The sequence below is a fragment of the Drouetiella sp. genome (assembly GCF_059504425.1).
In genome coordinates this window covers 57,051-114,721 of record NZ_JCACIN010000120.1, presented here as the reverse complement: position 1 = coordinate 114,721, position 57,671 = coordinate 57,051, and the positions used below count along the sequence as shown (strand labels likewise).

The following is a 57,671-nucleotide window of genomic DNA, read 5'->3' as shown; positions in this document are numbered from 1 at the left end:
CTGCTGGTTCTGAAGCTTCTCGATGTCGTTGAGCAGCCGCGACTTCTCGGTTTGCAGCCGCCGAATATCTTGATGCAGCTGCGTCACCAAATCTTGCTGCAAGGTTCTGAGATCTTGAGTCATCGATCGCAACACGCTGTTTGCCGAACCTGCGATGGCTGAGTTTGCGTCAGATGTTGCCGCATTCGGTGAGATTGTCCCTGCGTCTCCTGTCTCCGCAGCAAGATTTGCCTCCGAATCCGGATTTTGACTCAAATCTTCAGGTGAATTGTCCAGTCGCCCCATACCTGCGCCTCTCACGTTTGCCCTAGCTAGCGTGAATGATATCGTCAAAATCCACAGATGCACGACTCAGCTTCACCAACTTAGTTAATGTTAAGTCGGAGTCAGACCTGTCGGAGAGAAAACCTTGCAACCCCCCGATATTCACTTTCAGGAGCTAGAGGCTTTGTTGCAGCGCCATGCTGACGATTTAGAGGCAGAAGTCCGCGCCTTGCAGCAAGCCCACGAAACCGCACAATGGCCTTCAGCCTGGAAACAAATTTACAACTGGAATTTTGCTCAATGTTTTGCCCGTCAAAAGATCTGGCGCAACTGGGCAGCCGATGCTGAGGCTTGGGGTTTGCTGCCAAAGAGAAGCTATCCGAATCGGGGAAATCAGAGGGTTGAGTAGGGGGTTTCTTATTCTTTTTTGAAAGGGGCGCTCCGCGCCCCTTTCAAAAAAATTGATACCCAGCTTCAGTACTGCCCTTCTAAAGTTCATCCGATCGCAACTTCTCGCTAAAATAGAGCTAATCGGCGATCGCTCACTGCAAATCACTCAATCAATATTTCTATGACTGCGGCAACTCCTGTGAAGACTCAGTACGAGGCAATCATTGGCTTAGAAACCCATTGCCAGCTCAGCACGGAAACCAAGATTTTCTCCAATAGCTCTGCCCTGTTTGGATCGGATCCCAACACCAATATTGATCCGGTGTGCATGGGGCTACCCGGAACGCTACCCGTGCTGAACCAGAAGGTTTTGGAGTATGCGGTTAAAGCTGGGCTGGCGCTGAACTGTCAGATTGCGCCCTACAGCAAGTTCGATCGCAAGCAGTATTTTTATCCCGATCTGCCGAAAAACTATCAGATCTCGCAGTTCGATTTGCCGATCGCCGAGCATGGCTGGGTAGAGATTGAAATTCTCGACGCAGACGGCAGCCCCAAACGCAAGAAAATTGGCGTGACTCGGCTGCACATGGAAGAAGATGCCGGAAAACTGGTGCATGGGGGGAGCGATCGCCTCTCTGGGTCTACCTATTCGCTAGTGGATTACAATCGGGCGGGCGTGCCGCTGGTAGAAATTGTCTCTGAACCCGACCTGCGATCTGGCGTAGAAGCCTCAGAATATGCCCAAGAGGTACGCCGGATCATGCGCTACTTGGGGGTGAGCGACGGCAATATGCAGGAAGGCTCTCTCCGCTGCGATGTGAATATTTCCGTGCGTCCCGTCGGCACTGAGAAGTTTGGCACGAAGGTGGAGATCAAAAACATGAACTCCTTCAGCGCCATTCAAAAAGCGATCGATCATGAGATCGAGCGGCAAATTGCGGCGATCGAGGCGGGTGAAAAGATTGTGCAGGAAACTCGTCTCTGGGAAGAAGGGGCACAGCGCACCATCAGTATGCGGATCAAGGAAGGCTCCAGCGACTACCGCTATTTTCCTGAGCCGGACTTATGTCCAATCGAGGTTTCGACCCAGCAGCTCGAAGCATGGCGATCGGAGCTGCCCGAACTTCCGGCACGCAAACGCGATCGCTACGCGACCGAGATGGGTTTGTCGCCTTACGATGCGCGGATCATTACAGACGATCGCGCCATGACGGAATACTTTGAAGCCACGGTTGCCGCTGGTGCCAGCCCCAAGCTTGCCGCTAACTGGATCATGAGCGATATCAGTGCCTACCTTAACAAAGAAGGGCTGAGCGTTACCCAACTGCCGCTCACGCCCGACAGTCTCGCCGAAATGATCAAGCTGATTGAAAACAACACGATTAGCAACAAAATTGGCAAAGATGTGTTGCCAGAGTTATTAAAGCAAGGCGGCTCGGCAAAGGCGCTGATCGAGAAAAAAGGGCTGGTGCAAGTTTCCGATCCTAAAGTGATTGAAGCGGCGATCGATCAGGTCATAGCCTCCTTCCCATCAGAGCTAGAAAAATACAGGAGCGGCAAGAAAAGTCTGCTGGGTTTCTTCGTGGGTCAGGTGATGAAGGCAACAGGCGGCAAGGCCGATCCGAAGCTGACAAATCAACTGCTGCAAGCCAAGCTTGAGGGTTAGATCAATAGAGAGGCGGGCAATGCTCACCTCTCTATTGATATTTGGATTTACCCGAATTTGATACATCTACGATCGATCGGCAATAGAATAGTCTGGGGCTTAGATGTCTAGAAACATTAAGCTGCTTTGATTCGTCGCAGAGTTTAGATTCAGCCCAATTTTTCAGTGTGAGGAGTTCTCATTCATGACATCTCAATCCTGTGCTAGCAGCGCTGGCTTCCGCGTGTCCCCACTGCGGTTTAGAGCGCAGCAATGGCTGGGGCAAAGTCAGACAGGACTGTTTGCCCTGCTGCTGTGGATGGTGGCGATCGCCCCTGCCCATGCCGAATCCTTGACTTTGCGGGTGGCGATCGATCAAGATGTCAAGCAAATTAAAATTGGTAGCTCCACCGATGCAACGCTGACGGATGGAGCTGGACAAGCTCTCGCACCGATTCCGGCAATGAATGCCGTGATGACGGAAGCAAAAGCTGGACGCATCACCGTTAATCAACTTCAGACGAGCCAAGTCTGCATTGAGCCAACCAACGGCGGCTATGTGTTTATTGACAATAGCTGGTATCGCGGCTCCACCTGCGTCCTGCCCTCCGAAGGCGGTCTAACGGCGGTCAACTATGTAGACATTGAGCAGTATCTCTACAGCGTCGTGGGTAGCGAAATGCCAACAAGCTGGAGTCTGGAGGCTCTGAAGGCGCAGGCTGTGGCGGCACGTTCCTATGTGCTACATCAGCGGCAATCCAGCGCGACCGCCATTTTTGATGTCGGTAACACCACGGCGTGGCAAGTTTACAGCGGTATTGAGAAAGAATCTGCCAGCACCCGCGAAGCTGTAGACAGCACGCAAGGGCAGGTGTTGACCTATGGCGGGCAAATTATTGATGCCGTTTTTCACTCCTGTGCGGGCGGACGTACCGAGAACTCAGAGGACATCTGGAGTAGCGCTTTGCCCTACTTGCGCAGTGTCGATAGCCCTGATCAAGATGCGCCCAACTGCCGCTGGGATAAAACCGTTCCGACCGCAACGCTAGGGCAACACTATGCTGACGTGGGAGCAATCCTGCGCATGGTGCCCGAAAAGGTGACTGCGGGAGGTCGCATTGTCAAAGTTCGGTTAGAGGGAGAGACGGGTAGCCGAGTCATTGATGGCGATGATTTGCGCGATGCCTTGGGTCTACGCAGCGCTCCTTTTCAAATCATTCCTCAGATGGGACAGGTTGCCACTGCTGGCAACGTCACCTCTGTGCCGACGGCCTTCCAATTCACTGGGCAAGGCTACGGTCACGGCATTGGCATGAGTCAGTGGGGGGCGCAAAAGCTAGCTCAGCAAAACTGGAACTATGCCCAGATTCTGACCCACTATTACACAGGTGCCGAATTGCGACGAATTGAGGTGCAGTAATTCTGATGCTTGAGAATAGGTTTAGAGTTGCGACGCGGGGCTACTCTGAAGAGTTTGAGCGCTGGACAGATGCTCTAAATGCCGCCAACGCCTTAAAACCCCAGTGTAAGAGCTTGCTGCAAGACGTGCGGATTTTCTATGGGGAAGAGCTGATCTGGGTTTACAGCCGATCGCATACTTATCCGCAATACATTGGCGCAGGCGTATACGATCGCCTTGTTCGTCTCTTCGTTCAAGAAGCCAGGGAAGAGCAGGAAGCCTCTGAGCAAGCTGAATCTGGTCAAGCTGAATCTGGTCAAGCTTGATCGATAAAGGGCGCGATCGCTTCAACAAACAGCTCGGTAGATTCATAGGGCAATACGTTCCGTCCGGCAATTTGCACGCCCTGTCCCTGGGGCAAACGACGCAGATAGTCCTGAAGGCGATCGCCTGGATCTTCACCCTTGCCCGATTTGCTGATGCTAGAAGCTTGATCGCCCACTACTACCAGCGTTGGGACATTGAGCTGAGTCATGGCTGTCTCCCAATTTTTTCGCCAGAAGCCCGCCAAAAACGAGAACACAGCATAGCGTCTACCCGGCGTTTTGGCATCCGTTACCAGAGTGTGCAGCCATTCTTCGTCAACGGCTGCCGCCTCGGCAAAGAGCTGCCGCACTGAAAATGAGGCGATAAATTGCCGTCGCCTCGCATACTCATAGAAAGCGCGTCCCGCTGGCGAATCAAACAGCAGATTCCACAGCAGCTTTTGCTGCCAGATGGGAGTGGGTTTGGTCATGACCGCCCAGGCGGGAGGCCCAGATAGCACTAGACTCTGAACGAGGCGAGGCTGACTTTGGTTCTGGAGCTGTTGAAGTTGAATCAGCGCGATCGCCACAGGCAACAATGCCCCTTGCGCCACCAAAACTACAGGCTTTTTCACCACGGTTTGCAGGAAAAACTGAAGCTGTTCTGCCCAGTCTTCAGGACTGTAGGCAACATGGGGCATATCGCTGTCTCCGCAGCCCAGCAAATCTAGACTGTAGATCGATCGAGTCTGCCCAGACTGAAACCAGGTCTGACAGAATCGATTCCAAAAGCGCCGCGATAGCCCTACGCCGATCGGGTGCAGCAATAGCAAAGGCGATCGCGTATCATCTACCTGATTTGGGCTGGTGCGAACCTCATAGGCACAGCGATAGCTGCGCCACTGATAAAACTGAGTTTCTGGCTGGGTCTGCTGGAGTAATTCAGGCATGGGCAATCTCCAGGGTGATCTTGTTTTAGCCTATCAGCAGAAGGTCAATACAGGGTCGGCGTTGTGAGTCCTGTAAGCGGTTGAGACAGGGCTTCATCCAAGCCTTTGGACTGAACTAACACGCCAAAATTGCCCAACCCCATCGGATTGATTAAGGCATGAAGCGATTCACGGCGGCGAAGGATATCTTGAAGAGAAATACCTTCCGACCGCTCCCCCGTTTCCGAAAGCCCCGCAATCCGATCGCCCAACCCCAGCGCCATCAGAAATAGCCCCTGCTGCGTAAAGCCAACGGTCTGCAAGCCGCAGCGATCGCCTTGCTTTTCTAGCGCCGTGAAATCCACATGCGCCGTGATGTCCTGCCGACCGATTGCCTGATAGGGATCAGAGTGGTGCGCGTGCTGGTAGTAGCATTGCAGCGTGCCCTGCGATCGGGTGGGGCTGTAGTAGCGCTGAGCAGAATACCCGTAGTCAATGGTGAGCAGGTATCCCGTTTTCAGGCGATCGCCCACGGTGGCGATCCAATCCAGCGCTGCCAAATTCACCTCACTCTGATAATTGTCGGGATAAGTCTCGGCAGGGAACTTTAGCTCTACTAGGTCAAAATATTCTGTTAGCTTGGGAGTTGAAAGTTCGGCGATAACCTCTGCAAATGGCTCGCCGATCGCTACATAGATTTCTTGAAGAATGCCATTGGCGATCGCCACCCGATGCACTGGAAAAGCGTCTACTAATTCATTGGAGAAACAGCAGCCGACTATGGAGTTGGTCGGGATTTCATCCCAGGTTTTCCAGGATAAATGCCCCCAAGAATTCGTCAGCTTTTGCAGCCGCTGCTGCTGAACTGCCACCATTGCCGGGGATTTTTCAATAACAATGTATTCCAGCGCCTCAAAGCATTCAAAATGCTGTCGGTGCAGATAGCGCAAAATATCCTGCACAATCAAGCCCTGTCCGGCTCCCATTTCTACTAGGGTAAAGGGATGCGGGCGATCGAGCAGTTCCCACATCTGGGCAAATTGTTCGGCCAACAGCTCACCCAAATCGGCTCCTAGGTGGGGCGAGGTAAAAAAGTCGCTCTGAATGCCGCCCTGAAGACCCTTTTGCATATCCTGAGAATGGGCAACATAGTAACCATAGTCAGGATGGTACAGCGCCAAATCCATGAACTCAGCAAAGGTAATCCTCTGCTGGGGGCTTTGGGCAATCTGTTGGGCGATCGCTTCACATAAAGCCGGGTGGCTGTCGGCAAGTTTTAGCGGCGATGCAGTCATGTTTCTAGTATGTGGCTGTGATGATGGGCTTTGTTGTAGCGTCTTGCGTCAATCTTCAATAGGAGGATGCCAACCAGCAGATATCCAGGCTTGCCTGACTGTAACGGCATAAGGGTTATTAAGCTGCAAAGCCAAAACTGTTGCGCGACCACAAACCGTTAATCCTGCCACATGAGTCCCGTTGTTTATCCAGGTAAAGTGGCGCGACCATTTTTGTTGGCGAGGATTAAACAGTTTGGTATTGCGATTCGTCATCGGATCTCTAGCGTGGGTTTGAGTACCTTTGTAAGAATTGCACAGGCGGCAAGCAAGCCACAAATTTTCTTCATCGTCCGAGCCACCTGCCGCCTTGGGAAGAATATGCTCAATTTCTAAAATTCCCAACACATACTTTTGCAGGCTGCGGCAATAACCGCACTAATTTTTTGCTTGGAACCGAACCTGTGCCCGAATGTCTTCAGAGATTTGGCTCACTTAGGGGTTCAATTAACTGACGTTTGACTGCTTCACTGAGGGCTGTAGCCTTTTGCAGTAGACCCTCTTGATAAATTTGCATGAGCGTTTGTAACTCTGGACGCTCAGTTTCAGTCAGGAAGCCTGCTTGCTGACGATCGAGCAACTCACTTAATCGAGCATCCTGGTCGGGTTCCATTTGGAGTTCGGTAAGTGCTAGCACTTGTGCATCAGAAAGGGCAGAGACAGGCTCAAGATCAGTGACATTAGCTCTGACAGGAGGGATAGAAAGTTGAATACTATCTGCCAAAATACTGGCAACATCTCGATTGGCTAATCGAGCAAATCGCTCAGCACGTTGGTAAACTTCGTCGGACAAGGTAATTGTGACTTTGGTACTCATGGTTGTCTTGAGTGTCTTTGTGGTGGCGCGATCGCTAAGAACCTAACTTCCCCTCGCTCAATCCTACCTCTCTGCAAAGGCATAATTCATAACTTGTATCTTGAAGGTACTTTAGACAGCCAGCAACGCTGAGCAAGATTATGGCGGATTTATGAGTGTATTGCTTGAAGACGTAAGTGGGAACTCTGAAGTTAATCCCTAGCTCATAGCTGCTTCATCGCAGGTAGGGGTAAAATCACTTACAGGCTCGCTCACTATGTCTAGGCTCTTGGTGTCAAAGTATCAGGCAGAGGTTCAACGACTCTTTGATTACGGCGGCTCGCGCAATGAAGGCTCGACCGAGACTGCCTTTCAGAACCTACTGAGTGAGTATTGCAAGAGCAAAAATTTTGTGCCTGTCCCGAAGTTGGAGTACAAAACCAAGGGCGGTAAGACTGTTTATCCAGATGGGACGATCAAAGATGCGATTCGCATGGCGATCGGCTATTGGGAAAATAAAGACTCAAAGGATGACCTAACCAAAGAGATCGAGAAGAAGTTTGAGATCGGTTATCCTAACGACAATATCGTGTTTCAAGATTCGCAAACGGCGGTTTTGTATCAGAACGGGGCGGAAGTGCTCAAGCGAGTTTGTACTGTCAGCGTCAAAACAATGGAGATTATTGGGCAAATGCCAGATGAAGAACATAAACCCTGACAAAAAAGGAGCAGTTATGACAATTGATAATGAGATTTTGCAAACGATTACTCAAATGTCAGAACCACTCAAGCAGGAGCTATTGCATTATGCCAAATATTTGATTAGCAGCCATTCAACGAATATTTCCAAGGAAAACTTACCACCCCAAAAACGTCGATCTGGTATTTTAAAGGGCACCTTTGTTCTGCCTTTACCCGATGACTTTGACGAACCTCTCGACGATTTTAAGGAATATATGGAATGAGTGCTTTTCTGCTAGATACTCATACCTTTATTTGGCTGACCGAAAATGATTCAAACCTTCCAGACAATCTGAGAATAACGATCGACACTGCGGATCTGGTCTATTTCAGCATTGTTAGCCTTTGGGAAATTGCCATCAAGTTGAAACTTGGCAAATTATTCCTTCAACAAAGCTATGAAACAATCGGGAGCGCGATTGATGTCTCAGATATTCTCATCCTGCCGATCGCTTTTGCCGATACAGTACAAGTTCGGAACCTACCGCTACACCATAGCGATCCCTTCGATCGAATGTTAATTTCACAAGCCATCAATCACTCTCTCGCCATCATTAGCACTGATAAAAAGTTTGATGCCTATTCGGTTCAGCGAGTGTGGGCTTGAAGAAGTGCCGAAACGGTGAAAACTATTCAACGAATGCCAGATAGCAATGAGTACCAGATAGCAATGAGTAAGAGTCAGGCGATCGCTACTCTTTCCCCTGATCTCTAGCCTCTAAAGCCTCTAAAATCAATATCTCAATTAGCACACTAACCGATCGCTTATCCTTTTCTGCTACGACGGTTAAGCGGTTTTTTAGCTCTTGAGGCAGGTATACAGTGATTCTAGATTTATCTGTAGCCACACAAACATAAGGATTAGGGGAACTCTCCAAAATTTTAGAACCTCACTTTGTTTTTACGGTAACGTTACTGTAGCGTTACAAATAGCCGCTGTGAGGTATTTTTCATGATTACGCTCTCTGATGATGAGGTTGCTCTATTGCGATCGCTCCTGACTGCCCCGCGGCATCAAAGTTCGGGAGATTGACAAAGCGCTGGTGATCTTGTCCAGAAGCGATCGGGGTTCTCGCCCTGCCGATTGAGTTTGATCAACCGTTCTTCCACGACAAAACAAAACGATCGCCGTTCTGGTCAGCGATCGCCTTTGATTTTCTGAATGCTTCCTGAAAAAACTAAACTTTGGCTTCTAGCGACTTCAGGTATTCGGTGTTCACGCCCGACTCGCGGATGAGAGAAACCTTGCCTGTACGGGCAACCTCCCGCAATCCAAAGCGGTTCAAGACCTGGACGATCGCCACCATTTTACCCGGATCGCCTACCACTTCCAGCGTCAGAGAATCCTCGCCCACATCTACCACTCGCGCCCGAAAAATTTGGGCAAGTTCAATGATTTCAGGTCGGTTGGCGCTGGTAGCATTCACCTTCATCAGCATTAGCTCTCGCTCGACGCAGGGCACCTCGGTGATGTCTTGCACCTTCAGCACGTTAATCAGCTTATAGAGCTGTTTGGTGACTTGCTCAATGGCGCGATCGTCTCCTGGCACCACCATGGTGATCCGCGAAAAGCCAATCTGTTCGGCAGGCCCTACCGCCAAACTTTCGATGTTGAATCCGCGACGGGCAAACAGCCCCGCAATCCGCGTCAACACACCTGCCTCATCTTCAACCAAAACGGAAAGCGTATGTTTCATATGCAGCTCTCAAGTAATTTCCCAATGGGGTCCCAAGCCATAAGTCCCTAAATATAAATCTCTAGGCAAATACAAATCTCTAGACAAATACAAATCTCTAGACAGCGGCAGCAACAAATATAGCGGCAACAGCAGATACCTTTGCTAGACTGCATGGTTAGAGAGCAAAACTACCCTTGGGGTTAAGCCGAGGGAAAAATTAGCTTAAGACACTACCAACAGCATCTATGGTGCTCTCTGAAAGACAATATTGAGCCGCCATACTCAGATCCCTGATCATACCTCGCTCTGTAGCGGTAAAAACAAGGCAAATTATTACATGCTCAGAAAGGGGGCAGGTTCAAAAATGAGGGGAAACTTGTGCGATTAACACATTTGCTTGGCGATCGCCAGACGGCTTCTGTGAACTTACTGTAATTGTTGCATTTCAAGTGGGTACTCTCAGAAGTAGGGTGAACCTGCCTTCCCATCGCTCAATTTTTTCATCACTAACGAGACTCGTGCTATGCCCGTTACTCCCACCGGCGGCGAACTTCATATCAACACCACTACGGCAGCCGACCAGTCCACTGCTTCGGTGCAGGGCACACAGCGGCGACCGATTAAGGCAGTGGCAATGGACCCGAATGGGGGCTTTGTTGTGGTGTGGTCGAGTCAAGGGCAAGATGACCCTAGCAGCTCGATCGGCTGGGGGGTGTATGCCCAGCGCTATGCCAGCACGGGCAGCCCTCTAGGGACAGAATTTCGCGTCAATACCCGAATTTCCGGCGATCAGCTCAGCCCTTCGGTTGCTATCGATGCAACGGGCAACTTTGCCATCACCTGGACAAGCAATCCAGGAACCCCAGAAGATGTACTCGCATCGGGGATATTTGTTCAGCGCTATAACAACAATGGGCTAGCGCTGGGCGGCGAAACCCTCGTCAATACCTACACATTTGACAACCAGCAAAACTCCTCGATCGCCATGAATGCGACGGGGGGGTACGTGATCACCTGGTCGAGCCAGGCTCAAGATGGGGAAGGTTGGGGAGTCTATGCTCAACAATTCAATGCTGACGGCACTAAAAAGGGCGCAGAGCTAGCTGTTAACCCTCGTTCAACCACTGATCTTGACAATGAGATCGATCTCGAACCTATCTTAAGCGATCAGCAGAGTTCTGCAGTGGCGATCGCCCCAGACGGCAGCTTTGTCGTGGTTTGGGAGAGCAACGCACAGGATGGTTCTGGCTTCGGCATTTATGCCAAACGCTACAGCGCGGCGGGCGTTCCTCAAGGCAACGAGTTTATCGTCAATACGACGACTGCTGAAAACCAGCGCAACCCCAGCGTGGCGATCGATACCAGCGGCAACTTTGTCGTGAGCTGGACGAGCGACAACGGAGTATTTGACGGTCAGGAGGTCTATGTCCGGCGCTTTGGAGCAGACGGTACGCCCCAGACGGGTGAAATCAAGGTCAACGCCAATTCGTTTGGCGATCAGCAGTATTCCACCGTCACGACTCTGCCTGTTAGCACGAATGTGCCACTGGGGGGCTTTGTCGTCACTTGGTCTAGCACATCGGGCGAATCCTCTGGCGGCGGCAACGGCATTTTTCTCAAACGCTACAGTCCAGCAGGCGTGCCCTTAGAAGCAGAAACTCAGGTTAATACATTCACGATCAGCGATCAGTTTTTCTCCTCTGCTGCTTCCGATAAAGATGGCAATTTGGCGGTGGTCTGGACAAGCCAAAATCAGGCAGGTGACCCGGCAGGCGGCATCTATGGGCAAAGGTTTGCTGCCTCGGCAATGATCAATGCGGCTCCTACTAATTTGGCGATCGCCCCCGTCAGCCTCAACGAAAACACGGGAGATAACGCGCTCGTTGGCACCTTTATAACGACCGATCCTAATTCCGGCGACAGCTTCAGCTACACCCTAGTTGCCGGAGATGGTGCGACCGACAATGCGGCTTTCTCCATTGACGGGGGACAGCTTCGTATCAATGCTTCGCCTAACTTTGAGGCTCAAAGCAGCTACTCTATTCGGGTCAGAACGACCGATCTGGGGGGGCTATTCTTTGAAAAAGCGCTGAATATCAGCATCCAAGATGTTTATGAACCCTCGACTGACCTAGCGCTGAGCGTCGCCGAGATCAATGAGAATATCCCTGCTAATACGGCGATCGGTACCCTTAGCACCACCGATCCCGATACCAACGACAGCTTCAGCTACACGCTGATCGCGGGCACAGGAGACACAGACAACGCGCGATTCTCTGTTGCGGGCAACGTGCTGACGCTGCTAGAGTCTCCCAACTTTGAAACGAAACCTTCCTACTCGATTCGAGTTCAATCCCTCGATCTGGGCGGTTTCACGGTAGAAAAAGTTGTGACGATCGGCGTCAAAAACATTACAGAAAACCCGACCGACATAGCGCTCTCCGCCAACACCGTCAACGAAAATCAGCCTGTAGGGACGATCGTGGGCACCTTTAGCACCACCGATCCGGAAGGCGGCAGCTTTGAATATGCCCTGGTGGCAGGCGCAGGCAGCACCGACAATTCGGCTTTTAGCATCTCTGCTACGGGGCAGCTTTTAATCAACGTCTCCGCCGACTTTGAAACCAAGCCTTCCTATCTCATTCGGGTTAGCACCACCGATTCGAGCGGACTATCTTTTGAGAAAGCTTTTGCGATCGGCATTAATAATCTCAACGAAACACCAACTGACATTGTCCTTGCGCCCGACAACATCAACGAAAATGCCCCAGGTAACTCGCTGATCGGCAACCTTGCCACCACCGATCCCGACAATGGCAACACGTTTAGCTACACCCTAGTCGCCGGAGTGGGCGGAGACGATAACGCGGCTTTTACCCTCACTCCTGAGGGCGCACTCAGCATTGTCAGCTCTCCCGACTTTGAAACCAAGCCCACTTACTCAATTCGGGTCAGAACTTTCGATGGCATAGCAGGCTTTGAAAAAGTCCTGACCGTCACCATCAACGATCTGACTGAAGCTCCGGGCAACCTGGCTCCGACTGATCTAACCCTGGCTCCTGCTACCCTTGCCGAGAATACGGGAGATAATGCCGCGATCGGATCGTTTATCACCAATGATCCCAATACAGGCGACAGCTTCACCTACACCCTTGTGACCGGAGCAGGCGACACCGACAATGCTGCCTTTGCGATCGTCGGTAGTCAGCTTCAAATTATCAGCTCGCCTGACTTTGAAACCCAGCCCACCTACGCCATTCGAGTCAGAACGCAGGATGCAGGCGGACTCAGCTTTGAGAAAGCGTTGACGATCGCCATTACGGGTGTCAATGAAGCCCCGACGAATGTTACGCTCAGCAGCTTGGCAGTGCCAGAAAACGTTCCTGCGACTTCATCCGTGGGCACGTTCATTACCACCGATCCTGACACGGGCAATACCTTTACCTATGAGCTTGTCACGGGCACAGGCGACACCGACAATGGCGCCTTTACAGTCGTCGGCAATCAGCTTCAAATCAACGCTTCCCCCAACTTTGAAGCCAAACCCACCTACTCGGTTCGGGTGCGATCGACCGATACGGGCACCCTCAGTACTGAGAAAATTCTGACCCTCAGCGTCACCGATCTGAACGAAGCCCCCACGGCAATTAATCTGCCGAATAAAGTCGATGAAAATATTGTTCCGGGCTTCTCGGTAGGGAACCTCCAGGCGATCGACGAAGATGCTAACGAAAGCCATACCTACAGGCTAGTCTCTGGCGTTGGCGATACCGACAACGGCGTATTCAGCCTGACTACTGCCGGACAGCTCATCATCAACGTTTCGCCCGACTACGAGACGAAGCCTACCTATTCCGTCCGGGTTGAAACGACAGACAAGGGCGGGTTGACGTTCACTCAAGCGGTGATAGTTGAGGTGAACGACGTTCCCGAAGACAATAGCCCCACCAATGTGCTGATTAGCAGCAGCAGCGTTAAAGAAAACGATCCGCCCAACACGCTGATTGGTAAACTGACGACCACCGATCCAAACAGCACTTCTTTCACCTACTCGCTGGTTACAGGATTTGGCGACAATGCCGCCTTTGCGATCGGCGGCGTTGACAACGACGAGATCTTCCTGACCCTCTCGGCAGACTTTGAAACGCTGCCCACCTACTCCATCAAAGTTCGCACGACGGACGACAGCGGACTCAGTTTAGACAAAATCCTGACCATCAACGTTACCAACGTCAACGAAGCGCCGACCAACCTCAGCCTCAGCAATGGGGTGCTGGATGAAAACGTCAGCAATCCCGTCGTCGGTTTGCTGACCACCACCGATCCCGATATTGGCGATAGCTTCACCAACACCCTAGACTCCGGCTTCGGAGATAACGCCGCCTTCACGATCGTCGGCAATGAGCTACGCCTCAACAATCCCCCCAACTTTGAAGCCAAGCCCACCTACAGCCTTCGCATCACCTCCGCCGATTCAGGTGGATTGAGCGTCACCAGAGACTTTGGGTTAACCATCAACAACCTGCCCGAAGCGCCAACCGATCTCATCCTCAGCGCCACTAGCATTAATGAAAACGTGCCGATCGGGACGGCTGTAGGCACTCTATCCACCGCCGATGATGATCTAGGAAACACTCACAGCTACTCATTCGTCGCGGGCACGGGCAGCACTGACAATGCCACCTTTGAGATCGTGGGTACCGAGCTGAGAATCAAAGCCATCCCCGATTTTGAAACTAAAACCAGCTACTCGATTCGGCTGAGAACCACCGACTCCACAGGACGCTTTTTTGACAAAGTTTTCCCGATCTTGGTCAACGATCTGTCCGAAGGGGCGGGTACCACCATTCCGCAAGACCTGCTGCTCTCTAAGAGCGATGTCAATGAAAACGAGCCGATCGACACTGTCGTGGGCAGCTTTAGCACCGTCGATCCCGATAGTGGCGAGGCTTTCACCTACTCGCTAGTTGCGGGCACAGGCGCGATCGACAATGCCGCCTTTACGATCGTGGGTACCGACCTCCGGTTAGCCGCTATCCCCAACTTTGAGGCGAAGACCAGCTACTCTATTCGGGTACGCACGACTGACAAGGGCGATCTGTTTTTTGAGAAAGTATTTACGATCGCTGTCAACGACCTGCCCGAACTGCCTGGACAGACTGCCCCCACCGATCTAAATCTCTCCGACACCGACATTGATGAAAACCAGCCTGTGGGCACGATCGTCGGCACCCTCAGCACCGTTGACCCCGATGTGGGCGATTCTTTCAACTATACGCTCGTTAGCGGTAGCGGCAGCGACGACAACGCCACCTTTGCGATCGTCAATAATGATTTGCAGCTCAACAGCATCGCCGATTTTGAGGCTAAGCCTAGCTACAGCATTCGCGTTCGTAGCACCGATTTTGGTGGCAAGTTCTTTGACAAAGTGTTCAGTATCACGGTCAACAACCTGCCCGAACTGCCTGGGCAAACGGCACCGACCGCTCTGACGCTCTCCGAAACTGATATTGATGAGAACCAGCCTGTCAATTCCGTCATTGGCAGCTTTATCACGACCGACCCGGATATCGGCGACACCTTCACCTACACCCTCGTCAGCGGCAGCGGCAGCGATGACAATGCCGCCTTTGCGATCGTCAATGGCGCGCTGCAAATTAACGGTATTCCTGACTTTGAGACTAAGCCCACCTACTCAATTCGCGTCCGCAGCAGCGATTTTGGCGGCAAGTTTGTTGAGCAAGCTTTCACCATCACCGTCAACAATGTGACAGAAGCACCGGGCGTGACCGCACCCCAAGATTTGCTGCTGTCCCAGAGCACCGTGGACGAGAATCGCCCGATTGGCACAGTCGTGGGCACGTTCACCACTCAAGATCCCGATCCGGGTGACACTTTTACCTACACGCTGGTGGCGGGAGCGGGCGACACCGACAATGCCGCCTTTGCGATCGCCAGTAACGAGCTACGGTTGAATATCGTCCCAGATTTTGAGACCAAGACTAGCTACTCCGTGCGCGTGCGCACCAGCGATTTCGGCGGCAAATTCTTCGAGAAAACCTTCACGATCGGCATCAACGGTCTGCCAGAAAATCCGGGAGACACGCCGCCCACCGATCTGCTGCTGAGCAGTACAGCGGTCGCGGAAAACGTGCCGCCTAGCACGGTCGTCGGCAGCTTTAGCACGATTGATCCAGACGCAGGCGATAGCTTCTCCTACTCCCTGGTGTCCGGCTTTGGCGACAACGCAGCTTTTGCGATCGTCAGCAATCAGCTCCAGATTGTCAGCTCACCCAACTTTGAGGTCAAGTCTTCCTACAGCATTCAGGTCAGAAGCTCTGACTTTGGCGGCAAGAGTTTCACCAAAACCTTTACTATCACGGTACAGGACGTCAATGAAGCTCCGGTCATCACGCCATCGGTCGGGGCGTTGTCTTACACCGAGGGCAGCGGCGCTGTCAGAGTCGATCCGAGCATTAGAGTCACCGATCTGGACAGCCTCAACCTCACGGGAGCCACGGCTACCCTGGCGGGCTATGTTCCAGGGCAGGACAGCTTAGGATTTAGCAACACCGCCAAAATTACGGGCAGCTTTGACACCGTAACGGGAATCCTCTCCCTGAGCGGCAGTGCGACGATCGCCGAATATGAAGCGGCTTTGCAGTCCATCACCTATGCCAACAGCAGCAGCAACCCCAATACCGCCAGTCGCACCGTTCGCTTCACCGCCACAGACGGCAGCAATATCAGCAGTATTGCCACGCGCGCCATCCAGATTGCTGCTACCAATACCGCGCCCGTTATCGCCACTTCGGCAGAGGTGCTGTCCTATACCGAGAACAGCGGCGCGATCGCTCTGGATGCCAACGTTACCGTCAGCGATATCGACAGCGCTACTCTAGCAGGGGCGACGGTTGCCCTCGACGGCTATATTGCCCAGCAGGATGTTTTCAGCTTCACCAATCAAAACGGCATTACGGGTAGTTTTAATTCCACAACCGGAGTTTTGACTCTCTCTGGCATTGCCTCGCTGACAAACTACCAGTTGGCGTTGCAGTCAGTTAAGTACACGAATACCAGCAGCAATCCCGCGACGGGCGATCGCACGGTTCGTTTTAGCGTCACAGATGGAGCGTTAGCTAGCAGCATCGCCACCCGCACCCTTCAAGTTCTGCCGATTAATTCAGCGCCGATCGTCACGCCTTCTGCTAGTACTCTGGTCTATACCGAGAACAGCAGTTCGGTGGCGATCGATCCTGGCATTGTGGTCAGCGATCCAGACAGCACAATTGTGGCAGGGGCAACGGTCACGATCTCAGGCTACATAGCCGGACAGGATATTCTAAGCTTCAGCAACTTTAAAAGCGTAGCGGGCAGCTTCAACAGCACCACAGGCATTCTCACCCTCAGCGGATTAGCAGCGATTGCCGATTATCAGACGGCTTTGCGGTCGATCACCTACACCAATATTGGCGATAATCCCAGTAGCGCCAACCGTGCCCTCAGCTTTACCGTCAACGATGGCGCGGCAACCAGCAATCCTGTGACGCGCACCCTCCAGATCGTTACCGTCAACGATGCACCGATCGCCATCACCTCCATCAAAACCGCTACATTCCCCCGATCTGCCGGGGCTTTGATCCTAGATGCTAACCTGACTCTTAGCGATCCAGATAGTCCCACTTTGGCAGGAGCAACGGTGATCCTAGGGGGCTATGTTGCCGGAGAGGATGGGCTGATCTTCAGCGATCAGAGCGGCATCACGGGCAGCTTCAACGCCGCCACCGGAACCCTGACATTAACCGGAGCAGCTTCAAGCGCCAGCTACCAGGCGGCTTTGCGATCGCTCATCTACACCAACAACAGCAGCAGCTCGGTCATTAGCGCTCGTAACGTCGAAATCACCGTCACGGACGGAGCGGCAACCAGCAATCCGGCAACGGCACGCCTGCAAATTCAGTTTGACAAGAGCGACACGGTGCCCACGCTAGATCTCAACGGCTCCAGTGTCGGGCGAGATTTCAGCAATACCTTTGTGATTGCTGGCTCACCCGTTGCCATTGCCGACAGCAGTGCCCAGCTCACCGATTCCGATAGCGCGACCCTCGCCTCTGCCCAGGTAATCATTTCCAATCTGCTGGACAGCAGCAACGAGGAGCTTTTGGTAGACACGATCGGTTCAGGTCTCCAAGCCTCTTACAACGCCGCCAACGGCGCTTTGAGCCTTACTGGAGCGGCTTCCCCCGCTACCTATCTCAAGGTGCTACGCAGCATTCGCTACCAAAATCGATCGACCAATCCCGATCGCACAACGCGGATCATTTTGTTCTCGGTCAATGATGGCGTTAGCAGCAGCGATCCGGCGCAGACCGCCGTACAGCTTACACAAATCAATCTTTCTGACGAACTGCTGCGCGGGCAATCTCTAGTGACGACGATCGCCACAGACATTATCAATGCCCCCAGCAGCAATGACACGGTGACATCGACCCTGGCAAACTTGCAGCAAAATGATCAGGTGGATGGCGGCGGTGGGTTTGATACTTTCGTGCTGACGGACGGCGGCGGCAGTGCCTTGGTAGACGTGCGCAATTCGGTCAATCAAGTCCGGGGCATTCTGGAAGGCATTACCACCCTAACCAACTTTGAATACTTCGACTTTGCAGGCTTCCAGGGCAATGTCACCCTTCAGGGCAGCGATGCCTTGAACGATCGCCTCACGGCTGGCTCTGGCAACGATGCTCTTACCGGAGGGGGCGGCAACGATTATCTAATCGGCAACGCAGGCAATGACACGCTGGACAGCAGCAGTGGTCTGGACACGCTAGAGGGCGGCACAGGCGATGACACTTACATTATCAGCAATTCTAGCGACATCCTGATTGAAGGCACAGAGGCAGGCTTTGACCAGGTATATGCCTCTGCAAGCTGGGTCATGGGTGCAGAGATAGAAGACTTGACTTTGACAGGAGGGGCGATCCTCGGCACGGGCAACGATCTCAACAACAAGATTGCAGGTAACGATCTCAACAACATCCTGGCAGGCAATGACGGCAACGATATTCTGATCGGTAATGGCGGCAACGATGCCCTGACGGGAGGCAACGGGGGCGATCGCATCTTTGGCGATAGCGGCAACGATACGCTCAACGGCGGCAGCGGCAACGATATCCTTATAGGGGGATTGGGCAAGGACAGGCTGACCGGAGGCACAGGCAAAGATCGCTTCTGGCTGACCAGCTCTCGCAAAGGTGATGCCGATAGAATCGCGGGCTTCCGACCCGCTGACGATACAATTTGTATCTCTCGCAAGGGCTTTAGCAAGAGCTTGAAACAAGGCACCATTGCACCCGATCGCTTCGTCTTAGGCAGTCAGGCACAGGATGGAGACGATCGCTTCATCTACAACAAATCCAAAGGCGCATTATTCTTTGACATAGACGGTCGCGGCGGCAAGGCACAGGTGCAAATTGCTCAGCTCACGAACCGAGCTGCGATCACCCGATCAGATATTTTTATCATTAGTTAGCCCGAAAGTTAGCCCGAAGTTGACCGCTAGTGGTTTATCACTTTTTATTTGTGGGGTAACCCACAAATAAAAAATTCCTTGACAGAACGCAGTGCTCAACCCCAGGCATCCTAATATAGCAACCGCCTTGGCGGCTAGGACGGGGACATTTTGGGTGGGGCGCGAAGCGCCCCACCCAAAATGTCCTAAGCAAACTGGCGACAGCTAGAATACCCAGAAAATATTCGGAAAGTTTTCAGGGTGATTCACAATAGAAGCAGGTTGTTTCAGACTTGCCCTAAGACTTGCCCTATGTCTACGCTGACTAACGCCAAAAACTTGTTGTCTGACCTGATTGCCCGCTACCGATCGCAGGTGGATTATCTCGCAATTCGCCTGGAAGAAGCCGAAGGCACCAATATTCTGCTACGGGGCAACAAGGTGGAAACCCTCAGCGAAGACATCTCGATCGGCGGTCAGGTTAGAGCTTGCCATAAGGGCGGCTGGGGGTTTGCCAGCTTCAATCGATTGTCGAGCTTGGTGGAGCGAATTGAAGAGGCGATCGCGGCGGCTCGATTAGTCGGCGATGAAGAAACGCTGCTGGCTGCCATTGACCCCGTTCAAGATAGCCGCCATTTGCCGATGACCGGAACCGATCCGCGTCAGGTGTCTCTGGCTGATAAAAAGGCGCTGTGTAGCCACTATGCCGAATTGCTGCGGAGTGTCGATCGCCGTATTGCCACTACCTCCGTCCGCTATGGTGATAGCGCTCAGCAGGTGATCATTGCCACCTCAGATGGGACTCTGATTGAGCAGTCCTGGGTTGATTTAGAGATGCGGTTTGCTGCAACAGCACGCAACGGCGAAACCGTGCAGACTGGACGGGAAACCACAGGCTCTCGCAAGGCCTATGAAGATTTGGCAAATCTAGATCTGCAAGTGCAAAGTGCCGCCCGTCGCGCTGTGGACGCCCTGGCGCTGCCCATAGTCAAAGGCAATACCTACACTGTGGTCATTGACCCAATTCTGACCGGGCTATTTGTCCATGAGGCATTTGGGCATTTGTCAGAAGCGGACATGGCGTACGAAAATCCCGACTTGTTAGAAGTCATGACCCTAGGACGGCGATTTGGCTCCTCTGATCTACAAATTTTTGACGGCGCTGCTCCCGCTGGGCATCGCGGCAGCTATTACTATGACGACGAAGGCGTACCTGCCACCACGACACAGCTGATTAAAGATGGTGTGCTAGTGGGGCGACTGCACTCCCGCGAAACTGCGGGAAAACTCGACGAAGCCCCAACGGGCAACGCCCGCTGTCTCAGCTATCAGTATCCGCCGATCGTCCGCATGACCAATACCTGGATCGAGCGCGGCAGCACTCCAGCCGCAGATTTGCTGGGCGATATCAAAGAAGGAGTCTACGCCCGCAACTGGATTGACGGCATGACCAACGGCGAGATGTTTACCTTCGCTGCCGGAGAAGCCTGGATGATTCGCAATGGCGAACTTGCCGAACCTGTGCGCGATGTCAATCTCTCCGGTAACGTGTTCACAACTTTGGCAGATATTGAAGCGATCGGCGACGATTTTGACTGGGACGAGTCGGGCGGCTGTGGCAAAAATGGGCAAAGCGGTCTTCCGGTGGGATGCGCTGGCCCCAGCCTACGAATTCGCAACATTGTGGTGGGCGGAGAGGCAGACGAGCTATAGATGCAGCGCTCGATCGATCTGTTGATACAAATTCTCCAACGTCGTCGAGTTATCCAGCACCACATCCGCCTGAGCCACCTTCTGTTCGATCGCCATTTGGCTGTCGATCCGGGCTTGGGCTTGTTCTAGGGTGAGGCGATCGCGCTCCATAATTCGCTGCTGCTGCTGGGCAAGATCCGATCGCACCACCCAGATTTCCGTCACCAAATCCGTCATTTGCGCCTCGAATAGCAGAGGAATAACAACTACGGCTTTGGCGAGGTTTTGTAGTTCAGTCATGATCCGATCGCGCACGTAGGGATGAATCTGTTGCTCTAGCCACTGTTTCTCTGCGGCATTGCCAAAAATAATTTCACCCAGATGACGGCGATCGAGATTGCCATCCGATAGCAGCAAGGAGTCTCCGTAGCGATCGGCTATTTTTGCCAAAATCGGAGAATCCAGCGCCACGGCTTCACGGGCGTAAAGGTCGGCATCTAAAACAGGTAGATAAGCCGCTAGGTAATTTGAAACGGTGCTTTTGCCCATCCCCACGCCGCCCGTCAGACCGATCACTCGTCTACCCACGTTGACTTGCCCAATTGACGATCGCTTGGGTTAACCCCTCCAGCGTGTATTCCGAAGCCTCTATGTCTACCCGTCCAAATAGCTCCTGACAGGTTGCCGAGGTTTGCGGTCCAATCGAGGCAAGGGCGATCGCTTCAGGCAACTGCCAGTCCGATCGGGCTGTCTTGACCATCTGAGCAAAACACTTGACGGTCTTGGAGCTAGCAAACGTCACCACCTCGACTTTGCCATGAGTCAGCGCTGCCAAGACTTCGGGGGCGATCGCTTGGGCACAATCAGACTGGTAAGCCGCCACTTCCACTACTTCTGCGCCGCATTCCGTAAATTCTTTCACCAATACCTCTCGTCCTCCAGTTTCAACGCGGGGAAAGAGGATCTTCATTTGGGACAAACGGCGGCGATCGGGGAAACTTTCCACCAGAGAATCGGCAACAAAGCTAGGCGGGATAAAGTTTGGCGTGATGCCTCGCTGTATCAGCCGAGCAGCGGTTTTTTGACCCACTACGGCAATTTTTAGAGCTGTCAAATTTTCAGGGGTTTTGCCTTGAGCTATCAGCCGCTCCAAGAAATAATCCACCGCATTCACGGAGGTCAGAATCAGCCACTGGAAGGTGTGGAGCTGAGCGATCGCCCCATCCAATGCCGCCCAGCTTGAAGGCGGATAGATTTCCAGAGCAGGAAGTTCCATCACCGTTGCGCCCTGCTGCTGGAGTAGCTGTGCAAACTGACTGGACTGTCCGGCAGCCCGCGTAATCAATATTGTTTTGCCTGTAAGGGGAGCATCAGCCATGAGCAGAAATAGAGCATAGTTTGAGGCACATCACTATTTTCAATCCTAGGGGCAACTTGTGAAACAGCAATCTAATTCTCAGCTTTTCTCAGGATTAAGTTATCAGGATTAAGTTCTCAGGATTAAGTTCTCAAGATTGAGCCGATGACAAACTCAGATTTTGTGGTGCTCTCTACACCCCGAAAAATAGTTAGAGCGATCGTGATACCTGTCATGTCCATATCAGGATACTGGCTAGATGTAGAATCCCTGCCATCGCAAATATTCTTAAGTCATCAGGATAAACGAACCTATACAAACACAAGAGAACACAAAGGAGAACAACAGTGACATTCAATTCCAATGGTTATGGCAGCGGATAGTAACGACTTCATGACTAGGCTGATAAATCGTAAAATATCATTTGCGATACTCCCGGCAAAGCATATTTAGGTATAACCGTCCCATCCGAGCTATCCATCAATCTTCAGTCGATCGCAAAGCTTACACTCGATTCCCCCAACCCTCTTAAAAAGGGAGCTTCAGGACTTAATATCCCGCTTAAAAAGGGGGATTTGGGGGCAGACACGAGTATTTTCTAGCGTGAGCATTGGTTTGAGATCTACTGATCTCAGCCAAAGCTTACCTCAGAGAATTTGAGCTTTCAAAACAGAGCTACAATTCTCATTTTTTCAGGATCTGACTTTCTCTGACAATTGCAGGCTTGACTCAGGACTTTTTCAGACCGACTTTTTTGAATTCAAAACTTACCTTGATGTCATAGCCAAAGCGGTGAGGAACAGCTCCAATCCAGTCAGGCTAGATCAATAAAGTTCATTTACGTCACTGGAAACAAAGGAGACCTGTTATGGCTAATGTTATTCTCTCGTTACGCGACGATGTTTTCACAGATTCCGATGGCAGCAACGTCATTCGCGCCCTAGCTGGAGATGATTTTGTGCGGGCTAGAGGAGGTAATGATGAAATTCGCGGAGGCTTCGGCAAAGACCTCCTCCATGGCGATGATGGCGAAGACCGTGTGTATGGCGAGGAAGGAGACGATAAAGTCTACGGCGAGGCAGGCAACGACAAGCTTTACGGTGGAATTGGCGATGATCTGCTGAAAGGCGGCGATGACAACGACCTGCTGAAAGGCGAATTAGGAAATGACAGACTTTACGGCGATGCTGGAAACGATATCTTGGACGGTGGGGCAGGCAGCGACAAACTCTACGGTGGTACTGGGAATGACACGCTGATTGGCGGCAGTATCGGCAGCACCGATGAACTCTACGGCGGGGCTGGAGATGACTTGCTGCGATCGGTAGGCGTGGGCACTGTATTGCTCAACGGCTTTGGAGGTGGCGTGGGCAACGAGCGAGATATTCTGGAGGGCGGCGCATCGTCAGACACCTTTATCTTGGGCGTGAAGAATAACAAATACTACGATGGTCCCGGCTCAGGCTTGGCAGAGATCCGCAATTTCAACAAAGTTTTAGATAAGGTACAGCTTTCAGGGCGTGAAGTGGACTACAGCCTCAGCAAAGAAAACTTTGGCCTAGGTTCAAGCGCCAACGACACGGTGCTGCGGCTGGCAGGAACACAGGACGTAATCGCCGTCTTTGTAGACACGGATGGGTTGGCGCTCAATGCTGGCTACGTCAAATTTGTTTAACCCTCTGTTTTGAGCTTGAATGTTGAAAGGGCTGCTGAGCGATCTTTTCAACATTCAAACCATATTCTCACCTAGGCTGTTTGAGATTCGATCGCTCCCGCAAAATGCCGATCGACCAAAGCTGAAACCTCATCAGGGCGCACCCGGCTGTAGCGAGTTTTGTCAGGCATCACCACATTGGCTCCCTCTTTGCAGCGCTTCATACAGCCCGTTGCCTTGATGGTGACTGGCAATCCGCGATCGCTCAATTCAGCTTGCAGGGCTTTAGCAACTTCACGGCTACCGCGTTTGCAGCAATCCGATTTTTGGCACATCAAGATACAGGCAGAGGGAGAGGCAATTTGAGGCGCAGGAGCAATCTCAAAACTGGTCATGGGATAGAGATTGCTGGGCAGGGTTGTCTCATAGGGCATTTCTTTCGGAATTGCCGCAGTCACCTGATAAGCCTTGAGTTTCACTATTCCAGGCTTAGAGCTAAATTTTTGGCAACCCTGCACCTGAATCCAGTCACCGGGCGTGAGATCTCGGTAGAGAGACGATCGCAGCTCTTTAGCAAGCTTGATCTGCTGCTCTCCAGTGGCGGTGGCAATGCGAAGATACTTCAGCTTGTAGCTACCTGGTTCTGCCGCAAAGCCAAGAAATCTGCCTTCTAGCTGAAAGTCTTGCTGGCGGTCTTGTTGAGAAGCAAGGATGCGATCGTAGTTCAATTTGCTCATAGGGTTGAATAGGCTGAAGTGAATAGACTTAAGGAGGATTTTTAACTACAGGGAATCCAAGTTGTTTTTAGTTAACAAGTTGTTTCTAGTTAATAGGGTTGAACCCGTACAGTATTAAAGCTATGTTGACGCAGGTGCCAGCCCTGCTATTGAGAAATAAAATCAATAAGAAGTTAATCTTAGCATAGTCTGAAGTGAGTGTATTTGACAACTATTTTCATTAGGCTTTCATTAAGCAAGACCTGAATTCAGGCTCATACCAATTTGAATTGGAACCACGACACCCGGTACGGGCTTGGCAATGCCAAGCCCCTTCTGAGGTTCGATGTGCCCCACAAATTCGCTTAAATTGGTATGGGAATTCAGGCTCAGAATTCAGGCTCAGAATTCAGGCTCAGAATTCAGGCTCAGAATTCAGGCTCAGAATCTCAGGGAAATCTAGCTCGCCTGAGTCGGGATTTATCTTCTGCTGATTGAGGAAATCCACTAAATCTTGCACAGTAGAGAGGCAAGAGAAATCTAGCCGATCGCCCATATCTACACCAAAGCAGCCGTGAAAATCTTCGCAGAGACTCTGCTCCCAGTCAAACCAGCAAACCTCTGTCCACTGCAAATCTTCCTCTAGTCGATCGCTCGGCAAAACTCTGCTCAGATCTAGCCCAGAATATTGCCCCAAATGTTGGTAGGCAAATAGGGCAATAGCGTAGGTAACACCCTGCGCTTTATAGTGTGCTTCAAACCATTCATCCTGGCTCAGCGCAGGGCGATCGGACAGCGATCGATTGACCCGTCGCCGCACCCTAAAGTCTGGACGCAGAGCGTTATAAGTCCAAAGGCTAGAGAGAAAATTTTTGAGCCTATGCCACATAAACCACTGAAGAGGTTGCGACTCGGAGCCTGATGACTGAGCCTTTTCTTCAGTATTCCCAGCCTATAGATAATTCTCATATGAATTGGCGAGATCAGCCGCAGATCTGCCGCAGCGTTGCCGTGAAATCTGGATAGGACACAGCGGCAGCTTCGGCGCGGTGAATGGTAGTCGCGCCTTGGGCATTGAGGGCAGCGATCGCCAAACTCATGGCAATCCGGTGATCAGTATGGCTATCGACTGCTGCGCCAATGAGGGGCTTGCCGCCCGTAATTTCCAATCCGTCGGGCAGTTCCGTGATTGCAGCTCCCATGTGGCTAAGCTGAGTTGCCATGACGCTAAGACGATCGCTCTCCTTGACGCGAAGCTCAGCCGCATCCCGAATAACGGTGGTGCCTTGGGCGAAGGCGGCGGCGACAGCAAGGATAGGAATTTCATCAATTAGGCGCGGGATCAAGTCCCCGGCGATCGTGCAGCCTTTGAGGGCGCTATGCCGCACGCGCAAATCGGCAACAGGTTCTCCAGCAACGTCACGGGGGTTCAGCAATGTTACGTCTGCCTCCATAGCCGCCAGCGCCTCTAAAACGCCCGTGCGGGTGGGATTTACACCAACATTGAGAATCGTCAGATCTGAGCCAGGAACGATCGCCCCAGCCACTAGCCAAAACGCCGCAGAGCTGATGTCTCCCGGCACGATCACCGTCTGCCCGTGCAGCGAAGCGCCACCCGTCACCGTAGCGCTACAGGCTTCGGGATCAACTGTGATATCTGCCCCAAATGCCCTCAGCATCCGTTCGCTGTGGTCACGGGAGAGCGCAGGTTCAGCGACCGTGGTTTTGCCCTCGGTCAATAGCCCTGCCAGCAAAATGCAGGATTTGACCTGGGCAGAGGCGATCGGCGACCGATAGTGAATCGGTTGAAGGCGACTGCCCTGAATTGCCAGAGGCGCTAAGCCCCCAGCTCTATGCCAAATCTGTGCGCCCATTTGCTGCAAAGGTTTGATCACCCGAAACATCGGGCGCGATCGAATGGAGGCATCCCCCGTCACCGTAAAAAAGCGATCGGGCTGGGAGGCAAGTAAGCCCAGCATGAGCCTGGTGGTCGTACCAGAATTGCCTGTATCCAGGACATTCAGAGGCTCCTGAAGCTGTCCCAAGCCGATGCCCTGCACCGTCACCCGCTCCGAATTCAGCGGCGAAATCTCGGCTCCCATAGCTCGAAAACAATCTGCCGTACTGTGGGGATCTTCCCCTAGCAGCAAACCCTGGATATGCGTCTCACCTTGGGCGATCGCCCCCAGCATCAGCGCCCGATGGGAAATCGACTTATCTCCAGGAATTTTGATCGATCCCTGCAAAGTCAGCCCGTCTGGGGATGGCTCAATTGTGAGGGAATGATGGGTTTCAGTAGAATTCAGGGTGATGATGGAGCTTGGCATTGGGATAAACTGTCTAGGGAGATTGAAGCCAATTGCGCTGAACTAATGACACAGGCAGCGATCGCTAAGGCAAAATCACTTGTATCAAATACTTAATATAAGCATGGCGCTAGCCATCCTACCGTTTTTCTGTGCTTACTCAACATCACAAATCTGTTTGCCTGTCTTTCTCATCTTTTGACCTGCCGATCGGGTCAACTTTAGAAACCAGCGCCACTCTTTATCAAAAAGATGTCGATCGCTTTCACATCTTGCTCACTGAGCCTTTGGTGGAAGATACTCAGCCATTAGCCCAGCAAATTGCAGCCTGGGAAGCAGCACTCAGCGGCAGCCCTGCCACCCCGCGCTTGCTCTGGCTAGAAATTTCGCCCTATCGCGTCACGATGACCATGCAGGGCAACGGCAAGTTTAGCTATCGGCACTTTTGGGAACAGGGCGTGTATGGCGTGAGCCGCTACTGGCTTCAAACAGAAACCCCTCAGGCAGGGGCAATGAGCAGCAGCGGACAAGTTCGATTGCGAAACTACACTCGTAGCTTGATATTGCGACAAAGTAAGATGCCAGACCATCTACCAGAGCATCTGCGAATTGAATACGAGCTATGGTCAGACAAATTGCAGCTCGGTCAATATGTGATGAATTTAGAGATTCGGCACTGAGGTTATGAGGCAGACATTTCTTGAGCGCTGCACGAAGCGCCCCACTAAAAATGTCCCTGTCCTAACCGCCCTGGCAGTTGCCATATCTCCCCCATTTAGACTTTAAAACTGTATGAGTTATGTGAGCAGGCTGTTCCGAAACACAGGCAGCGTGAAGTGGAAGTTGCTGCCCTGATTGGGCTGCGAATCTACCCAGATTTGCCCATAGTGTGCCTGCACAACCCGCCGACAGAGCGCCAACCCAATTCCATAGCCGTCCTTGGCTTCATCCCGCTTTAGCCGAAAGCGATCTTCAAAAATACGCTGCTGATTCTCTAGCGGAATGCCAGGTCCATTATCAGAAATGCTAACCTGCACTTTCTGGGTTGTGCGATGCAGCGTGGCGACCTGGATCACGCCGTTTTCTGGCGTGTATTTGATGGCGTTATCCAATAAATTGATGATGACCTGCTGAACACGCTCTGGATCAGCATAAACCTTGGGCAAATCGGACGGGAGGTCTGTGCAAATCTGCTGAGATTTAACCTGAAATTGGTCTTGTAGACGATCGACAATTTCCGCACAAAGGCTCACTAAATCAAGCTCTTGAGGATGAATCCGGATCTCAGCACTGCGTTCTTTAGCGGCTTGAAGGATATCGGTAATCATCCGATCGATCGCTTTAGTCTGCGTCCGAGCATGGCGCAGCAGCTGGGCAATCAGCTTGGGATTGAGCCGCGATCGCACCTCCTCGTCAGTAGTAGCGTTGCCCATTTCCAGGGTTTCTAGCGCCATAGACACGGCAGTGAGCGGATTGCGCAGGTCATGAGCCAGCATCGCCATCAGATTGTCTTTGAACTGGAGCTGAGCCAGCATTGCCTCTTTTTCCTTTTGTAGCCGAAATATTTCATCCGATAGCTGAATTAGCTCTGCGGTACGGGTTACGGACTGAATCTGTTCGTTAGCAGAGGCAAGTTTAGCCGCTTCAGGATCGCGATCGGCTTTGCTAAGATATTCTTCGACCGATCGCTGCCACCGAGGCAGCCAGTTTTCGAGTTGAGCCACCAAATTGCTGCCAGCCAAGGTTTGCCGGGGCACAGGATGAACCTTAATTAAGGAAGGCGTTGCCACCAGCCGAAACTGCTCTGCCAGATGCGGCTGCTCAGTCACATCAACGATTTGCAGCGTATGCCCATACTCAGGGCTAAGCTCTTTCAAGCAATTGCGAATTTGCCGAATCCTCTCATTTGAGCTGGGGCGTTTGTCAACAAACAGCACAAGCTGAAGGGGAGCCTCGGTCGCCAAAATCTGGTCTTGTGATGCCTCCATGTGAAGTGGATTCATGAATTGCAGGATAAAGGCTGGAACTGAGGCTATGACTGTGGTTCTACCGACGGCACGACAGCAACTAGATTTCTTAATTATTTTGACAGATTCATTAGTAGATTAGCGTGTTTTGGCTCTGAACAACTTCGGCTTAAACGCAGATCAAAGATTTCTCTTTCCACTAAAAATTTGGGTAGTCCTCAACAGGTCATGATTTTTTGTGGTGGGGGCTTCGCCCCCACCACAAAAAATCATGACCTGAATACCGTTAGAAATTTGCGACTACGAATCAGGGAAGCATGAAGCTTTGCAGCACCTCTCAAGTCAGTCGCCTTCAGCTCAATATTTGTGCGAACTTATACAACTTTCTATGACGAGAATACGAGAGCACACCCAATGAATAGAATAAGCTATGTAAAGCAATTAGGCGTTATTCAGCAGAGAGGGCAAGGGGCAATGAAAATTCTGGCAATGGCTTGGGAATTTCCACCGCGTATTGTGGGTGGAATTGCGCGCCATGTTTCAGAGCTTTACCCCGAAATGGTCAAACTTGGGCATGAAATTCACTTGCTAACCGTAGAGTTTGGTCAAGCTCCCCACTATGAAGTGGTGGATGGAGTCCATGTCCACCGCGTTGCTGTCACGGGCGGCGACGATTTTTTTCACTGGGTTGCCAACATGAACCAGAGCATGGGGCAGCACGGCGGCAAAATGCTGGCGGAAGAAGGGGCGTTTGATGTGATTCATGCCCATGACTGGCTAGTTGCCGATGCGGCGATCGCCCTGAAGCATCTGTTCAAGATTCCGCTGATTGCCACAATTCATGCCACTGAGCATGGTCGCTATAACGGCGTTCACAGCGACACCAATCAGTACATTGATTCGAGAGAAACTCACCTCGTTGCCGAGGCGTGGCGGGTCATCGTTTGCACCAACTATATGCGTCTGGAAGTAGAGCGTGCCCTCTTCTGCCCCTGGAACAAAATTGATGTGGTCTACAACGGCATCTGTCTAGAGAAAAAACAGCCCCGCCAGGAGTTTGATCACTGGCGATTGCGCCGCAGATTTGCTGCCGATCAGGAAAAGATTGTCTACTACGTCGGTCGTCTCACCTACGAGAAAGGCGTGGATTTGCTGCTGTGCGCGGCTCCCAAGGTGCTGTGGGACATGGAGGGCAAGGCAAAGTTTGTGATCATCGGCGGCGGCAATGCTGACGGGCTAAAGCGACTCGCCTGGGATCTAGGCATCTGGCACAAGTGCTATTTCACCGGGTTCATGTCTGAGGAAGACCTGAATCAGTTTCGCGGTATCGCCAACTGCTCAGTATTTCCCAGCCTCTACGAGCCGTTTGGCATTGTGGCGCTAGAAAGCTTCGCGGCTCGTGTGCCCGTCGTGGTGTCTGATACAGGCGGTTTGCCAGAGGTGGTACGCCACGCCAAGACAGGGATTGTCACTCGCACAGGCAGCGCTGAGTCGATCGCCTGGGGTATTCTAGAAATCCTCAAAAATCCAGACTATGCCAAGTCTTTGACTGACAATGCTTTTGATGACCTCGATCGCCGTTTTAACTGGGCAAAGCTAGCGCAGCAAACCGAGGCTGTGTATGGGCGGGTACTGCATGAACGAGCGGCAGTGGAATGGTGAGCTTTAGCAGCAGGGCAAATGGTAATGTGGGGCTTGTGCCAAAATTGAGGAGCGAACCATCGAACCTACACCGGAGCAAGCAATCGCCTGTTTAAGAGTCTGTCAAATGCTATCTACGTCTTATCGAGACATTCAACTCTTCCGATTTGACGATCGTACAGGCATCACCTTTATTTTTGCGGGTGAAGATCTGCAAGTTAGCGTTCCCCCTAACGGACAGTGGAGTTTTTTAAATGTCACCGAACTTTGAAGCTATGACTAGCAAGGAGCTAATTGCTTACGCATTAGCTCATCGTGAGGAAGTTGAACCTTTGCGCGTGCTGTATGAGCGGCGATCGCCCGATTCAGAGACGGTTTGGTTTAGCCCTCCGCAGAGCAAAGAAGAAGAACAGCAGCAGTTTGAACTGTTCAAAAAAATGGTGAAAGAGCGGGAAGAAAAATATAGGCGAGAGAATCCTCCAGCCTAGCGGATTTGGGATTCAATCTAACATCCAAAATCCAAAATCTCGAAAGTAATGCTGCCTACCGATCTACTCATTTCTCGTCAGAACGGAGAGGAAATTGCGCCGAAGCGGCTGCCGATCGACAAAGCTAATGGAGCGATCGCCACAGAGCTGATTGCGCTGTTTCAAGGCTGTCAGGGCAAGACGCAAGGAGAACTCGATCGCCAGCTTCTGGAGTTAGAGGGCGAAGAAACAAACTATCGCATCAAGCGTGGGTTGGCACATTTACTGAAAAGCGAAGCCTTTAGCACTTTTGAAATTGTCAGTCCGCTGGAGCCGATCGCCCTACGGCAGCGGGTATTTGCCCTCTCGGCTGAGGCGGCACCGCTGCCCCAAACTGCAACAATCACCCTGAGCCGATTGGCAGATCAGCTTAGCGAAGAGTTGGGGCATGAGGTGTTGCCGACACAAATTCAGAGCGGACTCTATGCCGACCTGATGGAAAATCGCATCCTGACGCAGTTTGAGCCGCCCACGCCAGAGGCTTTGCTGCACCGCTACAATTTGTCTCAGGTGCAGGGAATTTTTTATAAAGCCAGCCAGATCAAAATCACGGCACATCGCAACGATCCGGGTGAATATAAGCTGCTGTTCCGCTACCTAAAGCTGTTTGGCTTAATGACCTACATTGAGGGCGATGCCGATCATGGATTTACGATCGCCATTGATGGCCCCACTAGCCTGTTCAAACCCAGCACAAGGTACGGGTTGGACATTGCCAAACTGATCCCGGCGTTGCTGCACGTGACTAAATGGAGTCTAGGCGCAGAGCTACATCTCAAAGATCCCTACACCAAAGCCGAGAAAATGCGGCGCTTCACGCTAGATAGCGGCTGCAAGTTGGTCAGTCACTATCCGCCTGGAAAGCCCTATGACAGTATGCTGGAGTCTGCGTTTAGCGATCGCTGGGCTGCCCTCAACACCGAGTGGATTCTGGAACGTGAAGTCGATTTGCTGCCGATTCCGGGAAGCGTCATGATTCCTGATTTTCGATTGGTGCATCCTGACGGGCGATCGTTTTTGTTGGAAATCGTGGGCTATTGGCGACCGGAATATCTACGCAAAAAGTTCTCGCAGGTGCGGCAGTCAGGTTGCGAGAATTTGATTCTGGCAATTTCAGAACGCCTCAATTTAGAAAAAGCAGGCGTGAAGGTTGCCGATACCCCGGCAAGGATGATTTGGTTCAAAGATAAGCTGTCACCTAAGGCGGTGTTGGCCGTATTGGATGACAATCCTTAGTCTGCTTGATCTAACCGTTTCGAGAACTCAGTATCGATAATTTTTAAAAGAAAATCGGCGATCGCATTGCAAATACGATTAACTGCCTTGGGCTGAGATTGGTTGGCGTGAGGAGTTAACTGACCATGCGCAAAAATATGTCTTACTGTTGAGGCTAGATATGCTCCATTTAGATCCTTGCCAGCCCAAAGCTTCTCAATTTCGTCCTGGGCAGCTCTTCTATCAAGCTGTGAGTGAATAAAGGTATAAAACGCTCTATTTCTATCAAGCTGTTTAATCTGCTGGCACAGAGTATTGACATCGTGATCTTCAAATAACCGCTGCATCTCAGTTAGTTGAAAGCTTTGAACATGCATAAATTGCTCAAATGTAGAGTAAGCGAGAAATAGCTTGAAAAGAGCGCCATATCCCTCCTGCGTTTTTGGGCTAAATCCTTCTAGCTGAATGCCACGAAAAGACTTCGCCACTCGATAGCGGCTAGCAAACCGATTTATGTCACCCATAGAACATGTGAAGCCAAACTCACCAGGCTTTTTTCCGGCTTTAAGAGCAGTACAGAATCGCTTCCAATCGGTTAAAGAATGCATACTTCAGATTCCAGAAAAGACAATGATCACCCTAGGGCTTCTGCAGCTACAGATTAGCAACTTGCTTCGGGAGCGCAACCGTTACTCTGCTGCAAACTAAAGATGCCTATCGATACATTTGTTAGTTTGAAATACCCGATAGCAGGTTTCTGGATCAAGACTTACGGACTTGATAGTCTAAGTCATAAGTGTGCTCGAAATTAACCCTAACAGGATATTGAGAGACGCGGGCGATCGCTCGCCATTTTTGGCAGTAGAGACTTAGATTCAGTTGTAACGAATCACAATCCTTCCGGTAGAGACCTGAGATGCCTAGATTACAGAGAGAGACGTATCCTCATTCAGGATGCCATTCACCTGATGGAGCAAGTCTCTTCTGTGCTGACCAAACGCCTAATTTGTGTGACGGGTCTACCCCGCGCTGGATCTACCTTACTGTGCCAACTCCTAGGGCAACATCCTGAAATCTATAATTCTGGGCAGAGTTCGCCCCTTTGCCCCACTCTGGTGGGACTACGAAAAAACTTAAGCGATGATCCGTTTTTGCTGGCTCAGATGGATCTAGATCCTACGAAAGTTCATCGGCGCTTACTTTCGGCATTTCAGGGATTGATCAACGGCTGGTTTGAAGAAGCTCCGCAGGATTGGGTCGTCGATAAAAATCGAGCCTGGATGCATCACCTGGAGCTTTTGCACTTGCTTGATCCCCATTGTCGCCTGTTGATTTGCGTGCGTGATTTGGGGCAGGTGTGGGGATCGATCGAAGCGCAGCACCGCAAGACCCTGCTGTTTGATTTTTCGGATCACCTGGCGCAGCTCACGCCGATCGATCGCGCCGATCGCCTTTTTGCTGCCGATGGGGTAATTGGCGGCCCCTTACGATCGCTAGAAGCCATCCAAGACCGAGAGGCAGAGCTGCAATCTCGCCTGTACTATGTCGTCTATGAGCATCTGATCAGCAACCCCCAAGAAGCCATGCAGGGGGTGTATGCCTGGTTAGGATTGTCGTCAGTCAATTTTGATCCTCAGCAGCTCAGCGTCTACCCGACTGAAAGCGATAGCCACTACCGCTACAAATATCCTCATCAAACCCACTCAGCGATCGAGCAACATCCCCCGCATGGGGTGCCCCCTCGGATTGCTGCCTCGCTGCATCGCAATTTTCGCTGGTTTTATGAGCTGTTCTATCCCGGCTTATTGGGAGCTTAAATCATGGCTGTGTCTGAACCCATCTTGCACCCTATTCTGCATCAGGGGCGATCGCTGTCTCTCCGTCGCACAGTTCCTGACGATGCTCCCCTGTTATTTCAGCGGGCGTACCAGAATTCGGAGTTTATGCAGCTCTTCCGGCTCAATGACCGTCCGGCAAATGTCGATGAAGTGCGATCGCGCCTAGAAACTCTGCACCAACAGCCTCCCGATAGCCTGGGCTACCTGGAGCTAATGATGGTGCATCATCAGCATGGGCCAGTCGGACTGGTTGTGTTATCAGATTATGCTGCTCTCCATCGCCGCGCCGAATTTTTGATTGGATTGTTCGATACAGCACATCGCCACGCCAGCTATGGTTTAGAAGCCAGCCTGATGACCCTAGATTTGGCATTCAATGCCTATGCCATGAATCGGGTTTATGCCTATACCTATGCCTACAATCAGCCTGCTCAGAAGGGGCTAACTAGCCTAGGTTTTGTGCTAGAGGGGGTTTTGGTGCAGCATGTGTTCGATCGCAGCACCGAGCAATTTGTCGATTTGCACTGCTATGGCATGACGGTTCAACAGTTTCGTCAGGCTCGTCGCCTTTGCTCGCTGGCTCAGCGGCTTCTCGGTCGAGACATTACTCAGATTGCCTCTCGCCCTCCTTTGCCTTCACCCACGCCACAACCCCAGTTCATTAAATCGGGCACGTTTTGTTGGCAGTGATTTTATAGTCCGCCAGTTGATTAGAGAACTATGGCAACCGCCTTGGCGGTTAGGACGGGGACATTTAGGGTGGGGCGCTTCGCGCCCCACCCTAAATGTCTTATGCAAAATGTCCTATGCAAACTGGCGACAGCCATAACCGAGCGCAAAGTGCTGCAAGTTCGGATTAATTAAGTTTTTTAAGAAATTGCCCGATCGCCTCACTGCATAAAAGTAATGGATGATACGGGAATTTACTGAGTTTTACACTGTTTCGCTGATCAGGAAGTAGCGCTGCATCCGTATAATCCTCAGCTTGCGATGCGTCATGCCGCAGGGAAATTTCCGTCCAGGGGAAGCATCTTTTTTCACGTTTTTGTCAAGCTTCATCTCTTCATTCACTAGCTTTTACTTGGACGGCTCTTATGGCAAGTACGCTTCTCTTTGTTGATGCTCTGGTTCTCGACGGCAATATTCTCCTCAACGGACTCGATCCGCAAGTGCGGGTGGTCTATCTCGACTCAGCTCGCAGCGGCATTGCTCAAATTCAAGAAGCTCTAGCAACTGAGCAAAACCTAGACTCGATTCAAATCCTTTCCCATGGCAGCCAAGGCGGTCTACAGCTAGGTTCAGATTGGGTGGATTCCGAGAGCCTACAGGCTTCCGGTGATAGCTTTCAGAAATGGGGCACTGCCCTGAAAGAGAGCGGCGACATTTTGCTACTGGGTTGCAATATTGGTGCCGAGGCGCAAGGTCTGAGCTTTGTCGATCGCCTCAGTCAGTTAACTGGAGCTGACATAGCCGCCAGCAATGACTTGACGGGCAGTGCCGCCCAAGGCGGAGACTGGGCACTAGAAGTGGCTAGCGGCGCGATCGAATCAGGACTAGCCGTTAAAAATACTGCGGCTTACAAAGGGGTCTTGTCTGTCCTGAATGTGACTGTCGCCAATGACGATGGCACTGGCGGCACGGTAGGAACCCTCAGCTGGGCTATCCAGCAAGCCAACGCCACTCCCGAAGATGACACCATTCAATTGGGTACGGATGTCAAACTGACAGGTTTCACAGAGCCAGTCATTAACAGCAATATCAGTATTGTGGGGAATAACCACACGGTCAGCGGCGAAAATACGGCACGCCCGTTTTTTGTCCGCTCTGGCACGGTGAGCTTCAGCAACATGACGATCGAGAAAGGGCGATCGGCAGGTTCATCAGGCGGCGGCGGTGGTGGCGGTGCAGGCATGGGCGGTGGGCTATTCGTCTATGACGGCAATGTCACCGTTGATAATGTCAGCTTCAGTAATAATCAGGTGGTTGGTGGGAATGGCAATGCAACAGTACGATTAGGCGGTGGTAGGTTGGGCGGTGGCGTAGGAGGGAAAGGCGGCTTCGGCGGCGCAGCAGGTGCTGATGGTATTGACGGGGGAGGCACAAGTTTCGGGGCAGGTGGTGCGGGATCTGCAATGGGATCTGGAAGCGCTGGAACGAACGGTGGCTTTGGCGGTGGCGGTGGTGGCGGCGGTGGCGGCTCGACCAACGGTGGCAAAGGTGGTAGGGGCGGCTTCGGCGGCGGTGGCGGCGGCGGCGGTTTTGGCGCGGGCATCGGCTTTGGTGGCAATGGCGGTTTTGGCGGCGGCGGCGGCAACAGCGGCGGCGCGAATGATGCAACGGGTGGTTTGGGTGGCTTTGGGGCTGGCACTGGCAGAGGCGGGACAGGCTCTAGCTTTCGGGATGGTGGCTTTGGCGGCGGCAAAGGCGGAGCGACCGTGAGCGGCGGCGGGGCAGGCATGGGCGCGGCTATCTTCGTTCGCAGCGGCAATCTGACCGTGAAGAATAGCCGCTTCACCGCCAATACGGCAACAGGAGGCACGGGCAGCACGATCTTATCCAACGGTTCAGGGCTAGGGGGCGCTATTTTTGCCCTGCAAACCACGACTAACCCCAATACCAATAATCAGGGAATGCCCGCAGCTTTGCCCACTGTGCAGCTTCGCAAAAATACCTTTACTGGCAATACAGCCGCTAACGATGCAGGGATAACGAACGCGATCGCTCTAGGCAACACGCAAAACAACGAAGACTTGTTTGGCACTCAGTTTCAGATTCTCAACGCCATTCCGACTTCTAGCAACAACACGATCGCGGGAGCAGCCGACAGTGCGATCGCCCTCACGACTGCCTTCGCCTTTGCCGATGCTGACACAGACGATAGCCTGCAAACGGTGAAAATTGTCGCTGCCCCAACCCGTGGGCAACTCTTCAACGACAGCAACGGCAACAGCTTAGCAGATGGTGGAGAGGTCATCGGTAGCGGGGTCGATGTGGCGGCAACCGCTCTGGCTAACCTGAAGTTCCGTCCGACCACGGGTGAAAGTGGGATTAATTACACCACCCTTCAGTTTCAGGTCGGGGACGGCATCGCCTTTGGTGGGACTTCTACGCTGACCGTCAATGTCATTCCGCCTGCTGGCAGCGGCAGCGTTGGCAGCGGCGGTGGCGGCGGCAGTGGCGGCAGTGGCGGCGGCAGCGGTATCACAGGCATTCCCTTGCCCGCCTTTGTTTTGTCAGCAAAAGCCAAGACGCTTTCAGATAAGGCTGCTACCAATAAGCTAGTGGGAACTCAACGTGCCGATCGCCTCAGAGGACTCAAGGGCAACGATCGCATCAAAGGACTCAACGGCAATGACCTACTCGATGGCGGCGTAGGCAATGACAATCTTGACGGGGGTGTAGGCAATGACCAATTGCTAGGACAAGGCGGCAACGATCGGCTAATTGGCGGCAAGGGCAACGATATCTTAGTCGGCGGGGCTGGCAAAGATACGCTTTCGGGCGGGGCGGATAAAGATATGTTTGTCTTCAACAGCCTCACGGAAGGCATTGACACCATCACCGATTTTAATGGGGCGATCGACGTAATTGATGTGCGATCGATCTTTGCCCAATCTGCCTTTGCGGGCGCGACTCCCTTGGCACGGTTCCAGCAGTTTGCTCAGTTCGTTCAGGTAGGGGCAACCACTGAGTTACGTATTGATGCCGATGGAGGTGGGGCAGGCATCAGCTTCACAACGCTGGCAGTCCTCAACAATGTTGCAGTTGGCAGTGTCGGGGCAGGTAATGTAGTGATTGCTTAGCTTAGGTTTTGACCCTGTTCTGGACAGAGTCCTAAAAATAGCTCTGTTGATAGAACTCTGATAGACCTCAGTGAATCTGAAACGCTCCTGATGACTCAAGTGCAGTTGGTTTTTAAGGGCGCTGCCCTTAAAAACCAACTGCACTTGATTTTTCTCCTAAGTTTGCTATACTAAGCGTAGTCGTTACGAGTTTATGTTAAAACTATGGCAAACCCAACGGTAGAGAATCTTGTCATCATTGGCTCTGGGCCAGCAGGCTACACGGCTGCCATCTATGCGGGGCGGGCGAACCTGAAGCCACTCGTATTTGAGGGATTTCAGGCTGGAGGACTACCTGGTGGGCAGTTGATGACGACCACAGAAGTTGAAAACTTTCCTGGCTTTCCCGATGGCATCATGGGGCCGCAACTGATGGATCAGATGAAGGCGCAAGCCGTGCGCTGGGGTGCGGAGCTATACACAGAAGATGTGACCCACGTTGATTTTAGCCAACGTCCGTTTGTCATTCGTTCTGAAGAGCGAGAAGTGCTTGCCCACAGCGTTGTCATTGCGACTGGAGCAACCGCCAAACGTTTGCACTTGCCCAGTGAGACAGAATTCTGGAGTCGCGGTATCTCCGCCTGTGCCATTTGTGACGGCGCAACTCCCATCTTCCGCAATCAGGAGATTGTGGTGATTGGTGGCGGCGACACGGCGGCAGAAGAAGCTGTGTACCTGACTAAGTATGGTAGCCATGTGCATCTGTTGGTGCGTACCGACAAAATGCGTGCTAGTAAAGCCATGCAGGATCGGGTGCTGAACAGCCCTAAAATCACCGTGCATTGGAACACCGAAGCGATCGACGTCTACGGCGCAGAAGGCTGGATGCAGGGCGTGAAGGTGAAGAATCGCCAGACGGGTGAAGAGAGCCAGATTCCGGCTAAGGGCTTGTTCTATGCGATCGGTCATAGCCCCAACACGAGCCTGTTTACCGGGCAAATTGACCTGGATGAAATTGGCTATATCGTGCCCAAGAACCACGTCGAAACCAACATCGAAGGCGTTTATGCTGCCGGAGACGTGCAAGATCATGAGTTCCGTCAGGGCATTACGGCGGCTGGCACAGGCTGCATGGCAGCAATGCTTGCCGAGCGCTGGCTGTCGGCAAATGATTTGGCTCAAGAGTTCCATCAAACCGAAGTGGCTGAGCCGCACCTAACTGAAGAAACGCCTCGTAAAACTGAAGCAGAGCAAGCCGACGAGTTCAGTGTGGCGCAAACCCGGCACGTGGGTGGCTATGCCCTGCGGAAGCTCTATCACGATAGCGATCGCCTGATTATGGTCAAATACGCCTCCCCCACCTGTGGGCCTTGCCATACCCTCAAGCCGATGTTGAGCAAAGTCGTAGATGAATTTGATGGACAAATTCACTATATCGAGATCGACATTGAGCAAGATCCTGAGATTGCTGAATCGGCTGGAGTTGTGGGTACCCCTACGGTTCAGTTCTTCCGTGATAAGGCGCTCGTAACCGAGATCAAAGGCGTAAAGCCCAAGAGCCAGTATCGGGAAACCATTCAGAGTAATTTGCCGATCGCAGTCAGCTAATATGCTGATTTCTCTTCCTTTGTACAGATATCCGGCGAGTGATGCACTATTGACCCCTAAATCTGCTATAAATTTTAAGTGCTTAGCTCCCTCCAAGAGTAAGCTAAGCTCCAGGCGAATTTTTCGCCAAATTGGCAGATTAGCTCTGAGAGTTTTGCTTGCACATGCCAGCTAGTTTGAGAGAGAAGTTTGCCAATTCGGTGGTTAGCTCTTCACCGAGTTGCTCATTGACCAAAGTTCACCAAAGGAAAAAGTATGAATAAGAAAGCAATTGGTTTGCTCATGATTCTAGGTTTGACTGCAACATTAGCGGCTTGCGGCGGTGGTGCAGAGGCTCCCGCTGGTTCCCCTGATGCTATGTCTCCTTCCGCATCTCCTACCACCTCTCCCTAATTTGGGACATTGGCGATTTGCGGCTTTTTAGACGAAAGGCTCTACCCTTTATCGACGGTTCATTGATTGGATCTCATCTGTACGGCAGCCTACAAAAGTCAGTTTCAGGCGTAAAAAGCTGGTTAAGATCCAGCGATTGAGCCAGAAATCTGACTTTTGTAGGCTGTTCGTGTCTTTCCTCTCACAGAAAACTTACCCCTGAAATCAGCAGCGCTTACAGAAGTAGGAAAAACTGCTATCGATCGCACTGTGCTGATCTAGCAAATAGGCTGATCTGGCAAACGGACTTATAACGAATGGACTCATCTGATAGACAAGCTGATCTGGCGATAGGTTTTCCTTATGCTGCTGCTGCAATTTAGCACGTCTCACTATTGCCGAAAAGCCCGATTGGCATTGGGTTACAAGCAGATTTCCTATCGAGTAGAGAACCTAACACCTGGACTTCATATCCTCAAGGTTAAGCCCTTGAGCGGGTTGACTACACTCCCCGTTTTATTGCCAGAGCAATCCGACCTGCCGCCTGTCATAGCAGACTCTACGCAAATCTTTCATTTCTTAGATAGCTACTGTCCTGCACCTAATTTGGCGATCGCCGATCCACAGCTCAATTCTGAGGTGTGGGCACTAGAAGACTGGCTAGACGAGAGCATTGGCATTGCTGCCCGGTTTGTTTACTATGCGTTTCGGGCGGGTGAAGGCAAGGCGATCGATGCTTCTCTCTCTAATCAATTAATTATTCAAACAGTGCGCTGGCAATATGGCATCACGGCTGAACGCGTGAAGCTAGCAGCTAGCCGATTGGAAGTTGCGCTGACGTTTTTGGCATTTCGCTGGCAGGAAGGGAAATATCTGGTGGGCGATCGACTCACGGCAGCAGATCTGGCGGCGGCGGCATTGCTGAGTCCGCTGGCGCTGATTCCTCTTTATCGCCAAAACTACCCTTGGCTATTCGATCGCATTGCTCAGATTCATCGGCTTTGCGGCGAACCGCTGCCCCCCGGACTGGAGGAAGGATGAACCTGAGACTCTATCTTTTCTTTTCGCTTTTCTGCCTGACAAACGGCATTTTCGTGGCGCTCCCAGCTCATGCTCTGCCACCCCCCGAAGATACGCCAGAAGAGATTTTGCGCACAGAGGTGATTACAGAAGCGCGATCGCCCCTTGACGGCACTCCCATGACGGCAGCGGAATATGCTGAGCTAGAGGCGCAGATTCAGGATGCTTCACAACATCCCCCTGCGGTAGCGCAAAAGTATCGAGATTTGGTCACTTTGCTCCGGCTAAGACGGGCGATCCGCAGCGTTTTCCCTTTCCTTCTGCGCTGAGTTCACGCTTTATTACCTGATGCGTAGCTCAAGCCCATCGCGTCTTTAATTCGCTTGAAAGATAGCAACCGCCAAGGCGGTTGGGACGGGGACATTTAGGGTGGGGCGCGACGCGCCCCACCCTAAATGTCCTAAGCAAATTGACGATAGCCATACAGCTTTCTCTCAAAACACAGCTTATTTTTTGAAACATAGCCATCAAACGGTAGCAACAATAAAACCCATGTCAAAATGAATGGTACCCGTAGGCTCTAAGCCAACCGCTTTTCTATGACTAAATTTGTATTTGTAACTGGCGGCGTTGTATCCAGTATCGGCAAAGGCATCGTGGCAGCCAGTTTGGGGCGGCTGCTCAAGTCACGCGACTACTCTGTGTCAATCCTGAAGCTTGATCCCTACATCAACGTCGATCCTGGCACCATGAGTCCATTTCAACATGGCGAGGTGTTTGTCACCCGCGACGGAGCCGAGACAGATCTCGATTTAGGACATTACGAGAGATTTACAGATACCTCCATGTCGCGCCTCAACAGCGTCACAACAGGCTCGATCTACCAGGCGGTATTAAACAAAGAGCGACGCGGCGACTACAACGGCGGCACGGTGCAGGTCATTCCCCATATCACCAACGAGATCAAAGAGCGTATCCTGCGCGTTGCCAAAGACACCAATCCCGATGTCGTGATTACGGAAATTGGCGGCACGGTAGGAGATATTGAATCGCTGCCCTTCCTGGAGGCGATCCGGCAATTCCGCAAAGACGTAGGCGGGCGCAAGAACGTGCTGTACATGCATGTCACCCTCGTACCCTGGATTCCGGCAGCTGGAGAAATGAAGACCAAACCGACGCAGCATTCGGTGAAGGAATTGCGATCGATCGGCATTCAGCCCGATATTTTGGTGTGTCGGAGCGATCGCCCCCTGCCTCAAAACCTCAAAGATAAAATGTCAGAATTTTGCGATGTGCCCGTGGAGTGCGTCATTACCTCACAGGATGTCAGCAGTATCTACGAAGTGCCGATGAATTTAGAGAAAGAAGGGCTTGCCCATCAGGTGATAGAAATTATGCAGCTTGAACAGCGCCCACCTGACCTACACCAATGGCAAACTCTCGTCGAGCGGATGCATCAGCCCAAGCAGCCGATCGAAGTAGCGATCGTCGGGAAGTATGTGCGGTTGTCGGATGCCTACCTCTCGGTGGTAGAGGCGCTACGCCACGCCGCTCTGGCGGGAAGTGCAGAGCTAAACATCCGCTGGATTAACTCTGAAGATATCGATGCTCAGTCGGTCGATCGCCTGTTGGCGGGAGTGCAGGGCATCGTAGTACCGGGGGGCTTTGGACCTCGCGGCATTGATGGAAAAATTATTGCGATCGAGTATGCCCGCACCCAGCAAATTCCCTTTCTAGGACTCTGCTTGGGAATGCAGTGTGCCGTGATTGAATGGGCGCGGAACGTCGCCAAATTAGCAGATGTTAACAGCGCTGAGTTTGATCCCAACTGCCAAAATCCGGTGATTAACCTACTGCCCGAACAACAGGATGTAGTAGATTTAGGCGGCACAATGCGGCTGGGTCTTTGCGCCTGCCGTCTAACCCCCAACACCCTAGCTGAAAAGCTCTATCAGCAAGAGGTAATCTACGAGCGTCATCGCCACCGCTACGAGTTCAATAATTCCTACCGATCGCTCTTCTTAGAGTCTGGCTATATGCTCAGCGGCGTTTCGCCTGACGGTCGGTTAGTAGAAATTATTGAGTTACCTAACCATCCTTTCTTTATTGCTACTCAATTCCATCCAGAGTTTCAATCTAGCCCCAGCAAGTCACATCCCTTGTTTCAAGGATTGATTAAAGCTGCGATCGACCGTACGCAGCCTAGCATATCCACCCCTTCACTGAGTATGGAATTAAACTAGAAATTCACTCATTAAGAATGAGCTTTGTTGAGGCGCTCAAGAGTTGACAAACTGGGGGTCTACAAATTGGGTTCTGGAGTTGAGCAATACCCAACACATCCCAGTCCTATTGAGGTCTGGTGAATGGAGATGGGATAGCTCAAGTGACACCCTACGGCTTGGATTTAAAGCGTTACTCTATGCAGTGAAGGATACAGTGGAGGTGAAATTCTAGGTTATGTGCAAAGCCGGAGCAATTGCTGAAGTGAGCTTCATCCCTGTGCAGATAGCCATGCTTCTAAATCAGCCAAACTCGCAAAATCCAGCAGCGCCTCACCCAACGCTTCCAATGGAGCGATCGGTAAGGCATTGAGCTGAGCTTGAACGAGTTCAGGCAACTCTCCTACCTTTCGGGTAAGCTGGCGCAGAACAAGCGATCTTTCTCGTTGTAGCCCCTGCTCAATGCCCTGCTCAATGCCCTGCTCAATGCCCTGCTCAATGCCTTGCTCCATCCAGCTTGTAACAATTTGCATCACGCCCTCCCGCTCCATTTCCTCCAGTTTACCAATCTCCTCCTGAAACACCTGCGTCTCCTGCCCATTGAGGCGAAGATAGGTGTCTACGAACCCAGAAATCAGTCGAGTTCTTGCAGGGTCAAGCTGAAGCGTTGCCAACAGCCGCAAACATTCTGCTTTGACTCTAGGGCGATCGCCCTCCTCAATCTGCATTTTTGCCATCAGCGCTGCTGCGATCGGATTACGCTGCGTCAGATAATCTCGCCAGTGGAGTCGATTAAGCTGAATCGGGAAGAAGTTAAACTCTACTACCTTGAGGTCATCAAACTCCATAGTGTACTGATGCGCTTCCTCTCGATAGGGTTCATCAAAGGAAAAGACCACGATTGGATAAATGCGTTGCAAATACTTCTGGTGCAGCCGTGAAAAATAGAAAAACATCCGACGGCTGAAATCAGATTCAGTTGAAGATTGATTCTCGATATGAACTAGAAAACCCGTTTCTTGACCCGCTAGCCGCACCTGTGCCAACAGATCGATAATTTTAGTTTCTCCTGTGGTTAAGTCAGCAAAGTATTCCTGTGGCAAAAACCCAACCGAATCTTGCTCAATTAGCTTAGAAACTTGTGGCAGAAAAAGCTCCAGAAACTCAACAAAAAACGTGGAGAGTAGTTCTTTAAACAATCGATCGTGATCAATCATCCTATTACGATATACCGATGTCGCGGGCGGTTGCCCGTAGTGTCGATCATGCGTTCTTTGGCTCTAGATTTTGTGCGTTGCTCTAGCCCGTGAGGTTGAGTTCGTAGCGTCTCTGCTAGAAGTGTGGACTCTTGTAAAACGGTCGCTTTACTACCGTTGCTGAATATGGCTTGCCACGAATTTCAACTTCTAAAATCTGCCCCAACTTACTCAATGCCGTCGTCACGTAGGCTAGAGCAACTGGATATCCTAGGGTCTGGGACAGCGTGCCGCTCGTGACAATTCCCACCTTCTCGCCGTTGTGTAGCACAGGGTAATCGTGTCGGGCAATGTTGCGTCCTGCCATTTGTAGCCCCACCAGACGGCGATCGACTCCCGTTTGCTTCTGTTGTTCTAGGCGCGATCGCCCGATAAAGTCGCCTTTGCGATCAAGATGCACTAACCAACTCAGTCCAGCTTCCAAGGGAGTAGTGGAATCGTTGATATCCTGTCCGTAGAGCGCCATAGCCGCCTCTAGCCGCAGGGTGTCTCGCGCCCCCAGGCCACAAGGCACCACGCCAGATTGCAGGAGCGATCGCCAGAGGGATTCTGCCACATCTGGATCAACCATGACCTCAAAGCCATCTTCGCCTGTATATCCAGTGCGCGCCAAAAATCCGGGCTTGCCTAGCACCGTGCCCTCCAGATGTCCAAATCGTTTGATGGCGAACAGATCCTCCTGAACAAAGGCTTGGAGGGACTGTACCGCCGTTGCCCCTTGGACGGCAATCAGAGCTTTGTTGAGGGAGAGATCTTGAAATTCCACTCGTGACATATCGAGATGAGAGAGTAGCCAGTCTTTATCTTTATCGGTAGTTGCCGCATTGACAATTGTGGTAATTTTCTGTTCTCCTTTTACCTCACCCTGAAAGTAGATAATCAGGTCATCTACGATTCCTGCCGCAGGATTAAGCAGTACCGTGTACTGCGCTTCTCCGGGCTGCAAAGGGCTAAGATCTGAGGGCACTAACTTCTGGAGCTGATCGATTAAATTTGCACCGCTTAAGACAAATTTTCCCATATGGGAAATGTCAAACATGCCTGTCTGCTGGCGTACCGCGTGATGTTCTTGGCTGATGCCGCTATACTGCACAGGCATCTCCCAACCAGAGAAAGGAACCATCCGGGCATTAAGTTCTAGATGTAAAGGATAGAGCGGTGTGCGAGACAGGGTTTCTTCAGCAAGATTAGAATCTGTCATTTTGGTGCGTATTTCCTTGTTTAGTGCTGCCTAATATGGCTTGTCTATAGCTATTTTGATAACTCACACACCTGTTGGTGCCACAGTTATAACATTGCCAACCATCGTCACTGTATCACCTGCAACTATAATTCCATCCCCATCATGGCAGCCATATAGAACTCGTTTCTGCTGATCGGCATAGGACTGCATACGTGCAGAGTCCTCTGGTGTATCTTGCACATGGGGTGCGAATGCAAAATCCACTAGATTCAATCCCTGATCCGTGGTCAGCAATGGGTATGGTGCATCGCCGCACAGCTGAGCCGAGGATATCTTAGGTGTCATAATAATTGCCCCAGCACTCGTGCCAATTAGCACACCTTGATGATTAGCATAATGTCGGAGGCGCTCCTGCAAGCCTCGCTGCTGAAGCCAATACAAGAAGTAATAGGTATTACCACCCGACAAATGAATCGCATCACAAGCAAACAACGGTTCAAGAAGGTCAGGGTCATATGCCACATCAAGTTCAACATACAGCACGAGTTGGAGGTCGTATTGCTGGTAGTACTTTTGTTTTAAAGTGAAGTAATGACGGTTTGGATCACTTGACGAGGAAATATAGCCAATCCGCGCTGCGGTTGTACCTAATAGTTGAATCAAGTAGTGATCCACTTGCTTATTTGCTGCAATGACCTGATCGCTATAGAGCACCAACCGCCGCATAAACCGTCATCTCACCCACATATAGCGCTACGCGCTTAGATCCAATGAGTTATTTTTTGAGAGCTGCGCTCCGCGCAGCTCTCAAAAAATAACTCGTCCTAACTCAATTACGTAGGGCTATACAACACATTAACTTTTGCTTAGGACACTTGCGCAATGGATCGCCCTTCTACTTTCGATTGCACGGATGCCCATCGTCTGATCGATCGCCCGCCGCAATAAGTTCAGTCTTCGTCAGTTTAGCTTCAGTCAGTTTAGCTTCAGTTGGTTTAATGGCTGCACTGACCAACAGCCGCCATCCTTCTCCTTGCCAGGGAAGTGCCTGAATTGCTTTGCATCCGTACAGGAATGCTGTCTGTCTCTGACCGCTATTAAATGCCCACCAGCCATACCGCAGCATAAACTTGTAGCGCGAAGGACGATCGCATCCAGGTCGCCAAGACTCCGTTGCTTCAAAAGTTCCCTTAATTCCTCTTCGTCGCCAAGCCTGACTGCAAACTTCACGAGCCTTTTGACGTTGAAGCGCTCCCTGCTTTTCGCTCACCGAATTAGCATGGAGCCGATATTTCAGCACCATTTCCTTCAAATTTGCCAGCTTTCCTATCTCACCCAACCTCAACCACAAGTCTAAGTCTTCGCAAGGAGCAAGGGTCGCATCATAGGCGCCCACCTGTAGCACTGCCGATCGCCGCATCATGGCGCAAGGATGGTTAATAGGCGTGTGCCCTGCCAGCGCCAGCTTTTGAATTTCCTCATTTTGCTCTGGCATCGCTAGACAAGTAAGCCAGCGACCTTTTTCGTCGATCATGCCATGGGTTCCCCCTAGGCAAACTAGGTCTGGATCTTGCCGTAGCCGCGCCACCTGAAGACAAAAGCGATCGCGCATGGCAATGTCATCTGCGTCCATTCGCGCTAAAAACTCGCCTCTAGCCAGCTTCACCATTTCGTTCAAGGCTGCCACATATCCAGTTTTCTCACGACTAATGAGTTGAATCCGGGCATCCTGTGCCGCATAGCGCTGAAGAATAGCAAGCGATCGATCGCTAGAGCCATCGTCTACGATCAGAAACTCAAAGTCATCAAAGGTTTGGTTGAGAATACTCTCAACCGCTTCCGCCACAAAGCGTTCGGCGTTATGGACAGGCATGAGAACGGAAAGGGTAGGAACACTCATGATGCAAATCGGGCGAATACGGATCGGGTCAGATGCAGATTGATTAGAACTAAACTAGGGAACAGGTTTGGTTAGGGCACAGACAAGCAATTTCCAGCTTTCGGGAGTGGTAGGCTGCAAGGCGATCGCCCTCAGCGCCGAACTTGCTGCCGTGCCGCGCCAGCCGTTGTTAAACGCCCACCAGCCATAGCGATGGAAAAAAGATTGCCGAGAGGGGCGATCGCGTCCTGGGCGATACCAGGGCATTTCTGCTGAAAACTGCCCCACAACGCCGCGCCGTTGCCATGCCCGACGGCAGGCTTCTTGCGCCATCTGATGCTGAAACTCACTGCGTTTGGCGCTAACCGACTGCATATGAAAGCGATATTTCAGCACGGACTGCTTCAAATTTGCCAATTTTCCGATCTCCCCTAGCCGCAGCAGCATATCCAGATCTTCGACCGTCACCATTGCCGCATCGTAACCGCCGATCGCCTCAAGCGTCCAACGGCGGATCATGGCGCAAGGATGATTAACAATAGTGCGTCCAGACAGAATTGCCTGCTGAATTTCGCTGTTACCTTCCGGCATTTCCAGATGTAGCACCGTGCGACCTTTGGCATCGATCAACGCATAGGCTCCGCCTACACACACATGGTCAGGATGCTGTTGTAGAAAAGCAATCTGCGCGGCAAAGCGATCGCTTATGGCAATATCATCAGCATCCATCCGCGCCAAAAACTCGCCTCTAGCCAGCTCCAGCATTTGATTCAAGGTGGCAATGAGTCCTCGGTTTTCCCGGCTAATCAGCCGAATCCGATCGTCCTGCGCCGCGTAATGCCGCAAAATCTGGGGCGATCGATCCGTAGAGCCATCGTCAATAATCAGAAACTCAAAGTCCGTGAATGTTTGCATTAGAATGCTCTCGATCGCCTCAGTCAGGTAGCGATCGCCGTTGTAGACGGGCATCAGGACAGATATCGCGGGGGGCTTCATGACGTTGACTGGAGCCGAGTGGGCAGAGGCTTAATCAGGGCACAGGCGAGAAGCTTCCAGGCATCAGGCAGCAGCGGCTGAAGGGCGATCGCTCGGAGACTGCAAAGCCGCGCCACGTCCCGCAATCCCTGATTGAAACCCAGCCAGCCGCACCGCAGCCAAAAGTCTGCCTGGTGCAGATGATCGGCAGGTTTGCGAATAAACTCTCCCTGAATGCCGCGCCGCTGCCATGCCCGCTGACAGGCTCGGAGCGCGTCATCCGTTTGACGCTGCTGCTGAGCATTGGTGATCGATCGCGGATGCAGCCGATAGTGCAGCAGCACCTCTGGCAAATTCGCCAGCTTGCCCAGTTCTCCCAACCGCAGCCACAAGTCCAGATCTACAGAGGCAATCATTGACTCGTCATAGCCCCCTGCTTGCAATAGCGCCTCCCGTCTCGCCATCGTGCAGGGATGATGCAGCAGGGAAATGCCGCCCAGCAGCAACCGCTGAATTTCGTCATCCGATTCGGGCATCGGACAATGCCCCAGGTAGCGCCCTTGCGGATCGATCCAGTTGACGGCGCTTCCGACACAGACAACTCCTGCATGATCGCGCAAAAATTCTACCTGACGAGCAAAGCGATCGCCCATCGCCACATCATCGCCATCCATGACGGCAACAAATTCTCCGGTTGCCATTGCCAGCAGCTCGTTACGGGTTTTGGCAATGCCGCGATTTTCTCGGCTGACTAGCTTAATTCGCTGATCCTGAGCGGCGTAGCGTTGGAGGATCTGCAGGGCGCGATCGCTAGAGCCATCATCAATAATCAGAAATTCAAAATCCGTGAAGCTCTGACTGAGAATACTGTCTAGACAGGCAGGAAGATAGCGATCGCCATTATACACTGCCAGAGCAACGCTTAAGGTCGGGGAAGTAGAGGTCATAGGCTCTTCCTCACCCGTAGAACAAAAGCGCCTTTTTCGTTGGCGATCCGCTGCACCTGAATACCGGGAAACTCTTGCTGCCAGCGGGTGACAATCGCCTGTTCATCAGCACGATCGCCATCGTCCAACACCACGATTGCGTCCTCGCTGAGGGCAGAAAACAGCATGGGCAGAGCCGGATAGCGAGACTGATGCTGCAAATCTCCGGGCGGGCCGTCAATAATCAGCAGATCGATCGGCTGCAAAATGCCCAGATGGGGCGCAATGTCGTACCATTGCCAGGTCTGATCGGCGATCGTCACAGGCACCAAAGGCGCATGAATCACTTTAGCGATGTTCTGAAGGCTATGACGGGCAACCTGATCTCTAGAAAGATCAGCAAACTGCGCTTCATGCTCCAAAGAGACAACGCTGCCCTCGCCAATTTGCTGCAAGCAGTAGGCAGCAATCAGCGTGGAAATGCCGCTGCTAGCCTCCACGACTAGCTTAGGCTTGTGCTCATGCACCAAAGAAATAATTAAAGCACCCAAATCGGGAGAAATTGCCCACTCGCGCATGGAGGGCAGAGGGTGATTGAGCTTGAGCAGTGAAAAGATCGAAAATAAAGCCTCGGTTTGCCGATAGTCTTGTCTTCTCTGCGCAGAGTTTTGCTGGAATAGTTCTCTGACCAGATCTAGCGCCTGCTCATCTTGGCGATAAATCAGATTTTGAGTTCTGTAGTAGCTTTCGAGCTGAACGCCGATCGCCAGAATGAGCAGCGTCGCCAGCAGTACCGCCAGCACCCATTCAGCCTGGGGTAGCCCTAGACTGAGGACGATCGTGATAGCGATAATCTGCAACCCGCCGCAGATCCATAGCGTTCTTAGCTCCTTTACCCATTTCTTTTGAGTTTTGCGGTTGACTGTTTCTAGTGACATGCTTAACTCCTAATGGCATCTCGGTCTACTTCTCGATCGCCCGACAACAGTTTCCAGGTGCGCGGCTGATAGTAGATGGACTTACTCATGCTGCCATTAGACTCGACTGTAAAGTGAAAAGATTCGCAGATATCGAGAATAAACAGCGCATCTTTTCGCATATCAACCCGCATAGTGTAGGTGCCAGGGGCAAGACCCACTTGAGGCAGATCCACCTGAATCTCGTGATAGCCCACAGACACGTTAAACACCTGTTTGTCATTAGAGCCGCCCATATAGACGATCGTTTGCCCTTCCTTCATCAAGGAAATGCGCAGGTTGAGAGTGGCGATCGCCACCTGCGCAAAAAACTGGATGCAGATCCGTGCCGGATCGCCTGAAGTCAGAGTTTCTAGCGCTTGACCCGATGGATTTTTAAAGCTCAGCGTTACCAGATCTAGTCCCAATGATTCCGATCGAGATTTGCGGGGAAACTGCATCACCCCTGCGGTTTTGCTGACGTTCCCTGAAAATAGATCTGCCTCGTACTGCGCCATCACGGTCTCGGCATTGCCTGTCGCCACGCCATGCCCTTTGTGCAGATAGATAGCATCCTGACACATCGACAGAATCGCTTGGGGATTGTGCGACACCAGCACGAAAGCCGTCCCTTGCTCCCGGAGCTGATGCAGTCGCCGATGGCACTTGCCCAAAAACTGAATGTCGCCCACCGCCAACACTTCATCGATCAGCAAAATTTCTGGATCGGTATGAATGGCGCAGGCAAACCCCAGGCGTGCCCCCATGCCAGAGCTGTAGGTTTGCACTGGAGCATCGATCGCCTCCCCAATTTCAGCAAAATCAACGACCGCCTGAAACCGATCCTCGATCTCCTGAGTCGATAGCCCCAGAATCGACATGTTGGCGTAAATATTTTCTCGCCCCGTCAGCACCGGGCTGAAACCCGCTCCCAAGGCAATTAAAGGCGCAACGCGTCCCCGCACTCTTGCCGTTCCCGCATCTGGCTTGATCAGGCCACTAATGATTCGCAGCAGGGTCGTTTTGCCGCTGCCGTTTACTCCAATTAGCCCTAGCCCCTCGCCCCGCCGCAGCGTCAGATTTACGTCCTTAAGCGCCCAAAATTCGTTGGGGCGCAAGACATCGCTTTTGCGCTTACCCGTCAGCTCTGAGCCAATGTCTTGAATGCCGTAGAAGAGCGATCGCTTCAAGCTGCGACAAAACTTTTTAGAAACCCCCTGCACCGAAAGCACAACGTCGCTGCTGGCAGAGGTAATTTCAGAGGGCGGCTTTGAGCCATTAGAACCGTTAGAACTCAGGCTTTTCATCAGGCACTCATCCGCTCAATCACAAAGGGCAGCGCTACCCGATACACCAGCCATGCCAGCAGCAGCCCCAGACCTGCCACCCCACTTGCCAACCAAAAGCTCTGGGGATCGGTGACTCGACCCAAGATTGCCAGATCTCGCACGGCTGAAAGTAGGGGCGTTGCAGGGTTAAGGCGAACAATTTGGGCAAAGCTGCCCTCCTGCGGCAGAGGGTAAATGACGGGCGTAAAAAACAGCCAAACGCCCGTAGCCAGAGTTAAGCCTCGCGTCACATCCTCATAGAGTGCGGCGATCGGAGCCAGCAGCAGCCCCACCGCAGTTCCCAGAGCAATAAGGTGAAGCAGCGCCACGGGAGCCAAAATTACTGTCCAAGCGATCGGGATTTTGAACCAGAGAAAGAGTCCTATGATCAAAATCAGCTTAATGCCAAAGTTGAAGCCGACTTGACCCAGCTGGGACAAGATAATTGCCTCACGCGGAAAGTTAATCTTTGCCAGCATCGGCTTAGCGGCAGCTACGGCTTGAATTGGCCCCACTACCGCTTCGGTGAAAGTTTGCCACAGCGCCATGCTAAACATCACGTAAGCGGGGTAGGGTATTGCCGTTGCGCCTACATTTAAGACATTGGCGTTACTCGCTAGAGTTAAACCTAGTGCGGCGGCGATCGGCGGCACAAACGCCCAAAAAATGCCCAGAAGCGATTGGCGATACTGCGTATTGATGTCTCGCACCAGCAGCCGCCACGCCAACTCCCGCGATGCCATCAGATCGCGTCCCATGTCTCGGAACAGCCGTAAGGGATGACGGAGTTGACTTTCAGATGTATGCGTAATCTCAGATAGATGCGAATGCCTTGGCATGAATAACCTTTCGCCCCAGCGACCCACCCAAACTGTAAAGGTCGTTTACGTGGAAATACAAGGGCTAAATCTTACCTTCATAAAACCACTACTTAAGCTTTATATTGAACCTCTTGCAAATTAGGTTTAGTGAAGCTGCGCCCCCACTAAACCTAATTCCAAAACTTTAATTTGCAAGAGGTCTATTCAAAATATTCAGATCTAGTGAGAGGGGTATGGCATTACGTAATTAAGTTAGGACGAGTTATTTTTTGAGAGCCGCGCTCCGCGCGGCTCTCAAAAAATAACTCGTTGGATCTAAGCGCGTAGCGCTATATTAGAAAATCTTCTCGGTACAAATCTCTTCAGTACGCCGCCAGATTTTAATCGTTTCATCAGCACTGCCGCTGACTAGCCTCTGTCCATCGGGGCTAAAAGCGATCGCATTTACCCCCCAAGAATGCCGCAACAGCGCCAGACGACTCCCTGACGCTATGTCCCAAAGCTTGATGCTATTGTCTTCGCTGCCGCTAGCAAACAGCTTTCCCGTCGGGTGCATCGCTAGACAGTTGATTCGATCGCGGTGTGCCGAAATTACCCGCAACTGTTCCCACTGAGAATCCCACAGCTTGATTGTTCTATCCCAGCTTGCAGTAATCAAAACAGAGCCATCTGGCGTTAGAGTCAGGGCGCTAACGCGATCGACATGCCCTCTCAAAGTCCGAATCACCTGACCATTGCTTAGATTCCACAGCCGAATAGTCTTGTCGTAGCTGCCGCTGATGAGCTGTCCTTGAGGATGAATCGCTAAGGCGCTGACTCGCTCTTGGTGCTGAGCCAGGTTGGCGAGCAGTTCATTTGTTTCTGGCTCCCAGAGCTGAATCAGCCCGTCGCCACTGCCGCTGGCTAGCAAAAAGCTTTGCGGATCAAAGGTGACCGCTGAAATCTCCCAGCCATGACCGGGCAGCGTGCTAATGAGCGTCAGTTTTGCCAAATCCCACAGCTTAACGCTGCCATCGCTGCTGCCGCTGGCCAGAATCCGACCGTTGCGGCTAAAGGCAAGGGCGCTAATGCGGTCTTGGTGCCCCAAGGTTGAGCCACTGATATTTGACCAAAGATTTGACCACGATCGCCCCCCAAAAGTGTGCAGCAGTTCTCCAGAGTCCAGCCGCCATAGCTTGACGGTTTTGTCTCGGCTGCCGCTGGCTAAAGTGCGACCGCTAGGGCTAATGCTCAGTGCCGTGACTTCGCCCTCATGCCCGGTGAGGGTGCGATCGCAAATCCATAACCCGGACGGATGGCTGCTCTTAGTAGGCTGACTCCGAGCGGCAGGTAGATTTTGCAGAACTTCAGCGGCTGACTGGTAGCGCTGGCTCAGACCTCTTTGCAGTAGCTTATCCAGCACTTTTCGCAGTCGGCTGGTGACAGGTTGGGTGAGATACTGCCGCCATACCCACGCATCCTCGCTCACCGAGTAGAGATCGAAGGGGTGAATTCCTGTCAGTAGGTGAACGCAAGTCACGCCTAGGCTGTAGAGATCGCTAGCAAAGACTGCTTTACCCATCGCCTGCTCAGGAGCCACATATCCGGCGCTGCCAATCAGAGTTCCGGTGCGGGCAGTCGTTTTCTCAGCATATTTGGATGCGCCAAAATCGACTAGCACCAACTTACTGCCCGATCGCGGACGCACAATATTTTCAGGCTTAATATCTCGGTGAATCACCTGGCGGCTGTGGACAAATTGCAGAACGGGCAGCAAATCTGCCAATAGCTCCCAGATTTGAGCTTCACTCCAGGTGTCCTCCTTCTCCAACACCTGCTCTAGGTTCTGTCCTTCTATGTACTGCTGAATTAAGTAGAATCCATCTTCCCATGCCAAATGATCCAAGAGCCTAGGGATCTGCGGATGCTGTCCTAGTTCTGTAAGCTGAGCCACTTCTCGCTGAAATAAATCGCCGATCCGAGGAGCGCCGGGACTGTTGAGTCCTAAACTACGCGGCAGGATCTGTTTGATGACACAGCGATCGCTCTTCTGCCCCTGCTTATCGATCGCCAGAAAAGTTCTACCAAAACCACCTTGTCCAATCACTTCTAGAGCTTGGTAGCGATCGCCCACCCATAGCTTCGCTCCACAGTTTTGACAGAATTTTGCATCCTCTGCATTACGAGGCTTCTGGCAAACGGGATTCAGGCAATAGCTCATACAGGGCGATCTCTAGAGGCTCAGCTCTATCTTGACACTAGCTACATAGCCTAGACACACAAAAATATCACCCTTTAGGGGGATAGTATTGCGTCAGCGAGATCGCTATCCTAAACACTATCTGATACCTAAGCAGTTTGTTCGCCCGACAGGAGACTGTCGGGCTTTTTGTTGGCACTCTTTACGGAGTTGGCTTATTCAATTGGTTGCTCCGAACTTATCATAAATTTGGGTCAGAATAAGGCTTCAAAGACGTTTGACAAAGAATTGCCCCTATGGAAGTTATAGACCTACGTAATTGAGTTAGGACAAGTTATTTTTTGAGAGCCGCGCTCCGCGCGGCTCTCAAAAAATAACTCATTGGATCTAAGCGCGTAGCGCTATACCAAGCAGCTGCTCACCAAGACGATATGACGCTTGCAGCCAAGCCTTGTTCCAGGGAAGTTTTGGGGCGTAGAAATTAATTGCTAGCGATCGCCTGAAACAGTTCTGCGAGCGACAGTTTTACGAGCGACAGTTCTACGAGCGATAGTTCTACGAGCAGGGCTGCGCTACTCTCAAAGGCTCGGAAAGAGCTTCGGCGATCGCTAACAAGCTTTTGGCATCGCTCACCATCCAGGCATGTCCTCCCACCCACACTTGGCGATTTTTGCCAACGGGCATTTCCGAGCTATTAGCCGGGACGATCATAGAGTCGAAGGGAGTCCAGATGGAGGTGAAGTTGAGCTGCTCTAGCTGCCAAGCATCGCGGTTAAGGTCGTTCAAAAATTCGCTGTTAACTCGCATCTGGCTGGCACCTAGGTTGGGACGCAAAAGCGCTGACCAAGTGCCGTTGTGGGGCGAGGCTAAAGTCACAAGTCGCTGCACTTTCTGCAATCCGCCTAGCCGCTGCACATAGTAGCGGCTGATGATTCCACCCATGCTGTAGCCCACCAGATCGATTAATTGATCAGGCGCAAAAGTTTTTTTGACGTAAGCCGCCACCTGTTCAGCCAAGCAATCTAACCCAACATCACCATTGCTTGGCACCAGATCGATCTCATAAACTGACCAACCTAGGTTTCTGAGAGCTGGAGTCAGAGTCTCAAAAATAGCGCAGGTATCATCAATTCCATGAATCAGGACGACTGGATTATGGCGCATAGGTTGCACAAATTGACTGAAAGGCTTAATTATTTTTACTGTTCTCTCTGACCACCGTTCTTTTCTACCATAGAGGGAAACGATCGCCTCTCAGGGGGCTTGTGGACAGATCTTGAAAACGTCTACCTATTAACCGCTGCGAATTTCGCACATGATTTTTTTGAAGGCGCTCCGCACCCTTTCAGAAAAATCATACCCAGACTAAGCGATGCCGACCGCTATAGGTTTGTATTCACTAGCACTTCACCTTTTAGCATCCGCTGAGCAGCATCCAGCAATCCTTCCTCTAGGTAGGGCTTGGTGAAGTAGCCTTTTGCCCCCAACTGCACAGCCATCTGGCGGTGACGATCGGCTCCTCTAGAGGTCAGCATGGCGATCGGCAGGTGCGCCAGCGCCGGATCTTTTTGGATGCGGGAAAGTAGCTCTAGCCCATCCATGCGCGGCATTTCGATGTCGCAGAATACTAGGTCGCAGGGCAGACCCGATCGCAGTTTCTCCCAGGCTTCCTGTCCGTCGCGAGCTTGCTCCACCCGATAGCCCACTTTGTTGAAGGTCATGGAGAGTAGCTCTCGCACCGTGATTGAGTCGTCCACGATCAGCACCGTCGGCTCTGTCTTCAGGTCGGCAGGCTCAGGCGGCAGTTCATCGCTCTTATCCCAAAGCGAACTACCTGCCTCTCTGCGGATGCGGCCTTCGGAGAGATCGATCAGCTCTAGCACATCGGCGATCGGCATAATTCGACCATCCCCTAGAACCGTTGCTCCGGCAACGCCGACAGGTTTTGGCACAGGACCTTCAAGCTGTTTGATCACAATTTCCTGTTCGCCCAACACCTGATCGACCTGGAGCGCCAGATAGTTACCTGCGCTGCGCAGGACGACGATCGAGATAATATCCTCTTCTTGATTACCGCCATAGACGCTACCCCGACCCAACATCCGGTTATAGCCCAACAGCGTCGAGAGCGACTGGAACGGCAGCAAGGCATCCCGCCAATAAATGCTGGTTCCCCCCTGCTCATCGGTTTGAATGCGCTCTTTGGGCACGTCTAGCATATCTTCTACCCCATCCATGGGGAAGGCAACCCGCGCCCGATTGCTGATGCAGCACAGCGCTTTTGAGATACTGAGGGTCAGGGGTAGCCGAATGGTGAAGGTGGTGCCTTTACCGATCGTCGAGTCAATGCTAATCACCCCGCGAATCTCATTCAGGTTGCTTCGCACCACATCCAACCCTACGCCACGTCCCTTCAAATCGTCCACTTGGTCAGCGGTGCTAAAGCCATGATGGAACAGCAGATCGTACACATCCAATCGCGTCATTTCTTTCGCTTCGGCTGGAGTCACTAGCCCCCTCGCCACCGCCTTAGATTTAACGTAGTCTGGGTCGATACCGCCGCCATCGTCGCTGACAGAAATGATGGTTTGGTTGCCTTGATGAAAAGCCCGAATGGTGATCTTTCCGGTGGGCGGCTTACCGCCAGCAACCCGCACAGCCGGAGTTTCGATCCCGTGCGCCACGGCGTTATTGACCAAGTGCGTCATGGGATCATAAAGCTGTTCCACGATCATCTTGTCAATCAGCGTGTCGCGTCCTTCAATGTGTAGCTCTGACTGCTTGCCATACTTGAGGGAGTTGTCGCGTACGCCTCTGGGCAGGCGATCGGCTGTTTGGGCGAAAGGCACCATGCGCGATCGAGTCAAACCTTCCTGAAGCTGAGTAGTAATCTGCCGGAAGTTCCGAGTGACCTGGTCGCTTTCCTCTACCACGAAGTCAATGTCTGATGCCGACTCCCGTACTCGAACAATCAGCTCAATCATTTCCTGCGACAGCGTATGGAAGCCTGTGAAACGATCCATTTCCAGGGCATCAAAACTCGCTCCTGTGGCGTGGTTTGAGGGCGCTGGAGCAAAGCTGCTCTGGGGCGAAAGATGGTAGCTGCGGCGGTTCGACAGGAGGGAGCTTTCGAGGAGCGATCGCTCATATAAATCTCGCATTCGCTGCCCGACATCACTCAGCTGCTGCACCTGATACAGCAAGTTATCCAAAAACTGGCGCAGTCGCTCTTGGGCTTGCTCCAGGCTATTACGGTTCACC

At 52.0% G+C, this 57,671-nt stretch carries 47 protein-coding genes and 2 pseudogenes (2 of these 49 cut by a window edge); 23 read left to right on the top strand and 26 right to left on the bottom strand.

What is annotated here, in order from left to right; all coding sequences use genetic code 11:
- A protein-coding gene (locus AC5JMP_RS27035; RefSeq protein ID WP_495854603.1) for a DMT family transporter crosses the window boundary here: on the bottom strand, positions 1–285 show its 5' portion. It extends 1,734 nt beyond the left edge of the window; only the first 285 of its 2,019 coding nucleotides appear in the window; its start codon is at positions 283–285; its stop codon lies beyond the left edge, outside the window.
- A gap of 124 nt (positions 286–409) precedes the next feature.
- Here AC5JMP_RS27035 and AC5JMP_RS27030 point away from each other — a divergent pair, with 124 nt between their 5' ends.
- The 4 genes from AC5JMP_RS27030 (at position 410) to AC5JMP_RS27015 (ending at position 4,024) form a co-directional block, all read left to right on the top strand.
- Positions 410–673 carry a hypothetical protein gene (locus AC5JMP_RS27030; protein ID WP_495854602.1) on the top strand — a complete coding sequence of 88 codons (264 nt, stop codon included), beginning with the start codon at positions 410–412 and terminating at the stop codon, positions 671–673.
- Between the two features lie 162 nt (positions 674–835).
- Positions 836–2,320, top strand: coding sequence for an Asp-tRNA(Asn)/Glu-tRNA(Gln) amidotransferase subunit GatB (gene gatB / locus AC5JMP_RS27025; protein ID WP_495854601.1), 1,485 nt, complete (start codon positions 836–838; stop codon positions 2,318–2,320).
- Between the two features lie 184 nt (positions 2,321–2,504).
- The gene (locus AC5JMP_RS27020; protein ID WP_495854600.1) at positions 2,505–3,719 is read left to right on the top strand and encodes a SpoIID/LytB domain-containing protein; all 1,215 of its coding nucleotides are present in this window, start codon (positions 2,505–2,507) and stop codon (positions 3,717–3,719) included.
- Positions 3,720–3,724: 5 nt separating this feature from the next.
- The gene (locus tag AC5JMP_RS27015) at positions 3,725–4,024 is read left to right on the top strand and encodes a hypothetical protein (protein ID WP_495854599.1); all 300 of its coding nucleotides are present in this window, start codon (positions 3,725–3,727) and stop codon (positions 4,022–4,024) included.
- On the opposite strand, the gene AC5JMP_RS27010 is transcribed toward AC5JMP_RS27015, so the two are convergent.
- From AC5JMP_RS27010 to AC5JMP_RS26995, 4 genes and pseudogenes are all read right to left on the bottom strand, one after another.
- Entirely contained in the window at positions 4,015–4,953 is a 939-nt protein-coding gene (locus tag AC5JMP_RS27010; RefSeq protein WP_495854598.1) for an alpha/beta fold hydrolase, read from the bottom strand. The two genes, AC5JMP_RS27015 and AC5JMP_RS27010, sit on opposite strands and share 10 nt — an antisense overlap.
- Positions 4,954–4,997: 44 nt before the next feature.
- Entirely contained in the window at positions 4,998–6,227 is a 1,230-nt protein-coding gene (locus AC5JMP_RS27005) for a class I SAM-dependent methyltransferase (protein ID WP_495854597.1), read from the bottom strand.
- A gap of 48 nt (positions 6,228–6,275) precedes the next feature.
- Positions 6,276–6,701 (bottom strand): annotated as a pseudogene (locus AC5JMP_RS27000) (HNH endonuclease).
- Positions 6,685–7,083 (bottom strand): hypothetical protein, encoded by a 399-nt coding sequence (locus tag AC5JMP_RS26995; RefSeq protein ID WP_495854596.1) that lies wholly within the window; start codon positions 7,081–7,083, stop codon positions 6,685–6,687. The pseudogene AC5JMP_RS27000 and the gene AC5JMP_RS26995 overlap by 17 nt, the downstream one beginning before the upstream one ends.
- 256 nt (positions 7,084–7,339) lie before the next feature.
- Between AC5JMP_RS26995 and AC5JMP_RS26990 the strand changes: the two are divergent.
- The 3 genes and pseudogenes from AC5JMP_RS26990 to AC5JMP_RS26980 all read left to right on the top strand — a co-directional run.
- Positions 7,340–7,708: pseudogene (locus AC5JMP_RS26990) on the top strand (type ISP restriction/modification enzyme); the annotation flags it as partial.
- Between the two features lie 88 nt (positions 7,709–7,796).
- A complete protein-coding gene (gene vapB, locus AC5JMP_RS26985) occupies positions 7,797–8,027 on the top strand; it encodes a type II toxin-antitoxin system VapB family antitoxin (RefSeq protein ID WP_495854595.1) in 231 nt (76 codons plus the stop codon).
- Positions 8,024–8,410 carry a type II toxin-antitoxin system VapC family toxin gene (locus tag AC5JMP_RS26980; RefSeq protein ID WP_495854594.1) on the top strand — a complete coding sequence of 129 codons (387 nt, stop codon included), beginning with the start codon at positions 8,024–8,026 and terminating at the stop codon, positions 8,408–8,410. Before vapB ends, AC5JMP_RS26980 begins: the two co-directional genes overlap by 4 nt.
- An 85-nt stretch (positions 8,411–8,495) precedes the next feature.
- On the opposite strand, the gene AC5JMP_RS26975 is transcribed toward AC5JMP_RS26980, so the two are convergent.
- Positions 8,496–8,651, bottom strand: coding sequence for a ribbon-helix-helix domain-containing protein (locus AC5JMP_RS26975; RefSeq protein ID WP_495854614.1), 156 nt, complete (start codon positions 8,649–8,651; stop codon positions 8,496–8,498).
- A gap of 330 nt (positions 8,652–8,981) precedes the next feature.
- Positions 8,982–9,500, bottom strand: coding sequence for an acetolactate synthase small subunit (gene ilvN, locus AC5JMP_RS26970; protein WP_495854593.1), 519 nt, complete (start codon positions 9,498–9,500; stop codon positions 8,982–8,984).
- 505 nt (positions 9,501–10,005) lie between these two features.
- Between ilvN and AC5JMP_RS26965 the strand changes: the two genes are divergently transcribed.
- The gene (locus AC5JMP_RS26965) at positions 10,006–19,011 is read left to right on the top strand and encodes a hypothetical protein (protein ID WP_495854592.1); all 9,006 of its coding nucleotides are present in this window, start codon (positions 10,006–10,008) and stop codon (positions 19,009–19,011) included.
- A 291-nt stretch (positions 19,012–19,302) separates the two neighbouring features.
- Entirely contained in the window at positions 19,303–20,703 is a 1,401-nt protein-coding gene (locus tag AC5JMP_RS26960; RefSeq protein ID WP_495854591.1) for a TldD/PmbA family protein, read from the top strand.
- Here the strand turns inward: AC5JMP_RS26960 and coaE are convergent.
- Both coaE and AC5JMP_RS26950 read right to left on the bottom strand, forming a co-directional pair.
- Positions 20,698–21,270, bottom strand: a complete 573-nt coding sequence (gene coaE, locus AC5JMP_RS26955; protein ID WP_495854590.1) for a dephospho-CoA kinase — start codon at positions 21,268–21,270, stop codon at positions 20,698–20,700. The two genes, AC5JMP_RS26960 and coaE, sit on opposite strands and share 6 nt — an antisense overlap.
- Entirely contained in the window at positions 21,263–22,060 is a 798-nt protein-coding gene (locus AC5JMP_RS26950; protein ID WP_495854589.1) for a uroporphyrinogen-III synthase, read from the bottom strand. Before AC5JMP_RS26950 ends, coaE begins: the two co-directional genes overlap by 8 nt.
- Positions 22,061–22,907: 847 nt before the next feature.
- Between AC5JMP_RS26950 and AC5JMP_RS26945 the strand changes: the two genes are divergently transcribed.
- A complete protein-coding gene (locus tag AC5JMP_RS26945) occupies positions 22,908–23,714 on the top strand; it encodes a calcium-binding protein (RefSeq protein WP_495854588.1) in 807 nt (268 codons plus the stop codon).
- Positions 23,715–23,785: 71 nt separating this feature from the next.
- Here the strand turns inward: AC5JMP_RS26945 and AC5JMP_RS26940 are convergent, their stop codons facing one another.
- From AC5JMP_RS26940 to aroA, 3 genes are all read right to left on the bottom strand, one after another.
- Entirely contained in the window at positions 23,786–24,430 is a 645-nt protein-coding gene (locus AC5JMP_RS26940; protein WP_495854587.1) for a (2Fe-2S) ferredoxin domain-containing protein, read from the bottom strand.
- A 394-nt stretch (positions 24,431–24,824) separates the two neighbouring features.
- The gene (locus AC5JMP_RS26935) at positions 24,825–25,298 is read right to left on the bottom strand and encodes a hypothetical protein (RefSeq protein WP_495854586.1); all 474 of its coding nucleotides are present in this window, start codon (positions 25,296–25,298) and stop codon (positions 24,825–24,827) included.
- Between the two features lie 94 nt (positions 25,299–25,392).
- Positions 25,393–26,736: a 3-phosphoshikimate 1-carboxyvinyltransferase gene (aroA, locus tag AC5JMP_RS26930; RefSeq protein ID WP_495854585.1), complete on the bottom strand. Its 1,344-nt coding sequence runs from the start codon at positions 26,734–26,736 to the stop codon at positions 25,393–25,395.
- A 131-nt stretch (positions 26,737–26,867) separates the two neighbouring features.
- Between aroA and AC5JMP_RS26925 the strand changes: the two genes are divergently transcribed.
- A complete protein-coding gene (locus tag AC5JMP_RS26925) occupies positions 26,868–27,395 on the top strand; it encodes a hypothetical protein (protein WP_495854584.1) in 528 nt (175 codons plus the stop codon).
- A 117-nt stretch (positions 27,396–27,512) separates the two neighbouring features.
- Here the strand turns inward: AC5JMP_RS26925 and AC5JMP_RS26920 are convergent, their stop codons facing one another.
- On the bottom strand, positions 27,513–28,703 hold the full coding sequence (locus AC5JMP_RS26920; RefSeq protein ID WP_495854613.1) for a histidine kinase: 1,191 nt from the start codon (positions 28,701–28,703) through the stop codon (positions 27,513–27,515).
- Between the two features lie 453 nt (positions 28,704–29,156).
- On the opposite strand from AC5JMP_RS26920, the gene AC5JMP_RS26915 reads away from it, so the two are divergent.
- The 4 genes from AC5JMP_RS26915 to AC5JMP_RS26900 are packed head-to-tail and all read left to right on the top strand — an operon-like array spanning position 29,157 to position 32,086.
- Positions 29,157–30,344: a glycosyltransferase family 4 protein gene (locus AC5JMP_RS26915; protein ID WP_495854612.1), complete on the top strand. Its 1,188-nt coding sequence runs from the start codon at positions 29,157–29,159 to the stop codon at positions 30,342–30,344.
- Positions 30,345–30,387: 43 nt separating this feature from the next.
- Positions 30,388–30,594 (top strand): DUF6888 family protein, encoded by a 207-nt coding sequence (locus tag AC5JMP_RS26910; protein ID WP_495854611.1) that lies wholly within the window; start codon positions 30,388–30,390, stop codon positions 30,592–30,594.
- A gap of 4 nt (positions 30,595–30,598) precedes the next feature.
- Positions 30,599–30,811: a DUF6887 family protein gene (locus AC5JMP_RS26905; RefSeq protein ID WP_495854583.1), complete on the top strand. Its 213-nt coding sequence runs from the start codon at positions 30,599–30,601 to the stop codon at positions 30,809–30,811.
- Between the two features lie 48 nt (positions 30,812–30,859).
- Positions 30,860–32,086 (top strand): DUF790 family protein, encoded by a 1,227-nt coding sequence (locus AC5JMP_RS26900; protein WP_495854582.1) that lies wholly within the window; start codon positions 30,860–30,862, stop codon positions 32,084–32,086.
- Here AC5JMP_RS26900 and AC5JMP_RS26895 read toward each other — a convergent pair.
- Positions 32,083–32,412: a hypothetical protein gene (locus AC5JMP_RS26895; RefSeq protein WP_495854581.1), complete on the bottom strand. Its 330-nt coding sequence runs from the start codon at positions 32,410–32,412 to the stop codon at positions 32,083–32,085. The genes AC5JMP_RS26900 and AC5JMP_RS26895 overlap by 4 nt on opposite strands.
- A 621-nt stretch (positions 32,413–33,033) precedes the next feature.
- On the opposite strand from AC5JMP_RS26895, the gene AC5JMP_RS26890 reads away from it, so the two are divergent.
- The 8 genes from AC5JMP_RS26890 (at position 33,034) to pyrG (ending at position 42,928) form a co-directional block, all read left to right on the top strand.
- Entirely contained in the window at positions 33,034–33,882 is an 849-nt protein-coding gene (locus AC5JMP_RS26890; RefSeq protein WP_495854580.1) for a sulfotransferase family protein, read from the top strand.
- Positions 33,883–33,885: 3 nt separating this feature from the next.
- Complete coding sequence (locus AC5JMP_RS26885; protein ID WP_495854579.1) at positions 33,886–34,593, top strand: GNAT family N-acetyltransferase; 708 nt, start codon at positions 33,886–33,888, stop codon at positions 34,591–34,593.
- Positions 34,594–34,997: 404 nt separating this feature from the next.
- Positions 34,998–37,706, top strand: a complete 2,709-nt coding sequence (locus tag AC5JMP_RS26880) for a DUF4347 domain-containing protein (protein ID WP_495854578.1) — start codon at positions 34,998–35,000, stop codon at positions 37,704–37,706.
- A gap of 204 nt (positions 37,707–37,910) precedes the next feature.
- Positions 37,911–39,293, top strand: a complete 1,383-nt coding sequence (gene trxB / locus AC5JMP_RS26875; RefSeq protein ID WP_495854577.1) for a thioredoxin-disulfide reductase — start codon at positions 37,911–37,913, stop codon at positions 39,291–39,293.
- Positions 39,294–39,548: 255 nt separating this feature from the next.
- Positions 39,549–39,686 (top strand): hypothetical protein, encoded by a 138-nt coding sequence (locus AC5JMP_RS26870; RefSeq protein ID WP_495854576.1) that lies wholly within the window; start codon positions 39,549–39,551, stop codon positions 39,684–39,686.
- 342 nt (positions 39,687–40,028) lie between these two features.
- Positions 40,029–40,706 (top strand): glutathione S-transferase family protein, encoded by a 678-nt coding sequence (locus AC5JMP_RS26865; RefSeq protein ID WP_495854575.1) that lies wholly within the window; start codon positions 40,029–40,031, stop codon positions 40,704–40,706.
- On the top strand, positions 40,703–41,014 hold the full coding sequence (locus AC5JMP_RS26860) for a hypothetical protein (RefSeq protein ID WP_495854574.1): 312 nt from the start codon (positions 40,703–40,705) through the stop codon (positions 41,012–41,014). The genes AC5JMP_RS26865 and AC5JMP_RS26860 overlap by 4 nt, the downstream gene beginning before the upstream one ends.
- Before the next feature lie 270 nt (positions 41,015–41,284).
- A complete protein-coding gene (pyrG, locus tag AC5JMP_RS26855) occupies positions 41,285–42,928 on the top strand; it encodes a CTP synthase (protein ID WP_495854573.1) in 1,644 nt (547 codons plus the stop codon).
- 251 nt (positions 42,929–43,179) lie between these two features.
- Here the strand turns inward: pyrG and AC5JMP_RS26850 are convergent, their stop codons facing one another.
- The 12 genes from AC5JMP_RS26850 to AC5JMP_RS26795 all read right to left on the bottom strand — a co-directional run.
- Positions 43,180–44,124 (bottom strand): Rpn family recombination-promoting nuclease/putative transposase, encoded by a 945-nt coding sequence (locus tag AC5JMP_RS26850; protein ID WP_495854572.1) that lies wholly within the window; start codon positions 44,122–44,124, stop codon positions 43,180–43,182.
- Between the two features lie 115 nt (positions 44,125–44,239).
- Positions 44,240–45,364, bottom strand: coding sequence for a glycine cleavage system aminomethyltransferase GcvT (gene gcvT, locus AC5JMP_RS26845; RefSeq protein ID WP_495854571.1), 1,125 nt, complete (start codon positions 45,362–45,364; stop codon positions 44,240–44,242).
- A gap of 63 nt (positions 45,365–45,427) precedes the next feature.
- The gene (locus AC5JMP_RS26840) at positions 45,428–46,072 is read right to left on the bottom strand and encodes a Type 1 glutamine amidotransferase-like domain-containing protein (RefSeq protein ID WP_495854570.1); all 645 of its coding nucleotides are present in this window, start codon (positions 46,070–46,072) and stop codon (positions 45,428–45,430) included.
- A gap of 169 nt (positions 46,073–46,241) precedes the next feature.
- Positions 46,242–47,246, bottom strand: a complete 1,005-nt coding sequence (locus AC5JMP_RS26835) for a glycosyltransferase family 2 protein (protein ID WP_495854569.1) — start codon at positions 47,244–47,246, stop codon at positions 46,242–46,244.
- Positions 47,247–47,300: 54 nt separating this feature from the next.
- Positions 47,301–48,221: a glycosyltransferase family 2 protein gene (locus tag AC5JMP_RS26830; RefSeq protein WP_495854568.1), complete on the bottom strand. Its 921-nt coding sequence runs from the start codon at positions 48,219–48,221 to the stop codon at positions 47,301–47,303.
- On the bottom strand, positions 48,218–49,147 hold the full coding sequence (locus AC5JMP_RS26825) for a glycosyltransferase (RefSeq protein WP_495854567.1): 930 nt from the start codon (positions 49,145–49,147) through the stop codon (positions 48,218–48,220). The genes AC5JMP_RS26830 and AC5JMP_RS26825 overlap by 4 nt, the downstream gene beginning before the upstream one ends.
- Positions 49,144–50,064, bottom strand: coding sequence for a class I SAM-dependent methyltransferase (locus AC5JMP_RS26820; protein WP_495854566.1), 921 nt, complete (start codon positions 50,062–50,064; stop codon positions 49,144–49,146). The genes AC5JMP_RS26825 and AC5JMP_RS26820 overlap by 4 nt, the downstream gene beginning before the upstream one ends.
- A gap of 2 nt (positions 50,065–50,066) precedes the next feature.
- Positions 50,067–51,389 (bottom strand): ABC transporter ATP-binding protein, encoded by a 1,323-nt coding sequence (locus AC5JMP_RS26815; RefSeq protein WP_495854565.1) that lies wholly within the window; start codon positions 51,387–51,389, stop codon positions 50,067–50,069.
- Positions 51,389–52,249, bottom strand: a complete 861-nt coding sequence (locus tag AC5JMP_RS26810; protein WP_495854564.1) for an ABC transporter permease — start codon at positions 52,247–52,249, stop codon at positions 51,389–51,391. Before AC5JMP_RS26810 ends, AC5JMP_RS26815 begins: the two co-directional genes overlap by 1 nt.
- 316 nt (positions 52,250–52,565) lie before the next feature.
- Positions 52,566–54,431: a protein kinase domain-containing protein gene (locus AC5JMP_RS26805; protein WP_495854563.1), complete on the bottom strand. Its 1,866-nt coding sequence runs from the start codon at positions 54,429–54,431 to the stop codon at positions 52,566–52,568.
- A 534-nt stretch (positions 54,432–54,965) separates the two neighbouring features.
- Positions 54,966–55,574: a lipase family alpha/beta hydrolase gene (locus AC5JMP_RS26800; protein ID WP_495854562.1), complete on the bottom strand. Its 609-nt coding sequence runs from the start codon at positions 55,572–55,574 to the stop codon at positions 54,966–54,968.
- A gap of 218 nt (positions 55,575–55,792) precedes the next feature.
- Positions 55,793–57,671 carry the 3' portion of a hybrid sensor histidine kinase/response regulator gene (locus AC5JMP_RS26795; protein ID WP_495854561.1) on the bottom strand. The gene runs 3,341 nt beyond the window's last position, so only the last 1,879 of its 5,220 coding nucleotides appear in the window; the start codon falls outside the window, past its right edge; the stop codon is at positions 55,793–55,795.

Coding starts and splice junctions, on each gene's coding strand:
- AC5JMP_RS26940 (WP_495854587.1), bottom strand. CDS start 24,430: ATGAGCAAATTGAACTACGATCGCATCCTTGCTTCTCAACAAGACCGC.
- gatB (WP_495854601.1), top strand. CDS start 836: ATGACTGCGGCAACTCCTGTGAAGACTCAGTACGAGGCAATCATTGGC.
- AC5JMP_RS26830 (WP_495854568.1), bottom strand. CDS start 48,221: ATGAAGCCCCCCGCGATATCTGTCCTGATGCCCGTCTACAACGGCGAT.
- AC5JMP_RS26805 (WP_495854563.1), bottom strand. CDS start 54,431: ATGAGCTATTGCCTGAATCCCGTTTGCCAGAAGCCTCGTAATGCAGAG.
- ilvN (WP_495854593.1), bottom strand. CDS start 9,500: ATGAAACATACGCTTTCCGTTTTGGTTGAAGATGAGGCAGGTGTGTTG.
- vapB (WP_495854595.1), top strand. CDS start 7,797: ATGACAATTGATAATGAGATTTTGCAAACGATTACTCAAATGTCAGAA.
- AC5JMP_RS26915 (WP_495854612.1), top strand. CDS start 29,157: ATGAAAATTCTGGCAATGGCTTGGGAATTTCCACCGCGTATTGTGGGT.
- AC5JMP_RS26920 (WP_495854613.1), bottom strand. CDS start 28,703: ATGGAGGCATCACAAGACCAGATTTTGGCGACCGAGGCTCCCCTTCAG.
- AC5JMP_RS26865 (WP_495854575.1), top strand. CDS start 40,029: ATGCTGCTGCTGCAATTTAGCACGTCTCACTATTGCCGAAAAGCCCGA.
- AC5JMP_RS26950 (WP_495854589.1), bottom strand. CDS start 22,060: ATGGCTGATGCTCCCCTTACAGGCAAAACAATATTGATTACGCGGGCT.
- AC5JMP_RS26890 (WP_495854580.1), top strand. CDS start 33,034: ATGGAGCAAGTCTCTTCTGTGCTGACCAAACGCCTAATTTGTGTGACG.
- pyrG (WP_495854573.1), top strand. CDS start 41,285: ATGACTAAATTTGTATTTGTAACTGGCGGCGTTGTATCCAGTATCGGC.
- AC5JMP_RS26815 (WP_495854565.1), bottom strand. CDS start 51,389: ATGAAAAGCCTGAGTTCTAACGGTTCTAATGGCTCAAAGCCGCCCTCT.
- AC5JMP_RS27005 (WP_495854597.1), bottom strand. CDS start 6,227: ATGACTGCATCGCCGCTAAAACTTGCCGACAGCCACCCGGCTTTATGT.
- AC5JMP_RS27015 (WP_495854599.1), top strand. CDS start 3,725: ATGCTTGAGAATAGGTTTAGAGTTGCGACGCGGGGCTACTCTGAAGAG.
- aroA (WP_495854585.1), bottom strand. CDS start 26,736: ATGCCAAGCTCCATCATCACCCTGAATTCTACTGAAACCCATCATTCC.
- AC5JMP_RS26840 (WP_495854570.1), bottom strand. CDS start 46,072: ATGCGGCGGTTGGTGCTCTATAGCGATCAGGTCATTGCAGCAAATAAG.
- AC5JMP_RS26825 (WP_495854567.1), bottom strand. CDS start 49,147: ATGACCTCTACTTCCCCGACCTTAAGCGTTGCTCTGGCAGTGTATAAT.
- AC5JMP_RS26885 (WP_495854579.1), top strand. CDS start 33,886: ATGGCTGTGTCTGAACCCATCTTGCACCCTATTCTGCATCAGGGGCGA.
- AC5JMP_RS26850 (WP_495854572.1), bottom strand. CDS start 44,124: ATGATTGATCACGATCGATTGTTTAAAGAACTACTCTCCACGTTTTTT.
- AC5JMP_RS26965 (WP_495854592.1), top strand. CDS start 10,006: ATGCCCGTTACTCCCACCGGCGGCGAACTTCATATCAACACCACTACG.
- AC5JMP_RS27010 (WP_495854598.1), bottom strand. CDS start 4,953: ATGCCTGAATTACTCCAGCAGACCCAGCCAGAAACTCAGTTTTATCAG.
- AC5JMP_RS26935 (WP_495854586.1), bottom strand. CDS start 25,298: ATGTGGCATAGGCTCAAAAATTTTCTCTCTAGCCTTTGGACTTATAAC.
- AC5JMP_RS26980 (WP_495854594.1), top strand. CDS start 8,024: ATGAGTGCTTTTCTGCTAGATACTCATACCTTTATTTGGCTGACCGAA.
- AC5JMP_RS26995 (WP_495854596.1), bottom strand. CDS start 7,083: ATGAGTACCAAAGTCACAATTACCTTGTCCGACGAAGTTTACCAACGT.
- AC5JMP_RS26895 (WP_495854581.1), bottom strand. CDS start 32,412: ATGCAGCGGTTATTTGAAGATCACGATGTCAATACTCTGTGCCAGCAG.
- AC5JMP_RS26820 (WP_495854566.1), bottom strand. CDS start 50,064: ATGTCACTAGAAACAGTCAACCGCAAAACTCAAAAGAAATGGGTAAAG.
- AC5JMP_RS26860 (WP_495854574.1), top strand. CDS start 40,703: ATGAACCTGAGACTCTATCTTTTCTTTTCGCTTTTCTGCCTGACAAAC.
- AC5JMP_RS26870 (WP_495854576.1), top strand. CDS start 39,549: ATGAATAAGAAAGCAATTGGTTTGCTCATGATTCTAGGTTTGACTGCA.
- AC5JMP_RS26900 (WP_495854582.1), top strand. CDS start 30,860: ATGCTGCCTACCGATCTACTCATTTCTCGTCAGAACGGAGAGGAAATT.
- AC5JMP_RS26810 (WP_495854564.1), bottom strand. CDS start 52,249: ATGCCAAGGCATTCGCATCTATCTGAGATTACGCATACATCTGAAAGT.
- AC5JMP_RS26905 (WP_495854583.1), top strand. CDS start 30,599: ATGACTAGCAAGGAGCTAATTGCTTACGCATTAGCTCATCGTGAGGAA.
- AC5JMP_RS26880 (WP_495854578.1), top strand. CDS start 34,998: ATGGCAAGTACGCTTCTCTTTGTTGATGCTCTGGTTCTCGACGGCAAT.
- AC5JMP_RS26945 (WP_495854588.1), top strand. CDS start 22,908: ATGGCTAATGTTATTCTCTCGTTACGCGACGATGTTTTCACAGATTCC.
- trxB (WP_495854577.1), top strand. CDS start 37,911: ATGGCAAACCCAACGGTAGAGAATCTTGTCATCATTGGCTCTGGGCCA.
- AC5JMP_RS26800 (WP_495854562.1), bottom strand. CDS start 55,574: ATGCGCCATAATCCAGTCGTCCTGATTCATGGAATTGATGATACCTGC.
- AC5JMP_RS26960 (WP_495854591.1), top strand. CDS start 19,303: ATGTCTACGCTGACTAACGCCAAAAACTTGTTGTCTGACCTGATTGCC.
- AC5JMP_RS26835 (WP_495854569.1), bottom strand. CDS start 47,246: ATGAGTGTTCCTACCCTTTCCGTTCTCATGCCTGTCCATAACGCCGAA.
- gcvT (WP_495854571.1), bottom strand. CDS start 45,364: ATGACAGATTCTAATCTTGCTGAAGAAACCCTGTCTCGCACACCGCTC.
- AC5JMP_RS27020 (WP_495854600.1), top strand. CDS start 2,505: ATGACATCTCAATCCTGTGCTAGCAGCGCTGGCTTCCGCGTGTCCCCA.